This window comes from Isoptericola sp. NPDC060185 (assembly GCF_042728595.1).
In the GTDB taxonomy this organism is placed as follows: Bacteria; Actinomycetota; Actinomycetes; order Actinomycetales; family Cellulomonadaceae; genus Isoptericola.
This window is the reverse complement of record NZ_JBHWYY010000019.1, coordinates 1-56,994: the sequence shown is the minus strand read 5'-3', so window position 1 is coordinate 56,994 and position 56,994 is coordinate 1. Positions and strand designations below refer to the sequence as shown.

The 56,994-nt window shown below is 74.5% G+C and carries 48 protein-coding genes (1 of these 48 only partly in view); 29 read left to right on the top strand and 19 right to left on the bottom strand.

Annotation, left to right across the window (positions count from 1 at the left end; all coding sequences use genetic code 11):
• The 4 genes from kdpC to ACFWDO_RS09265 all read left to right on the top strand — a co-directional run.
• Positions 1-532: the 3' portion of a K(+)-transporting ATPase subunit C gene (kdpC, locus tag ACFWDO_RS09280; RefSeq protein WP_380324383.1), read on the top strand. It extends 95 nt beyond the left edge of the window; the window shows 532 of its 627 coding nt (coding positions 96-627); its start codon lies beyond the left edge, outside the window; the stop codon is at positions 530-532.
• Between the two features lie 2 nt (positions 533-534).
• A complete protein-coding gene (locus ACFWDO_RS09275) occupies positions 535-3,057 on the top strand; it encodes an ATP-binding protein (protein ID WP_380324380.1) in 2,523 nt (840 codons plus the stop codon).
• Positions 3,054-3,752 carry a response regulator gene (locus ACFWDO_RS09270; protein WP_380324377.1) on the top strand — a complete coding sequence of 233 codons (699 nt, stop codon included), beginning with the start codon at positions 3,054-3,056 and terminating at the stop codon, positions 3,750-3,752. The genes ACFWDO_RS09275 and ACFWDO_RS09270 overlap by 4 nt, the downstream gene beginning before the upstream one ends.
• A gap of 73 nt (positions 3,753-3,825) precedes the next feature.
• On the top strand, positions 3,826-4,317 hold the full coding sequence (locus tag ACFWDO_RS09265; RefSeq protein ID WP_380324374.1) for a hypothetical protein: 492 nt from the start codon (positions 3,826-3,828) through the stop codon (positions 4,315-4,317).
• 66 nt (positions 4,318-4,383) lie between these two features.
• On the opposite strand, the gene ACFWDO_RS09260 is transcribed toward ACFWDO_RS09265, so the two are convergent.
• Positions 4,384-5,874, bottom strand: coding sequence for a dicarboxylate/amino acid:cation symporter (locus tag ACFWDO_RS09260; RefSeq protein ID WP_380317632.1), 1,491 nt, complete (start codon positions 5,872-5,874; stop codon positions 4,384-4,386).
• 352 nt (positions 5,875-6,226) lie between these two features.
• Here ACFWDO_RS09260 and ACFWDO_RS09255 point away from each other — a divergent pair, with 352 nt between their 5' ends.
• Positions 6,227-7,189, top strand: a complete 963-nt coding sequence (locus tag ACFWDO_RS09255; protein WP_380317635.1) for an arginase family protein — start codon at positions 6,227-6,229, stop codon at positions 7,187-7,189.
• Complete coding sequence (locus ACFWDO_RS09250) at positions 7,186-7,680, top strand: hypothetical protein (protein ID WP_380317638.1); 495 nt, start codon at positions 7,186-7,188, stop codon at positions 7,678-7,680. Before ACFWDO_RS09255 ends, ACFWDO_RS09250 begins: the two co-directional genes overlap by 4 nt.
• Before the next feature lie 31 nt (positions 7,681-7,711).
• Here the strand turns inward: ACFWDO_RS09250 and ACFWDO_RS09245 are convergent, their stop codons facing one another.
• Genes ACFWDO_RS09245 through hutH form a run of 5 tightly spaced genes read right to left on the bottom strand, consistent with a single transcriptional unit; the run spans position 7,712 to position 12,939 of the window.
• Entirely contained in the window at positions 7,712-8,044 is a 333-nt protein-coding gene (locus ACFWDO_RS09245) for a type II toxin-antitoxin system PemK/MazF family toxin (protein WP_380317641.1), read from the bottom strand.
• A complete protein-coding gene (locus tag ACFWDO_RS09240) occupies positions 8,041-8,256 on the bottom strand; it encodes a hypothetical protein (RefSeq protein WP_380317644.1) in 216 nt (71 codons plus the stop codon). Before ACFWDO_RS09240 ends, ACFWDO_RS09245 begins: the two co-directional genes overlap by 4 nt.
• 48 nt (positions 8,257-8,304) lie before the next feature.
• Positions 8,305-9,588, bottom strand: coding sequence for an imidazolonepropionase (gene hutI / locus ACFWDO_RS09235; protein WP_380317647.1), 1,284 nt, complete (start codon positions 9,586-9,588; stop codon positions 8,305-8,307).
• 1 nt (position 9,589) lies between these two features.
• The gene (hutU, locus tag ACFWDO_RS09230) at positions 9,590-11,275 is read right to left on the bottom strand and encodes a urocanate hydratase (protein ID WP_380317650.1); all 1,686 of its coding nucleotides are present in this window, start codon (positions 11,273-11,275) and stop codon (positions 9,590-9,592) included.
• 23 nt (positions 11,276-11,298) lie between these two features.
• Positions 11,299-12,939, bottom strand: a complete 1,641-nt coding sequence (gene hutH / locus ACFWDO_RS09225) for a histidine ammonia-lyase (protein WP_380317653.1) — start codon at positions 12,937-12,939, stop codon at positions 11,299-11,301.
• A 175-nt stretch (positions 12,940-13,114) separates the two neighbouring features.
• Here hutH and ACFWDO_RS09220 point away from each other — a divergent pair, with 175 nt between their 5' ends.
• A complete protein-coding gene (locus ACFWDO_RS09220; protein ID WP_380317656.1) occupies positions 13,115-13,879 on the top strand; it encodes an IclR family transcriptional regulator in 765 nt (254 codons plus the stop codon).
• 24 nt (positions 13,880-13,903) lie between these two features.
• Here ACFWDO_RS09220 and ACFWDO_RS09215 read toward each other — a convergent pair whose 3' ends face one another.
• Entirely contained in the window at positions 13,904-15,178 is a 1,275-nt protein-coding gene (locus ACFWDO_RS09215; RefSeq protein WP_380317659.1) for an amidohydrolase, read from the bottom strand.
• Between the two features lie 141 nt (positions 15,179-15,319).
• On the opposite strand from ACFWDO_RS09215, the gene ACFWDO_RS09210 reads away from it, so the two are divergent.
• On the top strand, positions 15,320-15,790 hold the full coding sequence (locus ACFWDO_RS09210) for a hypothetical protein (RefSeq protein WP_380317662.1): 471 nt from the start codon (positions 15,320-15,322) through the stop codon (positions 15,788-15,790).
• Positions 15,791-15,799: 9 nt separating this feature from the next.
• Here ACFWDO_RS09210 and ACFWDO_RS09205 read toward each other — a convergent pair whose 3' ends face one another.
• Together ACFWDO_RS09205 and ACFWDO_RS09200 are read right to left on the bottom strand one after the other, a co-directional pair.
• Entirely contained in the window at positions 15,800-16,648 is an 849-nt protein-coding gene (locus ACFWDO_RS09205; protein ID WP_380317665.1) for a siderophore-interacting protein, read from the bottom strand.
• A 109-nt stretch (positions 16,649-16,757) separates the two neighbouring features.
• Positions 16,758-17,888 carry an epoxide hydrolase family protein gene (locus ACFWDO_RS09200; RefSeq protein ID WP_380317668.1) on the bottom strand — a complete coding sequence of 377 codons (1,131 nt, stop codon included), beginning with the start codon at positions 17,886-17,888 and terminating at the stop codon, positions 16,758-16,760.
• A 135-nt stretch (positions 17,889-18,023) separates the two neighbouring features.
• Here ACFWDO_RS09200 and ACFWDO_RS09195 point away from each other — a divergent pair, with 135 nt between their 5' ends.
• Together ACFWDO_RS09195 and ACFWDO_RS09190 are read left to right on the top strand one after the other, a co-directional pair.
• On the top strand, positions 18,024-18,992 hold the full coding sequence (locus ACFWDO_RS09195; RefSeq protein WP_380317671.1) for a helix-turn-helix transcriptional regulator: 969 nt from the start codon (positions 18,024-18,026) through the stop codon (positions 18,990-18,992).
• Positions 18,993-19,035: 43 nt separating this feature from the next.
• A complete protein-coding gene (locus ACFWDO_RS09190; RefSeq protein WP_380317674.1) occupies positions 19,036-19,494 on the top strand; it encodes a hypothetical protein in 459 nt (152 codons plus the stop codon).
• A gap of 6 nt (positions 19,495-19,500) precedes the next feature.
• On the opposite strand, the gene ACFWDO_RS09185 is transcribed toward ACFWDO_RS09190, so the two are convergent.
• Positions 19,501-20,445, bottom strand: coding sequence for a D-2-hydroxyacid dehydrogenase family protein (locus ACFWDO_RS09185; protein ID WP_380317676.1), 945 nt, complete (start codon positions 20,443-20,445; stop codon positions 19,501-19,503).
• Positions 20,446-20,548: 103 nt separating this feature from the next.
• The gene (locus tag ACFWDO_RS09180) at positions 20,549-21,445 is read right to left on the bottom strand and encodes a LysR family transcriptional regulator (RefSeq protein WP_380317679.1); all 897 of its coding nucleotides are present in this window, start codon (positions 21,443-21,445) and stop codon (positions 20,549-20,551) included.
• A 97-nt stretch (positions 21,446-21,542) separates the two neighbouring features.
• Here ACFWDO_RS09180 and ACFWDO_RS09175 point away from each other — a divergent pair, with 97 nt between their 5' ends.
• The 7 genes from ACFWDO_RS09175 (at position 21,543) to hrpA (ending at position 31,017) form a co-directional block, all read left to right on the top strand.
• Positions 21,543-22,403 (top strand): aldo/keto reductase, encoded by an 861-nt coding sequence (locus ACFWDO_RS09175; protein WP_380317682.1) that lies wholly within the window; start codon positions 21,543-21,545, stop codon positions 22,401-22,403.
• A 71-nt stretch (positions 22,404-22,474) separates the two neighbouring features.
• Entirely contained in the window at positions 22,475-23,410 is a 936-nt protein-coding gene (locus tag ACFWDO_RS09170; protein ID WP_380317684.1) for an aldo/keto reductase family oxidoreductase, read from the top strand.
• Between the two features lie 55 nt (positions 23,411-23,465).
• On the top strand, positions 23,466-23,972 hold the full coding sequence (locus ACFWDO_RS09165; protein ID WP_380317686.1) for a pyridoxamine 5'-phosphate oxidase family protein: 507 nt from the start codon (positions 23,466-23,468) through the stop codon (positions 23,970-23,972).
• Positions 23,973-24,097: 125 nt separating this feature from the next.
• Entirely contained in the window at positions 24,098-24,652 is a 555-nt protein-coding gene (locus ACFWDO_RS09160) for a VanZ family protein (RefSeq protein WP_380317689.1), read from the top strand.
• A 126-nt stretch (positions 24,653-24,778) separates the two neighbouring features.
• Positions 24,779-25,549 (top strand): CPBP family intramembrane glutamic endopeptidase, encoded by a 771-nt coding sequence (locus ACFWDO_RS09155; RefSeq protein ID WP_380317692.1) that lies wholly within the window; start codon positions 24,779-24,781, stop codon positions 25,547-25,549.
• Complete coding sequence (locus tag ACFWDO_RS09150) at positions 25,536-26,477, top strand: CPBP family intramembrane glutamic endopeptidase (protein ID WP_380317695.1); 942 nt, start codon at positions 25,536-25,538, stop codon at positions 26,475-26,477. Before ACFWDO_RS09155 ends, ACFWDO_RS09150 begins: the two co-directional genes overlap by 14 nt.
• A gap of 190 nt (positions 26,478-26,667) precedes the next feature.
• Complete coding sequence (gene hrpA, locus ACFWDO_RS09145; RefSeq protein ID WP_380317698.1) at positions 26,668-31,017, top strand: ATP-dependent RNA helicase HrpA; 4,350 nt, start codon at positions 26,668-26,670, stop codon at positions 31,015-31,017.
• On the opposite strand, the gene ACFWDO_RS09140 is transcribed toward hrpA, so the two are convergent.
• On the bottom strand, positions 30,998-31,393 hold the full coding sequence (locus tag ACFWDO_RS09140) for a hypothetical protein (RefSeq protein WP_380317701.1): 396 nt from the start codon (positions 31,391-31,393) through the stop codon (positions 30,998-31,000). The genes hrpA and ACFWDO_RS09140 overlap by 20 nt on opposite strands.
• Positions 31,394-31,487: 94 nt before the next feature.
• Entirely contained in the window at positions 31,488-32,378 is an 891-nt protein-coding gene (locus ACFWDO_RS09135) for an endo alpha-1,4 polygalactosaminidase (protein WP_380317704.1), read from the bottom strand.
• A gap of 52 nt (positions 32,379-32,430) precedes the next feature.
• On the opposite strand from ACFWDO_RS09135, the gene ACFWDO_RS09130 reads away from it, so the two are divergent.
• The 4 genes from ACFWDO_RS09130 (at position 32,431) to ACFWDO_RS09115 (ending at position 35,747) form a co-directional block, all read left to right on the top strand.
• Entirely contained in the window at positions 32,431-33,369 is a 939-nt protein-coding gene (locus ACFWDO_RS09130; RefSeq protein WP_380317709.1) for an aminoglycoside phosphotransferase family protein, read from the top strand.
• Between the two features lie 96 nt (positions 33,370-33,465).
• Positions 33,466-33,714, top strand: coding sequence for a PspC domain-containing protein (locus tag ACFWDO_RS09125; protein ID WP_380317712.1), 249 nt, complete (start codon positions 33,466-33,468; stop codon positions 33,712-33,714).
• 38 nt (positions 33,715-33,752) lie between these two features.
• Positions 33,753-34,277, top strand: coding sequence for an O-acetyl-ADP-ribose deacetylase (locus ACFWDO_RS09120; RefSeq protein WP_380317715.1), 525 nt, complete (start codon positions 33,753-33,755; stop codon positions 34,275-34,277).
• Between the two features lie 75 nt (positions 34,278-34,352).
• A complete protein-coding gene (locus ACFWDO_RS09115) occupies positions 34,353-35,747 on the top strand; it encodes a DUF222 domain-containing protein (RefSeq protein WP_380317718.1) in 1,395 nt (464 codons plus the stop codon).
• 254 nt (positions 35,748-36,001) lie between these two features.
• On the opposite strand, the gene ACFWDO_RS09110 is transcribed toward ACFWDO_RS09115, so the two are convergent.
• On the bottom strand, positions 36,002-36,625 hold the full coding sequence (locus tag ACFWDO_RS09110) for a hypothetical protein (protein WP_380317721.1): 624 nt from the start codon (positions 36,623-36,625) through the stop codon (positions 36,002-36,004).
• 33 nt (positions 36,626-36,658) lie between these two features.
• Between ACFWDO_RS09110 and ACFWDO_RS09105 the strand changes: the two genes are divergently transcribed.
• Positions 36,659-37,036 (top strand): HAD family hydrolase, encoded by a 378-nt coding sequence (locus tag ACFWDO_RS09105; protein WP_380317724.1) that lies wholly within the window; start codon positions 36,659-36,661, stop codon positions 37,034-37,036.
• Between the two features lie 13 nt (positions 37,037-37,049).
• On the opposite strand, the gene ACFWDO_RS09100 is transcribed toward ACFWDO_RS09105, so the two are convergent.
• From ACFWDO_RS09100 to ACFWDO_RS09090, 3 genes are all read right to left on the bottom strand, one after another.
• On the bottom strand, positions 37,050-38,537 hold the full coding sequence (locus tag ACFWDO_RS09100; RefSeq protein WP_380317727.1) for an APC family permease: 1,488 nt from the start codon (positions 38,535-38,537) through the stop codon (positions 37,050-37,052).
• Positions 38,538-38,740: 203 nt separating this feature from the next.
• Positions 38,741-42,013, bottom strand: a complete 3,273-nt coding sequence (locus tag ACFWDO_RS09095; protein WP_380326943.1) for a GH92 family glycosyl hydrolase — start codon at positions 42,011-42,013, stop codon at positions 38,741-38,743.
• Between the two features lie 154 nt (positions 42,014-42,167).
• Entirely contained in the window at positions 42,168-45,905 is a 3,738-nt protein-coding gene (locus ACFWDO_RS09090; protein WP_380323601.1) for a S8 family serine peptidase, read from the bottom strand.
• 227 nt (positions 45,906-46,132) lie between these two features.
• On the opposite strand from ACFWDO_RS09090, the gene ACFWDO_RS09085 reads away from it, so the two are divergent.
• The 4 genes from ACFWDO_RS09085 (at position 46,133) to ACFWDO_RS09070 (ending at position 50,429) form a co-directional block, all read left to right on the top strand.
• Positions 46,133-47,227 carry a hypothetical protein gene (locus tag ACFWDO_RS09085; RefSeq protein WP_380323604.1) on the top strand — a complete coding sequence of 365 codons (1,095 nt, stop codon included), beginning with the start codon at positions 46,133-46,135 and terminating at the stop codon, positions 47,225-47,227.
• 82 nt (positions 47,228-47,309) lie between these two features.
• Positions 47,310-48,602 (top strand): ABC transporter substrate-binding protein, encoded by a 1,293-nt coding sequence (locus ACFWDO_RS09080; RefSeq protein ID WP_380323607.1) that lies wholly within the window; start codon positions 47,310-47,312, stop codon positions 48,600-48,602.
• 7 nt (positions 48,603-48,609) lie between these two features.
• Complete coding sequence (locus ACFWDO_RS09075; RefSeq protein WP_380323610.1) at positions 48,610-49,545, top strand: carbohydrate ABC transporter permease; 936 nt, start codon at positions 48,610-48,612, stop codon at positions 49,543-49,545.
• A complete protein-coding gene (locus ACFWDO_RS09070) occupies positions 49,542-50,429 on the top strand; it encodes a carbohydrate ABC transporter permease (RefSeq protein ID WP_380323613.1) in 888 nt (295 codons plus the stop codon). The genes ACFWDO_RS09075 and ACFWDO_RS09070 overlap by 4 nt, the downstream gene beginning before the upstream one ends.
• 19 nt (positions 50,430-50,448) lie before the next feature.
• Here the strand turns inward: ACFWDO_RS09070 and ACFWDO_RS09065 are convergent, their stop codons facing one another.
• On the bottom strand, positions 50,449-51,501 hold the full coding sequence (locus tag ACFWDO_RS09065) for a LacI family DNA-binding transcriptional regulator (RefSeq protein WP_380323617.1): 1,053 nt from the start codon (positions 51,499-51,501) through the stop codon (positions 50,449-50,451).
• A gap of 205 nt (positions 51,502-51,706) precedes the next feature.
• Between ACFWDO_RS09065 and ACFWDO_RS09060 the strand changes: the two genes are divergently transcribed.
• The 3 genes from ACFWDO_RS09060 to ACFWDO_RS09050 are packed head-to-tail and all read left to right on the top strand — an operon-like array spanning position 51,707 to position 53,482.
• Positions 51,707-52,285 carry a DNA-3-methyladenine glycosylase I gene (locus tag ACFWDO_RS09060; protein WP_380323620.1) on the top strand — a complete coding sequence of 193 codons (579 nt, stop codon included), beginning with the start codon at positions 51,707-51,709 and terminating at the stop codon, positions 52,283-52,285.
• Positions 52,286-52,302: 17 nt separating this feature from the next.
• Positions 52,303-53,028, top strand: coding sequence for a ZIP family metal transporter (locus tag ACFWDO_RS09055; protein ID WP_380323623.1), 726 nt, complete (start codon positions 52,303-52,305; stop codon positions 53,026-53,028).
• Between the two features lie 10 nt (positions 53,029-53,038).
• A complete protein-coding gene (locus ACFWDO_RS09050; RefSeq protein ID WP_380323625.1) occupies positions 53,039-53,482 on the top strand; it encodes a hypothetical protein in 444 nt (147 codons plus the stop codon).
• A 15-nt stretch (positions 53,483-53,497) separates the two neighbouring features.
• On the opposite strand, the gene ACFWDO_RS09045 is transcribed toward ACFWDO_RS09050, so the two are convergent.
• Entirely contained in the window at positions 53,498-56,896 is a 3,399-nt protein-coding gene (locus ACFWDO_RS09045; RefSeq protein ID WP_380323628.1) for a GH92 family glycosyl hydrolase, read from the bottom strand.
• Positions 56,897-56,994 lie beyond the last annotated feature (98 nt).

The window sequence follows — 56,994 nt, the reverse complement described above, 5'->3', positions numbered from 1 at the left end:
GGCGCTCACCGGCGTCGGGCAGCTCGTGCTGCCGGCGCAGGCCGACGGCTCGCTCGTGCGCGACGGCGACGGCACCGTCGTCGGCTCGGCCCTCATCGGCCAGGGCTTCGTCGACGCCGACGGCGCGCCCCTGCCGCAGTACTTCCAGCCGCGGCCGTCGGCCGCGGGCGACGGCTGGGACGGCGCGGCGTCGTCCGGGTCGAACCTGGGCCCGGAGAACCCCGACCTCGTCGCGGCGATCGAGGAGCGGCGCGCGGCCGTGGCCGCGCTCGAGGGCGTGGCGGAGGCCGACGTCCCGGCCGACGCCGTCACCGCGTCCGGGTCGGGGCTGGACCCGCACATCAGCCCGGAGTACGCCGACCTCCAGGTCGCGCGGGTCGCCGCCGCGCGCGACCTGCCGGAAGAGGAGGTCGCGGACCTCGTCGCGAGGCACACTGAGGGTCGCGCCCTGGGGTACCTCGGGGAGCCCGTGGTCGACGTGCTGGAGCTCAACGTGGCCCTCGACGAGAGCACGACCGAGCTCGGGAGGTGAGCATGGGTCGCGGCAGGTTGCGCGTCCTCCTCGGTGCGGCGCCGGGCGTGGGGAAGACCTACGCCATGCTCGAGGAGGGCAAGCGGCTGCGCGACGACGGCCGGGACGTCGTGGTCGCGCTCGTGGAGACGCACGGGCGCGCCGCGACCGCCGCGATGGCGGGTGGCCTGGAGGTCGTGCCCCGCACCACGGTCACGCACCGCGGCGTCGAGCTCACGGACCTGGACCTCGACGCCGTCCTCGCGCGGCGGCCCGAGGTCGCGCTGGTCGACGAGCTCGCGCACACCAACGCCCCCGGCCTCGCGCACGCGAAGCGGTGGGAGGACGTCGACGCCCTGCTCGACGCCGGCATCGACGTCCTGTCGACCGTCAACATCCAGCACATCGAGTCGCTCAACGACGTCGTGCAGAAGATCACCGGGGTGGCGCAGCAGGAGACCATCCCCGACGCCGTGCTGCGCGCCGCCGACCAGATCGAGGTCGTGGACCTCGCCCCGCAGGCGCTGCGCGACCGCCTCTCGTCCGGCGTCGTCTACCCGGCCGAGCGGGTGGACGCGGCGCTGTCGAACTACTTCCGCCTCGGCAACCTCACCGCGCTGCGCGAGCTCGCCCTGCTGTGGCTGGCCGACGAGGTCGACGCGGCGCTGCAGCACTACCGCACCGAGCACGGCATCGACTCCACGTGGGAGGCCCGCGAGCGGGTCGTCGTGACGCTCACGGGCGGCCCCGAGGGCGAGACGCTGCTGCGGCGCGGGGCGCGCATCGCGGCCCGGTCCGCCGGCGGCGACCTGCTCGCCGTGCACGTCACCAGCCAGGACGGGCTGCGCGGCGCCACCCCCGGCGCGCTCGCGCGGCAGCGGCTGCTGGTCGAGGAACTCGGCGGCACCTACCACCAGGTGGTGGGCGACGACGTCCCGACGGCGCTCGTCGAGTTCGCGCGCGGCGTCAACGCGACGCAGCTCGTCATCGGGGTCTCCCGCCGCGGCCGCCTCGCCGCCGCGCTCAGCGGCCCCGGCATCGGTGCGACCGTGACGCGCGAGGCCGGCAACATCGACGTCCACATCGTCAACCATGCGGCCGCGGGCGGTCGCTCCCGCCTGCCCCGCATGGGCGGCGCCCTGTCGGCGAAGCGGCGCCTGGCGGGCTTCCTGCTCGCCATCCTGGGCGGGCCGCTGCTCACGTGGGGGCTGGTGACGCTCCGCAGCGAGGAGTCCATCGTCTCCGACGTGCTGTCGTACCAGCTGCTGGTCGTCGTCGTGGCGCTGGTCGGCGGGGCGGGGCCGGCGGTCTACGCCGCGGTCCTGTCCGGCATCACGCTCGACTTCTTCTTCGTCGAGCCGATCCACACCATCACCGTGGGCGAGCCGCTGCACGTCGTCGCCCTCGTCCTGTACGTCGTCACGGCCGTGCTGGTGAGCGTGGTCGTGGACCGCGCCGCCCGCACCACGCGCGCCGCGCACCGCGCCGCGGCCGAGTCGGAGGTGCTGGCGACGGTCGCGGGCAGCGTGCTGCGCGGGCAGGACGCCGTGCAGGCGCTGGTGAGCCGGGCGCGGGAGGCGTTCGGCCTCTCCGGGGCGCGGCTCGTCGCCGGCGGGGTGGTGCTCGCCGCGGACGGCGAGGACGACCCGGCAGGCCCGCGCACGACGATCGACGTCGACGACCGCGCCGTCCTCGAGCTGTCCGGGGGCGACCTCGCGGCCTCCGAGCGTCGCCTCCTCAACGTCATCGCGGTCCAGCTGCAGGCCGCTCTGGAGCGCAGCGACCTGGCCGAGGTGGCGAGCGAGGTGGACCAGCTCGCCGAGTCCGACCGCGTGCGCAGCGCCCTGCTGTCCGCGCTCAGCCACGACCTGCGCCGCCCGCTGAGCTCCGCGGCCGCCGCGGTGAGCGGGCTGCGCTCCGCCCGCGGCGCCCTCAGCGAGGCGGACCGGGACGAGCTGCTGGCCACAGCCGACGAGAGCCTCACCGCCCTGGCCACCCTCATCACCGACCTGCTCGACGTGAGCCGCCTCGAGGCGGGCGTCCTGGCCGTCTCGCGGGCGCCCGTCGAGACGGCCGACGTCGTGCTGCCCGCGCTCGACGAGCTCGGCGTCGGCCCCGGCGAGGTGGAGCTCGACCTCGACCTCACCGCGCCGAGCGTCGTCGCCGACTCCGTGCTGCTCCAGCGCGTGCTGGTGAACCTGCTGGCGAACGCCCTGCGGCACTCGCCCGCCGGACGCCGGGTGCGGGTCTCGACCAGCACGTTCGCCGGCACGGTCGAGATCCGGGTGGTCGACCACGGCCCCGGCATCCCCGCCGACCGGCGCGAGGACGTCTTCGTGCCGTTCCAGCGGCTCGGCGACACCGACAACACGACCGGGCTGGGGCTCGGCCTCGCGCTGTCCAAGGGGTTCGTCGAGGGCATGGGCGGCACCCTGACCCCCGAGGACACCCCCGGCGGCGGCCTCACCATGGTCGTCGCCCTCCCCGCCGCGGGGGCGACCCGTCACCCCGAGGACCCCGACCAGCCGGAGGCGACCGCCCCATGAAGATCCTCATCGCCGACGACGACCCGCAGATCCTGCGCGCCCTGCGGATCACGCTCACCGCGCAGGGGTACGAGATCGTCACGGCGACCACCGGGACGCAGGCGATCGCCCGCGCCATCGACCACCGCCCCGACGTGTTCATGATCGACCTGGGCATGCCGGAGCTGGAGGGCATCGACGTCATCCACGCCGTCCGCGGCTGGTCGGACGCCCCGATCCTCGTGGTGTCCGGGCGCACGGGAGCGGCCGACAAGGTCGAGGCGCTCGACGCCGGCGCGGACGACTACGTGACGAAGCCGTTCTCCATCGAGGAGCTGCTGGCCCGGATCCGCGCCCTCACGCGGCGCGTGACGCACGAGGACTCCGACCCGGTGGTGCGGTTCGGCGACGTCACCGTGGACCTCTCCGCGCACAGCGTCACGCGTGCCCGCGGCGGCCAGACCGAGCACGTGCGCCTTACGCCCACCGAGTGGCAGATGCTCGAGCGGCTGGTGCGCAACCCCGGCAAGCTCGTCACGCGCCAGACGCTCCTCACGGAGATCTGGGGGTCGGAGCACGTGAGCGACACCGGGTACCTGCGGCTGTACGTGGCGCAGCTGCGCAAGAAGCTCGAGCCCGACCCCGCCGCCCCGCGCTACCTCGTCACCGAGTCCGGCATGGGCTACCGCTTCGACCCGGACGGCGGCCAGGCGTGAGGATCGGGCCTCTCCCGGTATGCGTTCCGTGAGGTCCGGGTCCCGCGCGCCCGCGCCGCAGTAGACCGGAGGCATGAGCCTCACGACGCTGGTCACCGCCCTGTTCCACCCCCGGCTCGCGGCGCCCGAGGGGTGGCCGGAGGACACCGAGGTCACCCGCGACGACGTCCTCGTCGACCGCACGAGCCTGGCCCGGCTCGCCGAGCACTGCGCCACGCCGCGCGTCTACGTCCCGGTGGGCGCGGACGTCACGCGGGTCGACCGGTTCTGGGGCGACGCCGAGGTGCGGACCGTCGTCCTCGCCCGCGTGGTGGACGCCGTCCCGCGGCTCGGGGACGACGCCCGGCAGGCCTGGCTCGACGCCGACCTCGGCGCGTGTGCCGTCCTGCTCGACCGGGCGCGGCTCGTGGGCCGGTCGTCGGCAGAGCCGCTGCGCCCGTTCACCGTGCACCCGGCGCCGGGCCGCGGCGGGCCGGCCGCCCGCCTCCCGCGCGACCTGCGCCGCGGCGACGTCCTCGCCATCCCGTGCGCCGGGCTGGTCGACGCCGCCGGGCTCGTCCGGTAGCCCGGCGGACATGACGGAGGCCCGGCGGGCGTCACCCACCGGGCCTCCGTCATCGGCTGCGGGCCGTCAGGCCTTAGCGCCCGCTCCCACCGGCTCGCGGCCGGCGTCGTCCGTCGCAGGCTCGGCCTGCGGGGCGTCGTCCTGCGCGTCGTCCTGCGAGGGGTCCTGCGCGGCGTCGTCCTCGTCGAACAGGTGCTCCGACGACGCGGCGCGGTACTGCTCGAGGTCGAGGATGCCCTCGCGCTTGGCGACGATCGTCGGGACCAGGGTCTGGCCGGCGACGTTCACCGCGGTGCGGCCCATGTCGAGGATCGGGTCGACGGCGAGCAGCAGGCCCACGCCCGCGAGCGGCAGGCCCAGCGTGGACAGCGTGAGCGTCAGCATGACCATCGCGCCGGTGAGGCCGGCGGTCGCGGCGGAACCCACCACGGACACGAACGCGATGAGCAGGTAGTCGGTCAGCGACAGGTCGATGCCGAAGATCTGCGCCACGAAGATCGCGGAGATCGCCGGGTAGATCGAGGCGCAACCGTCCATCTTCGTCGTCGAGCCCAGCGGCACCGCGAACGACGCGTACTCGCTCGGCACGCCGAGGTTCCGCTCGGTGACGCGCTGCGTGACGGGCATGGTGCCCACCGACGAGCGGGAGACGAACGCGAGCTGGATCGCCGGCCACGCGCCCTTGAACCAGGAGATGACGCCGAGGCCGTTGGCCTTGAGCAGCACCGGGTAGACGACGAACAGCACGAGCGCGAGGCCCACGTAGATCGCCACGGAGAAGGAGGCCAGCGAGCGCAGCGACTCCCAGCCGTAGGTGGCGACGGCGTTGCCGATGAGGCCCATCGTGCCCAGCGGGGCCAGGCGGATGATCCACCACAGCACCTTCTGCACGATGGTGAGCGCCGACTTGTTGAACGCGAGGAACGGGTCGGCCTTGGCGCCGGACTTCAGCGCCGCGATGCCGATGACCAGGGCGACCACGAGGATCTGCAGCACGTTGAAGCTGATGCCGGTCTCCGCGGTGAACGCGCCGTCCGCGCCCGCCTCGACCGACGTCGAGGCGCCGAGGCCCAGCACGTTGGTCGGGATGAGGCCGTTGAGGAAGTCGAGCCACGTGCCGGTGGAGGACGGCGCGGCGCCGTCCGCGATCGACAGCGTCGTGTTGTGGCCGGGCTGGAACACGAGGCCCAGGCCGATGCCGATCGCCACCGCGATCGCGGACGTGATCGCGAACCAGAGCAGCGTCTGGCCGGCCAGGCGGGCCGCGTTGGTGACGGTGCGCAGGTTGGCGATCGACGCGACGATCGCCGTGAAGATCAGCGGCGGCACGATCGCCTTGAGCAGGGTGACGAACGACGAACCGATGGTGGCGAGCGTCGTCGTCAGGCCGTTGGGCGTCTCGCCGTCGGCCTGCGGGCCGAGGGCCAGCGCGAGCCAGCCGAGCAGCACGCCGAGGCCCAGGCCCAGGAGGATCTGGGTCGAGAACGACGGGAAGCGCAGACCCTTGCGGGCGCGGGGTTCCGTGCCGGGGATCTTCGCCGTGGAGGTGCGGGACACGAGGGAGCCTTTCGCCTCGGGCGCACGGGGGCGCCGGGGTGGGGGGACGACGGCAGTGGAGCGGTCGTCCGGGAGTCAGGTGGTGGGGTCGTCGGCGGCGACGACGGTCAGCGACACAGCGCGCTGGCGACGCGACGGAAGTCGACGTCGAGCCGCGCGGTGAGGAAGTGCCTCACGGGGGCGCTGACAACCACAGGTGCTCCAAGCAGGGTCGAGATCCGGGGGACCGGACGACCGAATGATCGACGCGATCGATGGCGGGCATCGAGCCCGCGAATACAGGACCCTAACAGCGCGGTGTCGCGGCGCCCAGGGTGTGTGAGGGACGTCATGGTGGCCGTACGGTCGGCGGGTGACCTCCGCCGCCCTGCCCCACGACCCCCTCTGGCCGCGCGCGGGCGCCTGGCCCGCGCCGTCGCCCTCGGCCGAGGACGTCCCCGCCGACCTCGCGCTGATCGGCGTCCCCACCTGGCGCACCTCCCTGTCGACGACGGGCGCGCACGCGACGCCCGCGGCCGTCCGCGACGCGCTGCGCCGCTACAGCCCCGCCCTGATCGAGGGACAGGACGGCGCGCCGGTCGACCTCGGCGAGGCCGCCGTCGTCGACCACGGAGACGTGACCGAGCCCGACGGCCCGGACGGCGAGGCCCGCGCCCGCGCCGCGGTGGCCGCCGCGCTGGGCACCGACCGGATGCGCGCCCGCGCGGTCGTCGCGCTGGGCGGCGACAACGCGCTCACCGTCCCGGTCGCGCTCGGCGCGTGGGGCGACGACCTGGCCACCGCCGGGCTCGTCACCTTCGACGCCCACTACGACCTGCGCGACGGCGTCTCCAACGGCTCGCCCGTGCGCCGGCTCGTCGAGGCCGGCCTGGACCCGGCGCGGGTCGTGCAGATCGGCATCGCGGACTTCGCCAACTCCGCCGCCTACGCGCGGCGGGCCCGCGACCTGGGGATCACGGTCGTGCCGCTCGACGAGGTCCGCCGCCGAGGCCCCGGCGGGCTGGCCGACGTCGTCCGCGAGGCCCTGGACGTCGCCGGCGCCGCGGGCGGGCCGGTCCACCTGGACGTCGACGTGGACGTCTGCGACCGCGCCGTCGCCCCCGGCTGCCCCGCCAGCGTGCCCGGCGGCCTCGCGGCCTGGGAGCTGCGTGCCCTCGTCCGCGCCGCCGCGACGGACCCGCGCGTCCGCTCCGTCGACCTCGCCGAGGTGGACGCCACCGCCGACACCCCCGACGGCCGCACCGTCCGCCTCGCCGCCCTCTGCGTGCTGGAGGTCCTGGCGGGCCTCACCCTCCGCGCCGGAGGCCGGCGATGAGGCAGGCCGTGCGCGGACGTCGTGCCGCTCGGCGCTCTCTCGCCGCCGCACTCGCGCTCGCCGTGACCGTCGTCTCGGGCTGCGCGAGCATCAGCGCCGCCTTCGACCGGACGGCGTACTGCCGGCCGGAGGACCCCGTCGTGACGCCGAAGCACGCCACCCCCGGGGACGAGCTGCACGTCGAGACGACCGGCCGGGTCGACGGCGTGGACTGCGAGCCGCGCATGCCGGCCCGCGCCCGCTACGAGGTCTCGATCATGTCCGAGATGCCCGACAGCGACCCCACCATGGGCCGCTGGTCGAGGAGCCTCGGGACGCTGGACCCGAGCGACGAGGGCGACGCCGAGGGCACCGTCCGGCTCCCGGCCGACACCCCGGCGGGCAAGGCCGAGGTGTCCCTCCGGCTCGTGGGCGCCAAGACGATCTGCGAGCTCGACCCCAGCATCGACTGCACGAAGAACCCCTTCGCCCCGATCGACGTCACCGGCTGACCGCCGGCTGCGGCACGCGCTCTGCTCGGCGTCACTCCTCCATCGTCAGGACGAGCCCGAGGTACCGACACACGGCGACCTCGACCACGGCGAGATCGTCCTTGAACAGATAGTCGACGGGCTCGTCGTGCAGGTACGAGATGTCGACGGCTCGCACCTGGTCGACGAGGAAGACGGTGGGAGTTCCGGCCACCTCGAGCCGGGGCCGGAAGCTCAGCGCCGGCGCGCTGGTCGACGTCGGGACGATCGTCACCACTGTCCAGGGCGCGTCCGTGGGGGACAGGACGAGCCCGTGCCGCTTCCCGCCCTGCTCGTGTCCGCGCGGTTCGCCGAGGTCGACCTTGTAGACCGCCCCGCGGATCACCAGGCGTCCGGTTCGTCGTTCAGGTTCTCGTCACGGTGCGCGATCATGTCGGCCCGCGCCTCGTCCAGCCACCGTTCCTGCTCGAGCAGGCGCAGGCCGCGGCGCACGGCGTCGCTGGTGTTCACGCCCTCGCTGCTGAGGCGGTCGAGGATGCGACGGTCCTCCGCTGTGGGTCTGAAGGTGACGGTCTTGGGCACGCTCTCGACGGACATGACCCCATCGTAGATCGCGCGTCGCACAAATGTAAGACGTGCGGCGAGCTACCTCGGCGGGTGCACAACCTCGCGCCCGTCCTTCCACACCCCGTGCACGAGCGGGACGCCGGGGCGGTAGGCGAGGTGCGTGCGGCTCGGGGCGTCGAGGACGACGACGTCGGCGCGGCCGCCGGGGGCGAGGTGCCCGACGTCGTCGCGACGCAGCGCGCGGGCGCCGCCCGCCGTCGCCGCCCACACGGCCTCGGCGACGGTCATCCGCATCTCCCTGACCGCGAGCGCCACCATCAGCGGCATGGAGCTCGTGTACGACGAGCCGGGGTTGCAGTCGCTGGCCAGCGCGACGACGGCGCCCGCGTCGAGGAGGCGGCGCGCGTCCGGGTACGGCTGGCGCGTGGAGAACTCGACGCCGGGCAGCAGCGTCGCGACGGTCCCGTGCGCCGCACCGGGCCCGGAACCCGACCACGAGCCCGCGAGCGCCGCGACGTCGTCGTCGGACAGGTAGGTGCAGTGGTCGACGGCGGCGGCGCCGAGCTCGACGGCGAGGCGCACGCCCTCCCCCTCACCGAGCTGGTTCGCGTGCGCCCGCACGCCCAGCCCGGCGGCGGCGCCCGCCTCGAGGACCCGCCGCGACTGCTCGGGCGTGAACGCGCCGGTCTCGCAGAACACGTCCACCCAGCGGGCGTGCGGGGCGCACGCGGCGAGCATGTCGCCGACGACGAGGTCGACGTAGCCGTCCGGGTCGCCGGAGAACTCCGGCGGCACGACGTGCGCGCCGAGGAAGGTCACCTCGTCGGTGATCTCCGCCGCCAGCCGCAGGGACCGGGCCTCGTCGTCGACGGACAGCCCGTAGCCGCTCTTGGTCTCCAACGTCGTGGTGCCCTGCGCGAGCGCCTGGTCGACGTGCCGGCGCAGGTTCGCCCGCAGCTCGTCGTCCGACGCCGCGCGCGTGGCCGCGACCGTGGTGCGGATGCCGCCCGCGGCGTACGGGCGGCCGGCCATGCGCGCCTCGAACTCGGCTGACCGGTCGCCGGCGAACACGAGGTGGCTGTGCGAGTCCACGAACCCGGGGATCACTGCGCGCCCGTCGACCCCGACGACGCGGTCCGGCGCGCGGCCCAGCGCCCCCTCGACCCCGTCCGCGCACACGCTCTCCGGTCCCGCCCAGACCACGCGCCCGCCGTCGAGCAGCAGGGCGGCGTCCCGAACGACGCCCGTCGGGTCGTCCACGGGGTCGACGCCGACCGCCTCGGGCGCGTTGGTCGTGAGCTCGCCGATCCCCAGGATCAGCGTGGCCGGGTGCGACCCGCCGGGGTGCTCCACCTCGCGCACGTCACACCTCCGTGTCGGGGTCCGTCTCCAGCATGGGCACGCGCAGCCCGCCCCGCGCGGCGGCGGCCGCGGCGTCGTCGTACCCGGCGTCGACGTGCCGCAGGACACCGAGGCCCGGGTCGTTGGACAGCACCCGCGCCAGCTTCTGCGCGGCGAGGTCGGTGCCGTCCGCGACGGACACCTGGCCGGCGTGGATGGACCGCCCCATGCCGACGCCGCCGCCGTGGTGCAGCGACACCCAGGTGGCGCCCGACGACGCGGCGGTGAGCGCGTTGAGCAGCGGCCAGTCGGCGATGGCGTCGGAGCCGTCGGCCATGCCCTCCGTCTCCCGGTACGGGGAGGCCACGGACCCGGAGTCGAGGTGGTCGCGCCCGATGACGACCGGCGCGCTCACCTCCCCGGACGCGACGAGGTCGTTGAACGCCAGCCCCGCGCGGTCGCGCTCGCCGTGCCCGAGCCAGCAGATGCGGGCGGGCAGGCCCTGGAACGCGACGCGCTCCTGGGCGGCGCGGATCCAGCGGTGCAGGTGGTCGTCGTCGGGGAAGAGGTCGAGGACGGCCTTGTCGGTGGCGGCGATGTCGCGCGGGTCGCCGGACAGCGCGGCCCAGCGGAACGGGCCCTTGCCCTGCGCGAACAGCGGCCGGATGTACGCGGGCACGAAGCCGGGGAAGTCGAAGGCGCGGTCGAAGCCGCCGCGGCGCGCCTCGTCGCGGATCGAGTTGCCGTAGTCGAACACCTCGGCGCCCGCGTCGAGGAAGCCGACCATGCCCTCCACGTGCCGGGCCATCGACTCGCGCGCCCGGTCGGTGAACTCCTCCGGCTTGGCGGCGGCGTAGTCGTGCCACTCGTCGACGGACACGCCGACGGGCAGGTACGACAGCGGGTCGTGCGCCGACGTCTGGTCCGTGACGACGTCCACCGCGACGCCGCGACGCAGCAGCTCCGGCACGACCTCCGCACTGTTCCCCACGACCCCGACCGACAGCGCCCGGCGCCCGGCCTTCGCCGCCTCGACGCGGCGGACGGCGTCGTCCAGGTCGTCCGCGACCTCGTCGAGGTAGCGCTCGCGCACCCGCCGCTCCAGGCGCGACCGGTCGACGTCGACCACGAGGCACGCGCCGCCGTTGAGCGTCACGGCCAGCGGCTGCGCGCCGCCCATCCCGCCGCACCCGCCGGTGAGGGTGAGGGTGCCGGCGAGCGTGCCGCCGAACCGCTTGGCGGCCACCGCGGCGAGCGTCTCGTACGTGCCCTGGAGGATGCCCTGCGCGCCGATGTAGATCCACGACCCGGCCGTCATCTGGCCGTACATCGTGAGGCCCTGCGCCTCGAGCTTCCGGAACTCAGGCCACGTGGCCCAGTCGCCCACGAGGTTCGAGTTCGCGATGAGCACCCGCGGCGCCCACTCGTGCGTGCGCATCACGCCCACCGGCTTGCCCGACTGGACGAGCAGCGTCTCGTCCTCGCCCAGCGTCGTGAGGGTGCGGACGATGGCGTGGTAGCTCGGCCAGTCGCGCGCGGCGCGGCCGGTGCCGCCGTAGACGACGAGGTCGTCGGGGCGCTCCGCCACCTCGGGGTCGAGGTTGTTCATGAGCATCCGCAGCGGCGCCTCGGTCTGCCAGCTGCGGGCCGTGAGCGTCGTGCCGCGCGGGGCGCGGACGGGGACGGGGGTGCCGCGGTCGTAGGCCATCACGGTCTCCTTCGGTCGTGGGGTCAGCGGAGCGGGCCGACGGCGGCACCGGCGGCGGTGACGACCTCGCCGCCGACCACGAGCCGCGTCACGGCCTCGATCTCGGGGGCGAGGAACCGGTCCGGCCCGGGGCCGGGGACGGCGGCGCGCAGCAGCGCGTGGACGGCGCCGGTGCCCGCGGCCGGCGACAGGCCCGTCGCGGGGGTGCAGCGCAGGTCGAGGGCGCGGGCGGCGGTCATGAGCTCGACGGCGAGTACGCGGCCCAGGCCGTCGACGGCGCGGCGCAGCTTGCGGGCGGCGGCCCAGCCCATGGACACGTGGTCCTCCTGCATCGCCGACGACGGGATGGAGTCGACGCTCGACGGCGCGGCCAGCCGCTTGAGCTCCGAGACGATCCCGGCGGCCGTGTACTGGGCGATCATCAGGCCGGAGTCGACGCCCGGGTCGTCGGCGAGGAACGCGGGCAGGCCCTCGTTACGCGCGACGTCGAGGAACCGGTCTGTGCGCCGCTCGCTCATGCTCGCGACGTCGGCCACGGCGATCGCGAGGAAGTCGAGCACGTACGCGACGGGCGCGCCGTGGAAGTTGCCGTTCGACTCGACCCGGCCGTCCACCGTGACGACAGGGTTGTCGATCGCCGAGGCGAGCTCGCGCCCCGCGACCGCCTCCGCGTGGTCGACCGTGTCGCGCGCGGCGCCGTGCACCTGCGGCGCGCAGCGCAGCGAGTACGCGTCCTGCACGCGGGTGCACTCGGGGCGGCCGTCGGCGTCGAGGGTCCGGTGGCTCGCCACGACGGGCGACCCCGCGAGCAGAGCCCGCAGGTTCGCGGCCGACGCCGCCTGCCCCGGGTGCGGGCGCATCCCGACGAGGTCCGCCGCGAACGGCGCGTCCGAGCCGAGCAGCGCCTCCACGCTGGAGGCCGCCGCGACGTCCGCCGTCGTGAGCAGGCGGTGCAGGTCGTCGAGGGCGAGGCAGAGCATGCCGAGCATGCCGTCCGTGCCGTTGATGAGGGCCAGGCCCTCCTTCTCCCGCAGCTCCAGCGGCGCGATGCCGGCCGCCGCGAGCGCCTCTCCCCCGTCCCGCAGCTCGCCGTCGGCGTCGCGGACCCGCCCCTCCCCGAGCGCGGCCAGCGCGACGTGCGCCAGGGGCGCGAGGTCGCCGGAGCAGCCGAGGGAGCCGTACTCGTGCACGACGGGCGTGACGCCCGCGTTGAGCATCGCCGCGTACGTCTCGGCGACGACGGGGCGCGCGCCCGTGCGGCCGGTGGCGAGCGTGGCCAGGCGCAGCAGCTGCAGCGCGCGCACCACCTCGCGCTCCACCTCGGGGCCGCTGCCCGCGGCGTGCGAGCGCACCAGCCCCAGCTGCAGCTGGGCCCGCTTGTCCGTGGGGATGTGGCGGCGGGCGAGGGCGCCGAAGCCGGTCGAGACGCCGTAGTGCGGGCGGTCGTCGTCGGCCAGCGACTCGACGACGGCGCGGCTCCCGGCCATCCCCGCCAGCGCGCGGTCGGTGAGGCGCACCCGCGCGCCGTGCCGGGCGACCGCCACGACGTCGTCGACGGTCAGGGGATCTCCCGTGACCTCGACGACGACGTCGGACAGGGGCGCGACCGAGTGGGTCGTCGTGCGGCCGGCGGGGTCGCCGGCCTGCTGCAGCGTTGCGGACATGTGGCCAGCACACACCGTCGCGGGGCCGCTGGACACGGGGTTCGCCGAGGTTCAGTCTGGGATCCCAGACACCGCCGAGCCGCTCGCGAGGTAGTGCCTTCCGTCCTCCGGTAGTGCACCCCGCGACCTACCGGAGGACAGAAGGCACTACCTCGCGGTGGGACGACGAGAGGAGATGACCGTGGCGGACGTCCCCGCGGCGCGGAGCACGCTGCGGGTGCTGACGTACCTCGCGGCGCAGGCGGGCCCGGTCCCGGCCGCGGCGGTGGCGCAGCACCTGGGCCTGCCGCGCTCCACCGTCTACCACCTGCTCACGGTGCTGGTGGACGAGGGCTTCGTGACCCACCTGCCGGAGGAGCACCGCTACGGGCTCGGGACGGCGTCGCTGTCGCTCGGGTCGGCGTACGCGCGGCAGGCGCCGCTCGCACGGCTGGCGCGCCCCGTCGTCGCGCGGCTCGTGGAGACGACCGGCGAGAGTGCGCACCTCGCCGTCCTGCACGGCCGGGAGGTGCTGTACCTCGTGGAGCAGCGCGCGCCGCACCGGCCCAGCCTGGTGACCGACGTCGACGTGCGCCTGCCCAGCCACCTCACCGCCAGCGGCCGTGCGGTGCTCGCACTGCTGCCGGCCGCGCAGGTGCGCGCGCTGTTCCCGTCGGCGGCGGCGCTCGCCGACCGCACGGGCGTCGGGCCGCGCACCCTGCGCGACCTGCGCGAGGTGCTGCGCGACACCCGCCGCCGCGGCCACGCCACCGAGGACGGCGAGGTCACGACCGGCCTCGCGTCCGTCGCGCACGCCGCCCTGGACCACACCGGCCACCCCGTGGCGGGCGTCGCGCTCACGTTCTGGTCCGACGACGTCGACGACGACCGCCGCGCGGACCTCGCCGCTGCCGCAGGCCGCGCCGCCGCCGAGATCAGCCGCCGCCTGGGCGCCCGCTGACCCGCCGGGGGAATCGAGCGTGGGTCAGCCCAGCCACTCCTCCGCCGCCGCGACCAGGGTCGCGACGCCGAGGTCGAGGGTCGGCTCGGGGACCGGCGCGAAGAACGGCGAGTGGTTCGGCGCCACTCCGTCGGGCAGCCCGCCCATCCCGGTCGCGGCGGCGGGGTCGAAGCCGGCGAAGAGCGCGGCGTCGAACCCGCCGAGGAACCAGTAGACCAGCGGCACGCCGGCCGCCGTCGCGAGGTCGCCGACGTCCTCCGACCCGGGCATCGGCGGCAGGCTCACGACCTGCGGGTGCCCACCGGCCGCCTCCACGCGGGAGCGCTGCGCCTCCAGCGTCCGCTCGAGCACGACCCGGGTGCGGGCGCTCGCGGCCTGGTCGTTCGTGGTGAGGTTGAACGTGGCGACGGACGTGTACTCGGGAGGCTGCGGCGCGCCGGACGCGGCGGCCTCCGCGTCGACGATGCGATGGATCGCGGCGAGCACCCGCTCGCGGACGCCGGCGTCGAAGGTGCGCACGTTCACCAGCAGGTCCGCCCGGTCGGGGATGACGTTGGCCTGCGTGCCCGCCTGCACCGATCCGACGGTCACGACGGCCGACTCGGTGGCGCCGACCTCGCGCGCCACGATGCCCTGCAGCCGCAGCACCGTGGCGGCGGCCATCACCACCGGGTCGACGGTGGCCTCCGGGCTGGAGCCGTGCCCGCCGGAGCCGTGCATGGTGATGCGCAGCGAGTCCGCCGCCGCCATCGCCGTCCCGGACGTCAGGCTCACGACACCCACCGGCAGCGGCATCACGTGCTGGCCCAGCACGACGTCGGGCACCACGCCGATGCGGTCGTAGAGCCCGTCCGCGACCATCCGCCGGGCGCCCTCTCCGACCTCCTCCGCCGGCTGGAACAGGACGACGAGCGTGCCCGACCAGTCGTCCCGCCCCGCGAGCGCGGCGGCCGCACCCAGCAGGCAGGTGACGTGCACGTCGTGCCCGCAGGCGTGCATGGTGCCGGACTCGCGCCCCTCCGGCGTCGTCGCGGTGTCCGTGGACGCGTACGGCAGGCCGGTGCGCTCCGTGACGGGCAGCCCGTCCATGTCCGCGCGCAGCAGCACGCGCGGACCGGCTCCGTGCGCGAGGACGCCGACCACCCCCGTGCCCCCGATCCCCTCGTGCACGTCGAAGCCCCACCCGCGCAGGCGCTCGGCGACGATGCCGGCGGTGCGGTGCTCGGCGAACCCGAGCTCGGGGTGGGCGTGGAGGTCGGTGTAGATCGCCGTCAGCTCGGACGTCGTCAGCGCGCTCATGGGGGTCATCGTGCCCCCGGTCGCGCGCTGCGACATCCGGTGAGCGATCCGGTGAGCGCGCGATGACGGAAGGAGGGCTGTGTGCAAGATCTCCACGTCGTCGTAAGGGTTTATTCAGGTCAGCAGGGCAGAATCGTGCCCATGACGTCAGCGACGACTTCGAAGGGCAAGACGACGACCCGTCTGGCCGCGGTGAGCCTGCTCGCCGTGACCATGATGCTGGGCGCGTGTTCCGCCCCCACCGAGGACGTCCAGTCGTTCATCGCCGACGCGAAGAGCCAGGCCGAGGCCCTCGACGTCGACCTCCAGCAGCTGCAGCGGGCCACCGAGGTGCCCGCCGCGCTGCGCACCCAGGTCGCCGACGCGATCAGCTCCGCGCAGGCCGCGACCGACGAGGCGCGCGACGCCCTCGCCCGCGCCGCCACCTCCGCCGACGGCGCCGTCGTCGCCCTGGAGGACGCGCAGGTCGCGCTCGAGGCCGCGTCCGCCGAGGTCCGGTACGTGACCGGCGAGGCCCGCGACAAGGGCGCGAGCCAGGTCGCCGACCAGCTCTCCAGGCTCCACGAGCAGATCGACGCGCTGCGCGGCGAGACGCAGAGCGCCGTCGCCTGACGCGTCCCGTCAGTCCGGGTCGGTCGGGTCGACGGGCAGGTGGTGGTCGAGGTTGACCACCCCGCGCCGCCAGTAGCCGGAGACCAGCACCTGCTCGGCGGGGAGCCCCAGCTCGCGGCGCAGGTAGCGGCGCACGGGGACGAGGTCGCCGGCCTCGCCGAGCCCGACGAACAGCTCGTCGGCCTCCAGCCCGCCCAGGGAGCGGACGGCGTCGGCGAGCTGCCCGGGGCCGTCGGTGCGGTAGAGGATCTCGACGGTCGCGCCGGCCAGCTCGCCCTCGACGTGGGCCTCGTCGACGTCGTCGCCGATCTCGACGATCGCCGTCACGGGGACGTCCGGGCCGACGGCCTCCGCCCAGCGCGCGAGGGCGGGCAGGCCGGTCTCGTCGCCGGCGAGCGTGAGCCGCCCGATTCCGTCGGGCAGCTCCGCGCTGCCGCTCGGCCCGGCGAGCACCACCTCGTCGCCCTCCGCCGCGCGGGCCGCCCACGCCGAGGCCGGGCCGTCGTCGCCGTGCAGCACCCAGTCGACGTCGACCTCAGCCACCCCGTCCACCGCACGCACGGCGCGGACCGTGAGGTCGCGCGAGATCGACACGACGCCCGTCGGGCGCTGGAGGCCGCCGTCCGCGGCGAGGGTCGGGGCGTGCAGCTCGCCGGTGGCCGGGTCGGGCAGGAACACCTTCACGTGGTCCTCCGGGCCGGGCGCCCGCAGCGCCGCCAGGGACGTCGCGGCGGCGGGGTCCGCGCCGTCGACGTCGCGGAACGTCGTGCGGCGCAGCGTGCCGCTCAGCTCGCGGACGGCATGCACGCGCACGCGGCGGGGGACCAGGTCGAGGTGGGAGCGGGAGCGGGTGAACACCCTCCGATTCCACCATGCCGCACGGATCTGTTCGGCAGGGAGCCGATCTGTTCGGCAGCTACCCGTGCCGAAGTGATCAGCTCCCTGCCGAACAGACCGCCGCTACACCTCAGCCGAAGAAGACCCGCAGGTCGGCGACGACATCGTCGGGCACCTCCATGGCCGCGAAGTGGCCGCCGCGCGGGAACTCTGACCAGTGCTCGATGCGCGCGTTGTCGCGCTCGGCGAGGCTGCGGATGGTCTGGAAGTCGTCCTTGAAGACGGCGACGCCGAGGCGCCCCGTGCTCACGACGGGCTCCGCGCCGGACCGCTGCTCCGCGTAGTGGTAGCGCGCGGCCGTCGCGTAGGTGTTGGTCAGCCAGTAGAGCGACGCCTGGGCCAGCACCTGGTCGGCGGTGACGAGCGACGTGCCGTTGCCGAAGCTCTCGAAGAGCTCGGAGTACGCCAGCGTCCCGACCGGCGAGTCCGCCAGGCCGGCGGCGACCGTCTGCGGCCGGGACGCGTTCATCGCGTTGTAGCCGCCCACCGACTGGAACCACTGGGCGTGCGCGAGGGCCGCGTACTCCTTCGGCCCGAAGTCGTCCATCTCCCCCGGCGCGCCGGACGGGAAGGAGAACAGGTGCAGCACGTGCGCGCCGCGGAAGCCCTCGGGGTCGAGGACGGCGAGCTCGCGGCCCACCATGGCCCCGCCGTCGCTGCCGTGGACGCCGTACGAGTCGTAGCCGAGCCCGCGCATCAGGGCGTCGTACGTGCGCGCGACGCGCGCCATCGTCCACTCCCCGCCCACCAGCGGCGTCGAGAAGCCGAAGCCGGGCATGGACGGGACGACGACGTCGAAGGCGTCCTCCGCCCGTCCGCCGTGGGCCTCCGGGTCGACCAGCGGGCCGATCATGTCGAGGAAGTCGAGCACCGAGCCGGGGTAGGTGTGCGCGAGCAGCAGGGGTGTCGCGTCCGGGTGCGGCGAGCGCACGTGCAGGAAGTGCAGCGGCTGGCCGTCGATCTCGGCGGTGAACTGCGGGAAGGCGTTGAGCCGACCCTCGACCGCGCGCCAGTCGAAGCCCTTCCACCGCTCGACCATGGCGCGCAGGTAGGACTCGGGGGTGCCGTACTCCCACGAGTCGCCGGGCGCGGCGGGCGCGAAGCGGGTGCGCTCGAGGCGCTCGCGCAGGTCGTCGAGGTCGGCCTGCGACACGTGCACGGAGAAGGGGCGGAGCTCCAGGGCGGTCGTCGAGGCGGTCATGGCGTACTCCCGAGGTCGTGAGCCGGGTCCCTCCCCGAGCTCCTGACACCTACCGTAGGAAGGGTTCAGGAACGGTTCTTTCCGTTATTCTCGACGGGTTCCGACGAGTTTTCGGCGCGTCCCCGGGAGGTCGCGATGGGGTCCACCTCGGCACGGCTGCTGGCGCTGCTCGGCCTGCTCCAGTCGCGGCCCGACTGGTCGGGCGCCGAGCTCGCCGACCGGCTCGACGTCACCGACCGCACCGTCCGCAACGACATCGCGCGGCTGCGCGAGCTGGGCTACCCGGTGCACGCGGTGCGCGGGCCCGGTGGCCGGTACCGGCTCGGCGCCGGCGCCCGGCTGCCCCCGCTGCTGCTCGACGACGCGGAGGCCGTCGCGGTGGCCGTCGGCCTGCGCGCCGCGACGGCGACCGCCGGGTTCGAGGAGTCCGGCCGGTCCGCGCTGACCAAGCTGGAGCAGGTGCTGCCCGACCGGCTGCGCCGCCGGCTGGCCGCCATCCGGGACGCGAGCACCACCGGCCCGGAGAACACGGGCTCCAACGTCGAGGACCCGGGCGTCGACTCCGGCACCCTGGCCGCCGTCGCCGACGCCATCCGGGACCGCCAGGGCCTGCGCGCCCTCTACCGGGACGAGCCCGTCGAGCTGGAGCCCTACCACCTCGTCTCCTGGCAGCGGCGGTGGTTCCTCGTCGCGCGCACGGTCGGCCCGGCCGGGCCCGACGACGGCGCCTGGGCGCCGTACCGCATGGACTGGCTACGGCTGCGCACACCGGGTGGGCGCCGCTTCCACCCCGTGCCGTTCCCCGGCGACTTCTCCGAGTTCGTGGTGCGGGAGGTCGCACGCACCGGCTGGGCCGTGCACGCCCGCATCGTCGTGGACGCGGCCGCCGAGGAGGTCCTCGCCCGCATCAACCCGGCCGTCGGCACCGTCGGCGCGCTGCCCGACGGGCGCAGCGTGCTCGTCACCGGTGGCGACAGCGTCGAGGTCGTGGCCGTGTGGATCGGCATGCTCGGCCTCGACTTCCACGTCACCGAGCCGCCCGAGCTGGTGGAGCACCTGCGCGCGCTGGCGGCGCGGTACGCCCGCGCCGTGCCGCCGTCGTGACGACGCCCTTGGCGCGGGGCCGCCGCTCCGCGACACTGTCCCCGTGAGCGATCCCTACCAGCCGTACCAGCCGTACTCGCAGCCCGGCCAGCAGCCGGCGCCGCAGGCCGGGGAGCAGCAGGCCCCGCAGCCCGGGTACCCGCAGCCCGGCTATCCCCAGCCCGGCTACCCGCAGCCGCCGCAGGGGCAGTACCCGCCTCAGGGCTACCCGTACCCCGCCTACGCGCCCGAACCGCCCGGCCGGACGATGGGCATCGTCGGCTTCGTGCTGGCGTTCGTCGTCGCGCCCGCCGGGATCGTCGTCTCCGCGATGGCGTTGTCGGAGTCGAAGCGTGCCGGCGTCGACAACCCGCTGGGCCGGTGGGGCCTCTGGCTGTCGATCATCTTCTCGTCGCTCGCGGTGCTCTACGCCGTCTTCATGGGGCTCGTCGTGTTCGGCGGCATGCTGTCGTTCTTCTCCGTGACCACGTCGACGCTCGACGGCGCCGGAATGTCGGTCTGACGCCGACTACGTCAGCACGCGCCGCGGCTCCCCGGCCGCCCATGCGGCGACGTCCTCGACCGCCTGCCCGTAGAACGTGCGGTACGTGGCCTCGGTGACGTAGCCGAGGTGCGGGGTGAGCACGGTGCGCGGCGCGGACCGCAGCGGGTGGTCGGCGGGCAGCGGCTCGACGTCGTACACGTCGAGCCCGGCCCCGCCGATGCGGCCGTCGTGCAGCGCGGCGAGCAGCGCGCCGGTGTCGACGAGCGGGCCGCGCGAGGTGTTGACGAGCACGGCGGTGGGCTTCATGCGCGCGAGGTCGCCGGCGCCCACGATGCCGCGGCTGCGGTCGCTCAGCGTGTAGTGCACGGTGACGACGTCCGACGTCGCGAACAGCGCGTCCTTCGCGACGGCGCGCACGCCGGCCTGCGCGGCGCGCCCCGGGTCGAGGTTCTGGCTCCAGGCGACGACGTCCATCCCGAACGCCAGCCCGACGCGCGCCACCCTCGAGCCGATCCGGCCCAGCCCGACCAGACCCAGCCGACGCCCCTCGAGGTCGCCCCCGACGGTGTGCTGCCACCCGCCGTCGCGCATTGCCCGGTCCTCCGCCGGCAGGTGCCGCAGCACGGCGAGGATCAGCGCCCACGTGAGCTCGGGCGTGGCGTTCGCGGGCGACTCCGTGCCGCACACGACGACGCCGCGCTCGCGGGCGGCGTCGAGGTCGATCGACGCGTTCTGGCGCCCGGTCGTCACCAGCAGCCGCAGGTCGGGCAGCCGCGCCAGCCGCGCGGCGGTGAACGGCGTGCGCTCCCGCATCGCCACCACGACGTCGTACCCGTCGAGCGCCGCGGCCACGGCGTCGTCGTCGGGCAGCGGGTGGTCGAGGAACGCGACCTCCTCCGCCCCCAGACCCGCCCAGTCGGCGAAGCGGTGGGCGACCTGCTGGTAGTCGTCCAGGACGGCGACGCGCATCGAAGACCTCCTCGGGGGCCCGGCGGTCGGGCCGTGCCGACGCTACTCCGACCGCCCGACCGAACGAACGACCTACCGGCCGGACGCCCGGCCCGGGACCCGGTCACGCCGGCTGCGCGACGGCCAGGTTGGCCTCCCCCACGAGCTCCAGCAGGCGCGCCGCGGTGGGCTCGGCCGTCGGCGAGGCGATCGCGGCGACCACCCACTCGGGCGTCCCGCGAGCGGGGAGGTCCAGCACAGCCAGCCCTGCCGCCTGCGGCTTGGCGGCGACGTGCTGCGGCACGACGGCGATGCCGAGGCCGCGCTGCACGAAGTCGAGCAGCGTGTGGACGTCGTCCACGCTCATCCGCACGCGTCGCTCGAGGTGCCGGTCGGCGAAGGCGGCGTCGGCGAGCCGCCGGATCGCCCACTGCTCGCGGAAGTCGACGAAGTCGCGGTCGACGAGGTCCTCCCAGGCGACCGCGGGCGCGGCGGCGAGGGGGTCGGTCGCGTGGGTCAGCAGGACGATCGGGCGGCGCCCGAGCTCGAGCCGGCGCAACGCGCCGAGGTGCTCGGTGGCGGCGACGAAGGCGACGTCGAGGTCGCCCGCGCGCACCTGGGCGGTGAGCTCGCGCGAGCCCGCCTGGGTGAACTGGACGTCCACGAGCGGGTAGCGCAGGCGGAACCGCTCGAGCAGGGGCGCGACGTCGACCACGCCGAGGCACTGCTCGGCCCCGAGCCGCAGGCGGCCCGAGATCTGGTGGCTCGCGCGCACGACGGCGTCGCGGCCCGCGGCCGCCTGGGCGAGCATGCGCCGTGCGAACGGCAGCAGCGCCCGCCCGGCGTCCGTGAGCGCGACCTGTCGCGTGGTGCGCAGGAACAGGTCGGCGCCGAGCTCGCGCTCGAGGTTGCGGATCGCGGCGGACAGCCCGGACTGCGTGACGCCGCACAGCGCCGCCGCGCGCGTGAAGTGGCCCTCCTCCGCCACCGCGACGAGGTACTCCATCTGCCGCAGCTCCATTGATCGCTCCCCGTGCTGAAACCCATCACGTCCAGTTGTTGGACTCATCAACGGTGATCTTCCTATCGTCGGGGGCACCGACGACACAAGGAGAGCCGTGGAAGCTCGCACGATCGGAACCCAGACCGTCAGCGCGATCGGGCTCGGCGGCATGCCGATGTCCATCGAGGGCCGCCCCGACGAGGCACGCTCGGTCGCCACGATCCACGCCGCGCTCGACGCGGGGGTCACCCTCGTCGACACCGCCGACGCCTACCACCGCGACGCCGGCGAGGTCGGCCACAACGAGGAGCTCATCGCCCGCGCGCTGCGCTCCTGGGGCGGCGACACGTCCGCCGTCCTGGTCGCCACCAAGGGCGGCCACCTGCGCCCCGGCGACGGGTCGTGGACCCGCGACGGGCGCCCCGAGCACCTCAAGAAGGCCGCCCGGGAGTCCGCCCGCCGCCTCGGCGTCGAGGCGATCGGGCTCTATCAGTTCCACCGCCCGGACCCCGCCGTGCCGTACGCCGAGTCGGTCGGTGCGTTGGTCGAGCTGCTCGACGAGGGCGTCATCGTCCAGGCCGGCATCTCGAACGCGAGCGTCGCCCAGATCGACGAGGCGAACGAGGTGCTGGGCGGGCGCCTCGCGTCGGTGCAGAACCAGTTCTCGCCGGCGTTCCGCTCCAGCCTGGCCGAGCTCGAGCACTGCGCGGCCCTCGGGATCGCGTTCCTGCCCTGGTCCCCGCTCGGCGGGATCAACCGGGCCGGCGAGGTCGGCACGGCGCACGCCGCGTTCGGCCGCGTCGCCGAGGCCCACGGCGTGAGCCCGCAGCAGGTCACGCTCGCGTGGGAGCTCGCGCTGGCGCCCGTCGTCGTCCCCATCCCCGGGGCGTCGCGGCCGGCGAGCATCGAGGACTCCGCGCGCGCCGTGGACCTCGTCCTCACCGCCGACGAGCTCGCCGCGCTCTCCGACTCCTGAACTGTCGGGCTCCTGAGCCCGCCGCACCACCCCCACCGCCACACCTCTCCCCCGATCGAGGTAGACCACTCATGAGAACCGTCCCCCTGGGCACCACCGGCCGCCAGGTCCCGAACGTCGTGCTCGGCCTCATGCGCATCCAGCAGCTGGACGACGACGCCGTCCGCGAGCTGGTCCGCACCGGCCGCGACGCCGGCATCGACTTCGTCGACCACGCCGACGTGTACGGCGAGGAGCTGCACGGCTGCGAGCGCCGCTTCGCCGAGGCGATGCAGCTCACGCCGTCGGAGCGTGAGCAGCTCACCATCCAGTCCAAGGCCGGCATCGTGCGCGAGGGGCCGTACTTCGACTTCTCGTACGAGCACCTGGTGGAGTCCGTCGACGCCTCGCTGCAGGCCCTGGGGACCGACTACCTCGACGTGCTCCTGCTGCACCGCCCGGACGCGCTCGTCGAGCCGGACGAGGTCGCGCGCGCGTTCGACGATCTCGAGTCGGCGGGCAAGGTCCGCGCCTTCGGCGTCTCCAACCACACCCCCGGCCAGATCGAGCTGCTGAAGCGCTCGGTGCGGCAGCCGATCGTCGCGAACCAGCTGCAGCTGTCGATCACGCACGCGCCGATCGTGGCGCAGGGCGTGGCGGCCAACATGGCCGGCGAGACCCAGTCGCTCACCCTCGACGGCGGCGGCATCCTCGACTACTGCCGCCTGCACGACATCACCGTGCAGGCCTGGTCGCCGTTCCAGGCCGGCTTCTTCACCGGCGTGTTCCTCGGCTCGGACGACTACCCCGAGCTCAACGCCGTGATCGACCGCCTCGCGGCGAAGTACGACGTGCCGCCCATCGCGATCGCGGTCGCGTGGATCACGCGTCACCCGGCGGGGATGCAGGTGGTGCTCGGCACGACGACGCCGGAGCGCGTCGCCGGCGCCGCGCAGGGCTCGGACCTCCCGCTCACGCGGGCCGAGTGGTACGAGCTGTTCCGCGCCGCGGGCTACCGCGTGCCGTGAGCCGGACCGACCGGCGCCCCGATGACTCCGGTCCGGGGCGCCGGTCCACCCCCGCATGACCGTTCCCCCGCAGGGCCCCCCGCCCCCCGCCGACCCCGACCTCGTCGCCGACGCCCGCCGCGTCCTTACCGCCGTCCGGTACCTGGTGCTCGCGACCGTCGACGCCGACGGCGCCCCGCACGCCTCGCCCGTCTTCTTCACCCAGGCAGGCCGCGACCTGTACTGGGTGTCGAACCCCCGGGCGCACCACTCCCGCAACGTCGCGACCGAACCGCGGGTCGACGCCGTCGTCTTCGACTCGACCCGCGCGATCGGCGCCGGCGAGGCGGTCTACGTGACCGGGCGCGCCCGGCAGGTGCCGGACGACGAGCTGGCCGAACGCTGCGCGGCCGCGTACGCCGACCCCCGCGGCCTGAGCCCGTTCACCCCCGCCGAGCTCTCGGGCGAGTCCGACCTGCGGCTGTACGTGCTGACGGTGGACGAGTGGTTCCTGCACGCACCCGGCAGCCACCCGACGCGCGGCGGGGGCACCGACCGGCGGCTCTACGTCGACCTGCCCTGAGTCGACCTGCCCTGAGCCCGGGCCCCCCGAAGGGCTCCCGGTACGTCGTCGCGCTCGAGCATCGCCACACGGCGCGGCGTGATTCGCATACGCTCCCGCAACATGGCGACGGGTGGGCTGGGGCGATGACCGTCCCCGCGCCGCGCCCGCGGCTCCTGCCCCTGCTGTTCGCGACGTACCTCGTCCTGCTCACGTGGCTCGTGCTGTGGAAGCTCGGCGTCCCCTGGACCGGCGAGGCGGGGCAGCGCGTCGTCAAGCTCGTGCCGTTCGTGGCCACCGCCCACGCGGGTGCCAGCGAGCCCGTCGAGCTGATGCTGAACCTCGTGATCTTCCTACCCTTCGGCGTCTACCTCGGGCTCCTCGCGCCGGCGTGGCCGTGGTGGAAGGTCGCCGGCACCCTCGCGGGCGCGAGCGCGCTTCTCGAGGTCGCGCAGTACGTGCTGGCGGTGGGGAGCTCGGACGTCACCGACGTCGTCGTCAACACCGCGGGCGGCCTGGCCGGGCTCGGGGTCGTGGTCCTCGCGCGCCGCACCCTCCAGGCCCGGGCGGCGACGGTCGTGACCCGGTGGTGCGCCGCCGGGACGGTGCTCGCCGTGCTCGCGGCGGGGCTCTTCGTCGCCTCGCCGGTGAGCTTCTCCGGGCCGCCTCCGGGCGACGTCGCCGTCAGCCGGGCGCCGTGACGTCCGGTCGCGGGAAGCGCCGACCGCCCCGACGATGAAGGCGCGGCGACGGAGCCGTGCACGTCCGGGAACGTCGAGCGGAAGGCTGGTGGTGTCGTGCGCGTACGGCCTCGTGCATGGATCGGGGTGGCGGTGCTCGTGGGGTACCTGGTGATCGTCGTGGTGGTGGCCGAGATCTCCGGGGTGCCGTTCGACGAGGTGGGGGCGAGCGCGGAGTCGATCTACCGCGTCACGGTGCCGTCGTTCGTGGTCGGTGCGGTCTACCTCGTCGCCGTCACGACCGCCCTCGGCTGGTGGCGGCCCGCGCTGCACGACCGGCATCCCAGCGCGCGCCGGTGGCCCGTCGTCGTGCCCGTCCTCATGGCGATGCTCGCGCTGGTGAGCTTCGCACAGACCGAGTGGTCCGCGTTCGACGCCTCCTTCCTGATCGCGCTGCTGCTGCTCGGCGTCGGCGTGGGATTCTGCGAGGAGCTGGCCGCCCGCGGCGTCCTGCTGGTCGCCCTGCGCTCGCGCTACCGGGAGGCCGGGGTGTGGCTGCTGAGCACCCTGCTGTTCGGCGCGATGCACCTGGCCAACACCGTCTCCGGCCTGGCGCCCGAGAAGGCGCTGCTCCAGGCCCTGATCGCGGCCGGGTCCGGCACCGTGTTCTACATCCTGCGGCGCGTCACCGGTTCGCTGGTGTGGTCGATGGTGCTGCACGGGCTGTGGGACGTGTCGGTGTTCACGGTGAACTTCGTCGACGACGAGACGGTGCCGGTCGCGGGCCTCGCCACCCCGCTGATCGGGTTGCTCGGGCTCGCCGTGGTCGCGTGGGTGATCCGCGGTGCCGACGAGCGCACGGCGTCCGATGCAACCCCTGCCGTCGAGGCGGAGGGCGCCGACGGTGCGCGTCCGTGACCTGCCGTTCGTCCGCGCGATCGACGAGGGCCGCCGCCGGACGCCGATCTGGCTGACGTACGTCGTCGGCATCGTGCTCGCCGTGCTGGTGGTGCAGGTGGTGATCGGCGCCGGCATCCGCATCGCGACCGGCCACGGAAACGACCTGTCCAGCTTCGCGTCGCAGGTGATCGAGGGCGTCACCGACCTGTGGCCCATCGCCATCGTGCTGCTGTGGGTGGTGCTCTACGAGCGGCGCCCGGCAGGGTCGCTCGGGCTGCGCGACCGCCGCTGGTGGGCCCGGCTGCTGGGAGGTCTCGTGCTCGGCGGGGCGCTCGTCACGCTCGGCGCGCTGCCGTCGATCCTGTCCGGGCAGCTGGTCGTGGTCGACGGCGGGCCGGGGACGCTCACGCGGACGGGAGCCCTGGGTCTCGTCCTGGCCACCCTGCCGATCTGGCTGATCCAGGGCAGCAGCGAAGAGATCGTGTTCCGCGGCTTCCTGCTGCAGCGGCACCTGTACTCGTGGCCCGCCTGGCTGGCCGTCGTGCTCCTCGCGGCGCTGTTCGCGTTCATCCACCCCGGCGGCAACCTCCTGGCGAAGCTCAACATCACGCTGTTCGGCATCTTCGTGAGCCTGCTCGTGCTGCGGCAGGGCACCCTGTGGACGGCCATGGGGATCCACGCGGGCTGGAACATGGTGCAGGGCAACGTGCTCGGCATCGCGGTGAGCGGGGAGGCCCGGGACAACACGCTCGTGCGCCTCGCCCCCGCGGACGGGTCGAGTGCGGCCCTCACGGGCGGCGAGTTCGGCACCGAGGCGAGCGTGTACCTCACCGTGGTGCTCGCGGTCGTGGTCGCGGTCGCCTTCGTCGCGCTGCGCCGGTACCTGGCGCGGCCCGACGGCGGCGCGGGGACGGGAGCGGCGACGGGCGCGACGGTCGCCGCGTAGCCGGGCACGAATCACCTTGCGGGGCTTGAGAGAATGGGACGTCGTGAGCACCGAGCACAGCCCCGCACCGCAGTCGTCGTCGGACGACGGCGGTGCGCGTCGTTCCCAGGACCGGGGACACGGCAGGGGTCGTGGCCGAGGGCGCGGACGCGGGCAGGGCCGAGGCCCCCGAAAGGCGGGCCCGCGCCGGGTGAACCGCGAGCAGTTGGAGAAGGCCGCCGCGATCCGCGCCGCCGTCGAGGTGCCGCCGATCGTCTACCCCGAGCAGTTGCCGGTCTCGGCACGCCGGGACGACATCGCGGCCGCCATCCGCGACCACCAGGTCGTCGTCGTCGCGGGCGAGACGGGCTCCGGCAAGACGACGCAGCTGCCGAAGATCCTGCTGGAGCTGGGCCGCGGCCGGGCGGGGCAGATCGGGCACACGCAGCCGCGGCGGATCGCGGCCCGCAGCGTCGCCGAGCGCGTCGCCGAGGAGCTGGGGACGCCGCTCGGCGGCGTCGTCGGCTACCAGGTGCGGTTCACCGACACCTCGAGCGAGGAGACGCTCGTCAAGGTGATGACGGACGGCATCCTGCTGGCCCAGATCCAGCGGGACCCGGACCTCCTCGCCTACGACACGATCGTCATCGACGAGGCGCACGAGCGGTCGCTCAACATCGACTTCCTGCTGGGCTACCTGTCGCGGCTGCTGCCACGGCGTCCCGACCTCAAGCTCGTCATCACGTCCGCGACGATCGACTCCGAGCGCTTCGCCGCGCACTTCTCGCCGTCGCACCTCGCCGAGGTCGGCGGGGCTCCCGAGGCCGTCGTCGACGTCCTGCCCGACGCCGCGCCCGTCGTCGAGGTCACCGGGCGCACCTACCCGGTCGAGATCCGCTGGCGCCCGCTCTCCCCGGACACGGACCCGGACCAGCCCAAGAAGGCCAAGGGCGAGGAGAAGGACCTGGTCACGGGCATCGTCGAGGCCTGCGACGAGCTGATGCGCGAGGGCCCCGGCGACATCCTCGTGTTCCTCTCCGGCGAGCGGGAGATCCACGATGCCGCGGACGCGCTCGAGGGACACCTCAAGGACCGCGTGCGGGACGCCAAGCGGCCGGACTTCGTCGAGATCCTGCCGCTGTACTCACGACTGTCCGCGGCCGAGCAGCACCGCGTCTTCCAGTCGCACCCGGGCCGACGGATCGTGCTGTCAACGAACGTCGCGGAGACGTCGCTGACGGTGCCGGGCATCCACTACGTCGTCGACCCGGGCACGGCGCGCATCTCGCGCTACTCCAAGGCCACCAAGGTGCAGCGGCTGCCGATCGAGCCGATCAGCCAGGCGAGCGCCAACCAGCGCTCCGGGCGGTCCGGCCGCGTGGCGGACGGCGTCGCGATCCGGCTCTACTCGCAGGACGACTTCGAGAGTCGGCCCGAGTTCACCGAGCCGGAGATCCTGCGCACGTCGCTCGCATCGGTGCTGCTGCAGATGATCTCGGTCGGCGTCGTGAAGACCCCCGACGACGTCGCGAAGTTCCCGTTCGTCGAGCCCCCGGACACGCGGGCCGTGCGCGACGGCGTGCAGCTCCTGTCCGAGCTGGGCGCGCTGGAGACGAAGGACGGCGCGACGCGGCTCACCGACGTCGGCCGCACGCTGGCGCAGCTCCCGATGGACCCGCGCCTGGCGCGCATGATCATCGAGGGCGCCAAGCAGGGCGTCGCGCGCGAGGTCGCGATCATCGCGGCCCTGCTGTCCATCCAGGACCCGCGCGAGCGCCCGGCCGAGTCCCGCGCGCAGGCCGACCAGCTGCACGCCCGGTTCACCGACCAGAAGTCGGACTTCCTCACGGCCCTGAACCTGTGGGAGTACGTGCGCGGCCAGCAGCACGAGATGGGCTCGTCCGCGTTCCGCCGCCTGTGCAAGGCGGAGTACCTGAACTTCCTGCGCATCCGCGAGTGGCAGGACGTCGTCGCGCAGCTGCGCGAGATGGCCAAGCCGCTCGGCATCGACATGCGCTACACCCCCACCGGCCCCGCGCGCCGCAAGGCGTCCGACCCGACTTCGGACGCACCCGGGGCCGAGTCGGACGCCGACCTGAAACACGTCTGGGACGACGACACCATCCACCGATCGCTGCTGGCCGGGCTGCTCAGCCAGATCGGCATGCAGGACACCGGCGAGATCAAGGCGTCGTCGGTGGCGCACCTGCGCGGCGAGGCGCGCGCCCGCGCGCTGCGGCAGGCGGCGAAGCGCGCCCGCAACGAGTACGTCGGTGCGCGGGGCGCCCGGTTCGCGATCTTCCCCGGCTCGCCGCTGAGCAAGAAGCCGCCGGAGTGGATCATGGCCGGCGAGCTCGTCGAGACGTCCCGCCTGTGGGCGCGCGACGTCGCCCGCATCAAGCCCGAGTGGGCGGAGGAGCTCGCCGGGCCGCTGGCCAAGCACACGTACTCCGACCCGCACTGGTCCACCAAGCAGGGCGCGGCCATGGCCACGGAGAAGGTGCTGCTGTACGGGGTGCCGATCGTCGCCGACCGCCCCGTGCTCTTCGCGAAGGTGGACCCGGAGGCTGCGCGCGAGATGTTCGTGCGGCACGCGCTCGTCGAGGGGCAGTGGACCACGCACCACAAGTTCTTCGCCGAGAACCGGCGCCTGCTCGCCGAGGCGGAGAAGCTCGAGGCGCGCTCGCGCCAGCGGGGGCTCGTCGCCTCCGAGGACGACCTGTTCGCCTTCTACGACGAGCGCGTGCCCGACGACGTCGTCAGCGCCGCCCACTTCGACCGGTGGTGGAAGCGGGCGCAGCGCGAGACGCCGGACCTGCTGACGTTCACGCTCGACCAGCTCGTCGACGCCGACGCCGTGGACACCTCCGAGTTCCCCGAGACGTGGACGCAGGGCGAGGTCACGCTGCCGCTGACGTACCAGTTTCAGCCCGGCGCGGCCGCCGACGGCGTCACCGTGCACGTCCCGCTGTCGATCCTCAACCGGGTGGCCCCCGAGGGCTTCGACTGGATGGTGCCCGGCCTGCTCGACGAGCTGTGCGTCGCGACCATCAAGTCGCTGCCCAAGGCCGTGCGCGTGCAGCTCGTGCCCGCGCCGGACGTCGGCCGTGCCGTCGCGGGCTGGCTGCGCGAGAACACGCCGTCGTGGGAGGACATGACCCGCGCCGGCGACATGGCCGAGCCGTTCCACGCCGCGTTCTCGCGCGCCGTCCGGGCGCTGCGCGACGTCGTCATCCCCGACGACGTGTGGGACGCCGAGCGCGTGGAGCGCCTGCCCGCGCACCTGCGCATGACGTTCCGGGTCGAGGACGCCGCCGCGGCCCCCGTCGCCCCGGCGAAGGGCAAGGGTCGGGGGAAGTCGCGCGGCAAGGGCCCCAGGTCTGCCGCGACGCCGCTCGACGAGTCCAAGGACCTGCTGTCCCTGCAGCGCCGGCTCGCGGCACAGGCCGAGGCCGCGGTCCGCGCGGCCGTCAAGGGCGCCGTCGGGCTGGCGCTCGAGGAGGCGCGACGCTCGTCGGGCACGCCGGCCTCCGCGACCCCCGCGCCGACGCCGGGCAAGCCTGCGCCCACCATCCCCGCGCCGACCGCGACGGGCGGCGCGAGCGCCGTCGTGCCCGAGCAGACGGGCCTCACGACCTGGCCGGAGGGCCTGCCCGACGGCGCCCTGCCCGACTCCGTGTCCACCGACCTCGGCGGCGGCGTCGTCGTCAAGGGCTACCCCGCCCTGGTCGAGGAAGAGGATGCGAAGCGCCGGCCGTCGGTCGCCCTGCGCGTGCTCGCCGACGCGAGCGGCCGGGACGCCGCCCACGCCCGCGGGGTGCGGCGCCTGCTGCTGGCGGAGACGGCGCTGCAGACGGGGCGCGTGACGTCACGCTGGTCGTCGACACAGTCGCTGACGCTGGCCGCCGCGCCCTACCGGAACACCGAGGCGCTGGTGTCCGACCTGCAGCTCGCGGCCGTCATCGCGCTGACCAGCCCCGACGCGGCGAAGGCACCCGGCACCCCCGTCGGCGGCCCGGTGGCGGAGCAGGTCCGCGACGCCGACGCGTACGCCGACGCCCGCGCGTTCGTGCGTCGGCACCTGGAGGACGAGGTGCACCGGATCGTCGGGCACGTGGTCGCCGCGCTGACCGCGTGGCGGACCGTCGAGGGCGAGGTGCGCTCGTCGTCGTCCCTCGCGCTGCTCAACACGCTGCAGGACATCCGCGACCATGTGGCCGGCCTGATCCACGACGGCTTCATGGCCCAGACGCCGCCGCGGCGCCTGCCGCACCTGGTGCGCTACCTGCGGGCCGCGTCGTACCGGCTGGAGAAGGCGCAGACGAACCCTGCGCGCGACGCCGAGCTCGCCTGGCGCGTGCACGACGTCACCGAGGCCTACGACAAGGCCCGCGCCGCGTACGCCGCCGGGCCCGCCGACCCGACCCGCGCGGCCGAGCTCGCGGAGGTGCGGTGGCAGATCGAGGAGCTGCGGGTCTCCCTGTTCGCGCAGCAGCTCGGCACCGACGGCGCCGTCAGCGAGAAGCGCATCCGCAAGGTCCTCAGCCCCGGGGGCTGGTGACCGGGGCCGCGCCGAGCACGCGGGCCGCCGCCCGGTAGTCGGCCGCCACGCGGCCGGCGACCCCGAGCCGCCCGAGCAGGGTCAGGACGCGGCCCCAGTACCCCTCGCGCGTGAACAGCGGGTGCGCGCGGGCGACGTGCGCCCAGGCGAGGCACTCGCCCAGCGTCATCCCGACGAGGGCCGGCAGCGCGAGCACCGGCAGCGCGTCCCCGGGGCCGAGCAGGAGCGCCGGGTACACCACGAGGAGCACGACGGCGGCCCGCAACCAGCCGACGTGCCACCGCATCCACCGCGACACCAGCACCGGGACGGACGTGATCGCCCCCGCCAGGGCGCACGCGCCCAGGGCTCCCAGCACCATCGCGTACCAGCTCACGGGTCGCGCCCTCCTCGGCCGCCGTCGGTGCTTTCATCCTCGCGGCTGGTGACGGCGCGCACCAGCCGTGCCGGCGAGCGGCCCTGCGAGGCGGTCAGCAGGCGTCGTACACGAACCCCTCGGCACCCGCCGCGACGAGGTCCCGGTCGCGCAGCACGGTGAGCGGCGCGCGGTCCTCGAGCGTGCACACCTCGTCGAACGTCAGGCCCGCCGCCTCCAGCGCGTCCGGGTACTCGACCTGGAGCACGTGGTCGCCGTAGACGTCGGTGTAGGCGGCGCACTCGGACCACACGGCGCACTCCTCGGTGACGGCGAGGTCGAAGCCCAGGTCGTCGTGGGCGAGGCGGGTGATCTCGGCGGCATTCTTCTGCGCGACGGCCAGCCCGGACCGGTGCGCCAGGTCCACGTACGCGCGGGCGAGGGCGTGCGCGCCCGCCTCGTCGACGGCGTCGAACCGGGTCCAGGTGTCGAGGTTGTCCAGCTCCACGGCGTCGAACCCCGCCGCCGCACACCCCTCGACCACCGGGCCCAGCACCGCGAGGATCCCCTCGCGCTGCTCCGCGGTGGACGGGTCGAGGACACGCTCGTCGGGCCAGTCCGGGTCGACGACGGGCTCGCCGTCCGCGTCGTGCAGCAGCAGGTCCTCGCGCCCCACCCAGCGGCCCTCCTCGCCGGGCTGGGTCTGGAAGCCGTTGACGTAGCAGACGTTGTACGCGCCAGGCAGCGGGTCGTCCGTCGCGTCCCGGACGACCACGTCGATAGTGGCCGTCCCGCCGGCCTCTCCCGCGTCGGACGCTCCGCCGAGCTGGTAGTCGAGCGCGCCCGTCGTGGGCGGCAGCTCGACCTCGGGGCGTGCCTCCGGCCCGGTGGACGGCGGCGCGGAGGGGCCCGCGGACGGCGATGCGACGGGGTCGCACGCGGCCGCCGCGAGCGCCACCGTCGTCGTCACCAGCACGGACCTGAGCACCGCCGCCGTTCCCCGCACCGCACGAGTATCGCCTGGCTGCGGGGTGGCGGGCGCGTCTACGGTCGGGGCCATGACGCTGCACGACGACGAGGTCCCCGTCACCGCCGACGACGTCCGCCGCCTGGTCGCGGCCCAGCACCCGCAGTGGGCTTCACTGGCAGTGACCCCGGTGCGGGAGTCGGGCACCGACCACCTGCTGTTCCGCCTCGGCGGCGACGACGACGCCCTGGTGGCGCGGATGCCGAAGATCGCGTGGGCCGGGGAGCACGCGCTCGCCGACGCCCGCTGGCTTCCCCGCCTCGCGCCGCACGTCCCGCTGACGGTGCCCGCCCCGCTGGCCGTGGGCGAGCCCGACGACGCGTACCCGTTCCACTGGTCCGTGGTGCCGTGGGTGCCCGGCGCCGCCGTGGCCGACCCGCTCGACCCGGGCGCCACCCCGAACCTGGACCCCGCCGCCGCGGCCACCGACCTGGGCACGTTCGTCGCCGCGCTGCGCGCCGTCGACGCGACGGACGGGCCGGTCAAGGACGGCACGGGCCGCGGCGTACCGCTGGCCCGCCTGGACGACGACGTCCGCCGCGCCACCGCCGAGGCCGGCGACCGCGTCGACGGCCCCGCCGTCCTCAAGGCCTGGGACCGCGCGCTGGAGGCCGCGTCCGACCCGGTGCCCGGCACGTGGCTGCACGGCGACCTCATGCCCGGCAACCTCCTGGTGGACGGCACCGGCGGGGACGGCCGGCTGACCGCCGTCATCGACTGGGGCGCCCTCGGCGTCGGCGACCCGGCGGCTGACCTGCCGCCCGCCTGGTGGCTCTTCTCCGGCCGGGACCGCGACGCGTTCCGCGAGGCCGCCGGGGCCGGGCCGGGCGGCGACCTCGACGACGGGGCCTGGGAGCGCGGGCGCGGGTGGACCCTGGTGCAGGGCGTGATCGCCCTGCCCTACTACTGGGACCGCTGGCCCGAGTTCGCCCGGGCGTCGCAGCGGAGGGTCGCGGCGGCCGTGGCCTGACCGGGGTCGGGGTCGGATCCTCAGGGTCGAATCCTCAGGGTCGAACCGGGGGAGAACCCGATACCGAGCGCGCGGGGCCGCTCGTACCGTCGAGACATGACCACTCCCACCTCGACCCCGTACGTCCAGCCCGCCCCCGCCCCCCGCCGCAAGCTGTTCCGGCCGAAGTTCGGCCGCGTGCTCGGCGGCGTCTGCGCGGGCCTCGCCGACTACCTCGGCTGGAGCCGCGGCCTCGTCCGCGTCCTCGCCGTCGCGTCGATCCTCATCCCCGGCCCGCAGGTGCTCGCCTACATCGTGCTGTGGATCCTCATGCCCGACGAGGACAAGGCGCTGCGCGCCGCCTGAGCGCGCCGCCCGACCTGGTGCCACCCCGAGGAGGAACCGTGCACGTCTCCGTGGAGCGCGGCGACATCACCACCGTCGCCGTGGACGCGATCGTGAACGCCGCGAACTCGTCGCTGCTGGGCGGCGGCGGGGTCGACGGCGCCATCCACGCGGCCGCCGGGCCGCGACTCCTCGCAGCGTGCCGCGAGCTGCGCGCCAGCACCCTGCCCGCCGGGCTGCCGGTCGGCGAGGCGGTCGCCACGCCCGGCTTCGACCTGCCCGCCGCGTGGGTGATCCACACGGTCGGCCCGAACCGGCACGCGGGCGAGACCGACCCCGACCTGCTCGTCTCGTGCTTCACCCGGTCGCTCGACGTCGCGGCCGACCTGCGCGCCCGGAGCGTCGCGTTCCCCGCCGTCGGCGCCGGCGTCTACGGCTGGGCGGCCGACGACGTGGCGCAGGCCGCCACCACCGCCGTCCGGACCTGGGACGACGCCAACCCCGCCGCCCTTGACGAGGTCCGTTTCGTCCTCTTCAACGCGCCCGTGCTCGCCGCCTTCGAACAGACCCTCGCGTCCGCCTGACCTGCGGGAACGGTTGTCCACAGGCGGCTGTCCACACCCTTGTGGGGCGCCGGGGCACCCGCTAGGGTCGAACACATGTTCGACACCGTGCCGACATCGCGCCCCGCCGACTTGCCCCCTGCGGCGCCGTCGCTCGCGCACGCGTCGACCGCGATCGACGAAGCCGTCGAGCTCCAGCGGCACGTCGACGCGCTCGAGGCGCGCAAGCTGGTCGCCGTGGAACGCGCGCGGGTGGCTGCGGCGCGTGCCGAGTCCGAGCTGCTCGCCCATGACGACGTCACGCTGAACCGCGCAGGAGCCGAACGCCGTCACGACCTGGCGCGGCGCGCCTTCACCGCCGACCTCGCCACCGCCCTGCACCTCACCGAGCAGACCGCCTCGCACCTCCTCGACACCGCCCGCACGCTGGTGGTCGAGGCGGGTGAACCTGGACGGGCCACCCTCGACCTGCTCTCCCAGGGAAGCGTCTCCCTCGCGCACGCGACCGCGATCGCCGACACCCTGGCCGACCTCCCGGACCCCCACGCGCGTGCCCGGGTCGAGGCCGCCGTGCTCCCCCGCGCGACGACGTGCACCGTGCCACAGCTGCGCCGACGCCTCCGTCGCGCCCGGGACCTCGTCCACCCGGAGGCGTTCGCGGAGCGTCATCGCCGAGCCGCGGAGTCGAGGGCCGTCTACGTCGACCCAGGTGCCGACGGCATGGCCTGGCTCACCGCCCACCTGCCCGCGCACGTCGCCCACGCCGCCTACGACCGCCTCACCAGCGCCGCATCGCGCGCACAGGAGCACGGCGACAGCCGCACACGCGCGCAGCTTCGCGCCGACGCCCTCGGTGACCTGCTCCTCACAGGCACGCCCGAACGTCGCACGTCCGCCGACGGCACGGACGCGGGCAGCGCGACGTCCGTACCTCGCCTGTCGGAGATCGCGCGCCGGATCGTCCCGGCGGTACGGGTGACGGTGCCGGTGCTGTCGCTGCTCGGTCACGCGGAGGAGGCCGCCGAGCTCGACGGCCACGGACCGATGGACGCGGAGACCGCGGCACTGCTCACGGCGGCCGCACCGTCGTTGCGTCGGCTGCTCGTGGACCCCGTCGACGGGCGCGTCCTCACCACCGACCCCGGCACCTACACCGTTCCCGCTGCGTTGCGCGCCTTCCTCCGGGCGCGGGACGGCGTCTGCCGGTTCCCCGGCTGCTCCCGCCGGGCGGTGCAGTGCGACGTCGACCATGTGGTCGCGTGGTCCGACGGCGGGCGCACCGTCGCGGGCAACCTGACCCACCTGTGCCGTCATCATCACGTGCTGAAACACCAGACGGCATGGCATAGCAGCCTGGGGCCGGACGGCGTCGCCACCTGGACCTCTCCGACCGGGCGGACGCACCACGACCCGCCATCAGACCCCACAGGCAGACGCTGGCCGGATCCACCGACCGGCAACGCCGCGACGAGCGACCCGGCGGACAGATGACCCGACAGACGGGCGACCCGACGGACGGACAACCCGACGGACACGCGGCGCCGCTGCGGGCCGGCGAACACGCCCAGGCCGAGCGTGCACGCGAGCACCAGCAGCAGGCCCGCGAACAGCCGCGACGCCCCGCTGTCGCGGCGCTCGGCGACGCCGAGATGCGTGGCGGCCAGGTCGTACCAGTCGCCGAACGTCGCCGGGAGGGGCACCTCGTCCGGGGCAGGGGGCAGCGGGGTCCTCGTGCGCGCCATCGGTCAGGCGCCCGCGGGCGACGACGGCGTCCCCGGGCCGGCGGGGCCCGGTAACAGCGGGGCCTCGTCCGCGCCCTCCGCGACGATCGTCGCGGGCCCGGCCATGGCCGCCAGCAGCATCTCCAGGCCGTTGCGCTGCGCCGGGTCGAGCGACCAGCCCGACAGCACCAGCGCGGGGCCGCCCTGCTTCGGCGCGGTCACGACGACGGCGAGGCCCACGGTGCGGGTGCGGGGGGCGGCGTCCTCGGGCTCGCCGGGGACGCGGTACGGCATGTCGAGCTCGGTGGTCAGGCCCAGCGCCGGGCCGATGCCGGTGCGGAACGTCTCGGTGTACGCCTCGTTGACGTCGAACCCGAGGCGCGCGGCGACCACCCGGCGCACGACCTCCAGCAGCGACACGGGCCCGTCCACCGCGGAGAGCTCGGTGACGGTGCCGGTGACGTCCCAGAAGATCTCCCGCCCGAGGGCGGTCTCGCCCGCGAACTCCGCGCCCTGGTGCACCAGACCGTGGATGAGGATCTGGTGCCGGCCGGCCAGGTCGCGCCAGGCGTCCAGCCCCGCGCGCAGCAGCTCCGCGTCCTGCCGCGTCAGGTCCACGCCGGCGTCCGCGAACGACCCGCGGATCACGCCGAGCGCCGCCGCCGACGTGGCATCGACCCGGTGCCCGCGTCGCTCGACGTCGTCGACGCCCTGCGCCGCAACGGGTACGGCGTGCACCTCGGGACCAACCAGGACCGGCACCGGGCCGCGTACATGCGCGACGCCCTCGGCTACGACGCCCTGTTCGACGTCAGCTGCTACTCCCACGACCTCGGCGCGGCCAAGCCGGACCCGGCGTTCTTCGCCGAGGCCGCGCGCCGCATCGGTGCCGACCCCGCCGCCATCCTGTTCGTCGACGACCGGCCCGACAACGTCGAGGGCGCCCGCGCCGCGGGCCTCGCCGCCGTGTGCTGGACGGTCGACGACGGGCACGCGGCGCTGCTCGACCTGCTCGACGGGCACGGGGTCGACGGCAGGCGGACGGTCGCGACCCCCTGAGCCCGGCGGCAGGTCAGCGCTTCGGGAAGCCCGCCTGCGGCTTGTCCTCGTCGATGTCCTCGATGTGCTCGAACTCGGTGGGCTCGTGCCGCACGGTGCGGTTGTAGAGCCAGGTGATGAACGAGAGCACGATGCCGACGGCGAGCAGGCCGCCCGCGATGAGGTACTGCTCCTGCTGCTCCGCGCTGCGCGCCCACGGCCCGGCGAGGTAGGCGCACGTGAGCGCGCCGAGCAGGGCGAGCCACGTCTTCGTGCGGAAGTGCGGGTGCTTCACGGGCTGCTTGCGCAGCACCAGCAACGCCACGTTGACGACCGCGAACACGACCAGGAGCAGCAACGACGTGGTGCCGCCGAGCAGGGCGATGGCGTTGGCCCCCTCCTCGGTCGCGTTCGCGTTGACCACGTAGACGATGAGGCCGAACGAGATCAGCGTGGTCACGATGATCGACACCCACGGCGTCTGGCGGGTGCGGTGCACCCGGCCGAAGCTCCGCGGCAGCACCCCCTGGTTGGCCAGCCCGTACAGCAGCCGAGACGCCATGAGCATGTTGATGAGCGCCGAGTTCGCTACCGCGAACATCCCGATGAACGGGAAGATGGTGTCGAACGGCAGGCCGGGAGCGCCTGCCGCCACGACCTGCGTCAGCGCGGAACCCTTCTCGGCGTCCGTGAGGTCGCCGACGGGCACGAGGGCGACGGCGGTGATGGCGACCAGCACGTAGATGAGCCCCGTGATCGACAGGCCGGTGAGCATGGTCCGCGGGAAGTCCCGCACCGGGTCCTGGCACTCCTCCGCCATGTTGACGGAGTCCTCGAAGCCCACCATGGCGAAGAACGCGAGCGTCGTGGCGGCCGTGACGGCGAGGAAGACGCCCTTGTCGTCCGGGCTCTCGAACACGACCACCCGCGAGAAGTCGGCCCGCCCCTGAGTCATCCCCCACATGCCGACGAAGATGACGAGCAGCAGGCCCGACAGCTCCACGAGGGTCAGCACCACGTTCGCCTTGACGCTCTCCCCGACGCCGCGGAAGTTCACCAGCGCCACCAGCGTCATGAAGCCCAGCGCGATCCACAGCAGCCCGTTCGTCCCCAGGCCCAGGCCGAAGCCGTCGTTGAGGAAGCCCGCGAACGCGTTCGACGCCGTCGACGCCGACGTGATGCCCGAGCACATCACCATGAACGCGATGATGAACGTGACGAAATGGATGCCGAACGCCTTGTGCGTGTACAGCGCGGCCCCCGCAGCCTGCGGGTACTTCGTCACCAGCTCCAGGTACGAGAACGCCGTGATCGTCGCCACCGCGAATGCGATGAGGAACGGCGCCCAGGCCGCGCCCCCGACCTCGCCGGCCACCTGGCCCGTGAGCGCGTAGACGCCGGTGCCGAGGATGTCCCCGACGATGAACAGCAGCAGCAGCTTGCGCCCCATCACCCGCTTGAGGCCCGGCTCCGCGGTGCCGCCCGCCCCGTCCGGCCCGGTCTCGTCGATCGTCTGGCTCATCGCGACCCCCTGGATCCCCTGGATCGTCCTCGCGGCCCCCGCGCCTCGTTGCGCGGGACAGCCATCCCCCATGGAACCGCGCCCCGGCCCGCGGTGCACGGCCGACGCGCGGCCGTGACCGAAGGTCGACGGTGACGTAGCGATTCCTCGTCGCCCTGCTGCGGGACGACGAGGAATCGCTACGTCACGAGGTGCGAGGGCGGTCAGTCCGTCGCGACGGCGAAGACGTGCAGCCGGGGGTTGTCCGGCAGCGTCACCGACGTGAGCTCCTTGCCGGCGGGGACGGCGACGGGTGCGGTGGCGTAGAGCCCGCAGCCGAAGTTGTCCACACCGGTGCCGTTGCCGCGGCCGCCGGGCTTGGCGACCAGCACATTGCCGGCGTCGGGCGACCCGGCGCACCAGTCGGTGACCGCCACGTCGACATCGGACGAGCTCCCGTCGGCGAAGCCGAGCCGCAGGGTGCCGCGCTGGGTGCCGTGGGTCGCGGTGCCCACGACGGACACCTTCCGCGCACCCGACCGCGCACCCGGCACGTCGACCTGCTGGCCGGCGGCGGCCACGTTGTCCGGCTCGCCGGCGTCGGGGGCGCCGAGCACGTAGGTGAGGTCGGTGCCGGGCACGGTCAGCTCGAGGCCCTGGACGGCACCGGCGGCGGCGAGCCCGTCGCGCAGCAGGTAGGCGCCGCCGCCGTCGAGGTCGGCGTTGGCCTTGCCCCGGTCGCCGATGCCCACGTTGTCGAAGGCGGGCGCGAGCCAGGACTCGGCGGCCACGACGACGGGCACCTCGCGCTCGACGGTGCCGCCGGCGCCGTCGGACACGACGACGCGGACGGGGTACTGCCCGGGCTTCGCGTCGGCGGGCGCGGACAGCGTCACGGTGCCCTCCACGGTGGCGGGCAGACCGTCGGAGTCGGCGCTCCACTCCGCGAGGTCGGTCGCCGCCTCCACGGCGCCGCCGGCCGTCACCTCGACGGTGCCGGAGACCTTCCCGGCGCCCTGGGCGACGACCTGCACGGACGCCTCCACGCTGCCGCCCGGCCGCAGCACGGGGTGCGCGGGCGACAGGCCGGCGAACAGGCGGTGGTCGGCCTGCGGCTCCCCGGCGGCCACCGCTCCCGGCCGGTCGGCGGGCGCCGTCGCCCAGGCGGACGGCTCGGCCCCGGTGCGGACGTCGAGCTTCCCGGCCGAGGTGAGCTCGGCCCCCGTCACGTACGCCCGCGACAGGTCGCGCTTCCCGAGCGTCACCGACTGCGTGTAGCGGTTCGTGGCCGACAGCCCGTCGGCGGTGACGTGCAGCGTCCCCCGGCCGTAGAAGTCGTCGTCGAGGTCGATCCGCACGTCGTCGAAGCGCGGGGTCGTCAGGCCCCACAGGTCGCTGCCGGGTGCGATCGGGTAGACGCCGATCGACGACAGCACGTGCCAGGCAGACATCGTGCCGAGGTCGTCGTTGCCCGTGACCCCGTCGGGCCCGTCCGTGAACAGGGTCGACGCCGCGCGCACCACGTCCGTCGTCTTCCACGGCTGCCCGGCCCACAGGTACATGTACGGGGCGTGCAGGTTGGGCTCGTTGTTCGGGTTGTACGTCTTCCAGCCGTAGTAGTCGTACGTGCCGTTGACCCACACGTCGCTGGCGACGTGCGCCGGGTCGTCGACCAGCTGGTCGTAGGCGAAGAAGTCGTCGAGGTCGGCCGCCGCGGCGTCGGTGCCCCCGAGCAGGTCGAACAGCCCCAGCACGTCCTGCGGCACCAGCCACTGGTACTGGACCGCGGTGCCCTCGTGGAAGCCCTCGCTCCACGCCGGGTCGGGGTTGCCCGTGAACAGCCCGTCGCCGCCGCGGGCGCGGAAGGCCCCGGTGCGCGGGTCGAAGACGTTGCGGTAGCTCTGCCCGCGCGTGGCGTAGCGGTCGGCGTCGGCGTCGTGCCCGAGGTCGCGCGCCATCGTCGAGAGCATGGCGTCGGAGAGCGCGTACTCGAGCGTCGCGGAGGCGCCGTGGTCGAGGTCGAAGTCCCCCGGCCGGGTGCGGCGCGACGGGTCCTGCGGCACGTAGCCGTCCCGGATGTACTCGACGTTCCCCGCGCGTCCGTTCGACGGCGAGTCGGCGGGCGGCACGCCGTCGGCGTTCTGCTTGAGGACCTCGTACGCCTCGTCCTCGTGCCCGGCCAGCAGGCCCTGGTGGTAGGCGCTGACCAGGAACGGCGTGACCGGGTCACCGGTCATGATGTTGGTCTCGACCGTGCCGTACCCCCAGCGCGGCAGCCAGCCGCCCTGCTGCCCCTGCCGCACGACGGACAGCGCCATGTCGGCGGACTCGCGCGGTGCGAGCAGCGCCAGCAGCTGCTGCTGGGTGCGGTACGTGTCCCACAGCGAGTAGTTCTGGTAGTAGGTGAACCCCTTCTCGCGGTGCACCTCCTGGTCCCACCCGCGGTAGCGGCCGTCGACGTCGGAGCCGACGTTGGGGGCGAGGAAGCTGCGGTACAGCGAGGAGTAGAAGGTGCGCAGGTCCTCGTGCGCGCCGCGCTTCACCTGCACGGTCCGCAGGCGCCGTTCCCAGGCGGCCGTCGTCGCGGCACGGACCTCGTCGAACGTGCCGCGCTCGGCCTCGAGGTTGGCGGCGGCGCCCGCCGCGTCGACGTAGCTCAGCGAGGTGACCGCCTCGACGTCGCGGTCCTCGCGCGTGTCGAACTGCACGTACGCCCCGATCCGGCCCTTGCCGTCGGCGGCGTCGGAGCCCTTCGTGACGGCGTCGCCGTTCCAGGTGCCGTGCGCGGTGAACGGCCGGTCGAAGACGGTGCGCGTGTGGATCGTCTGCGGCTCGGTGTCCTGGCAGAAGCCACGCGTCGTGATGGTGGTCTCGATCGTCCGGTCGTCGACGACCCGCACGCTGGAGCCGGCGACGCTGTTGAGCGCCTGCCCCGTGTTCAGCATGACGGTGGCCTTCGTGGTGGCCGGGAACGTGTACCGCTGCGCACCGGTGCGCTGCGACGCGGTGAGCTCGGCCTCCACGACGCCCTCGGGGGCCTGCAGCCCGACGCGGTAGTAGCCGGGCGACGCCTCCTCGTCGTCGTGGGAGTACGCCAGCGCGTAGTCGGCGTAGTCCGTGCTGGTCACGTCGCCCGTGGTGGGCAGCACGGGCAGCGGCCCGCCCAGCCCGCAGCCGACACCGGAGATGTGCACCAGCGAGAAGCCGCGCACCCGGTCGTTGTCGTAGTCGTAGCCCACGTTGTGACCGTTGTCGGGCGAGAGCTGGACCATGCCGAACGGCGCCGCGGCGCCCGGGTAGGTGTTGCCGTCGTCCTTGGTGCCGATGAACGGGTTCACGTACGCGGTGAGGGGCCCGCGCACCTTCTCCGTCCCGTCGGGCGACGAGGGGGTGGCGGACGCGGGGACGCCGGCCAGGACGGCGCCGAGAGCGACCGTCGTCGTGAGAGTGAGGGTGGTGCGGAGCAGGCGGCCGGTGCGGCCCCGACGTGCGTCCATGCGAGCGGGTTCCTTCCACAGCTGTGTGGGTCGGGCCAAGGCTGGCAGGGACCTGACACCGCTGTCAACAGCCGTCCGGGAAACACGGAGCGGCTTCTCCTCGTCCCGCCAGGGGACGAGGAGAAGCCGCTGCGTCGTCGGTCGTGCGCTCAGGTCAGCGCAGGCCGAACGCCTTCACGACCTCCTGGGTGACGGAGCTGCCCGCGTCGTCCTGCGCCGCCGTGCGCAGCGAGACGGACGTGGCACCCTTCGGCGCGTCGAACGTGACCGTCCAGCGGCCCTCGCCCGACGGCTTCGCCGCCACGGACCGCCACGTGGCGCCCTCGTCGAACGACACCTCGACGGCGACGCCGGTGACGGTGCCCGCCCCGACGGCGCCCTCCGGCGGCAGGGCCGCGGTGACGTCCACCCGGACCGGCTTGTTCCGCCGGACGGCGCCCGACAGGTCCCGGCCCGCGACGTCGTACCCGAGCGACACGATCGGCAGGGGCGAGCCGTCCAGCGCCGCCTGGTCGGCCTGGAACGTCCAGACCGTCGAGGTGCGGCTGGAGTAGGCCCACGCCGCCGGGTCGAGCGCCGTGTCCTGCTCGAAGCGGTACGTGTGCGTCCCCTCGACGACGGGTACCTCGCGCTGGATCGCCTGGCCGGACATCTCGCGCACCAGCGTGCCGTCCTGGAACAGCCGGGAGGTGACCGGCTGGTCGTCGCCGAACCCGCCGGTCAGCTCGCCGGTGCTCGACGCCGGGGGCACGTTGAGCTGGAAGAACTCCCCGTTCGCCTTCGACTTCCAGTAGCCGGGACCCTGGTGGGGCGCGGTGACGCCGAACCAGTCGATCGTGGTGCGCGAGCCGGCCGCGTACCGGCGCTGGTCGTCCCGCACCTCCCACCCGTTGGTCGACGTGGCCGTGGCGTACCAGCCCTGCTCCTCGCCCACCGGCGAGATGTACACGAGCTGCTCGTCGCCGGACATGCGCGGCTGCGTGACCCCGAGGCAGCCCAGGCTGTACTCCGGGCAGTCGTAGCGGCTGACGAACGTCAGGCGCGGGTCGGGGTCGGCCAGCCGGTCGGTGACCTGCGCGAGGTCCTTCTCCCGCGGCGCGACGCTCAGGTCCGCGGGCACCGAGCCCTCCCACGTCTTCACGACGTCGTAGGAGTAGTCGGGGAACTCGACGCCGTCGCCGGTCAGGCGGGCGCCCTTCCCGGCGGCCCCGGCGAGCAGGCGCCCGCCCTCGTCGGCGGTGAGGGAGACGACCGGCACGTCGGTGCCGCCGGCCGGGTCGTACAGCACGCCCGGCCCGTCGTTCACGACCACGAGCAGCGCGGCGCCGGCGGCGTCGGCCGCCGCGGCACGGTCCCAGGGCGCGACGTCGGGGTCGTTGGTCACGACCAGGGCCTTGCCCTGCGCGGCCACCGCGGCGATCTCGTCGGGGGTGCCCGTCCCCGCCGTCACGACCTCGAGGTCGACCTTGCCGTCGAGGCGCGCGCTGCCCGCCTGGTAGACGGGCGCGAGGGCGGCCGGCCTCGGCGTCCTGGCCTGCAGCGACAGCAGCGGCGCCGTGCGAGACCACCGGCTGGTGAGCTGGAAGTCCCCGCCGGCGACGTCGCCGGTCTCGTTGACCCAGACCTCCGCGCCGGGGACCATCCCGACGGAAGCGGAGAACGTGGCGAAGTCGCCGCCGATGCCGGAGTCGTGGAACCACTGCACGCGGCCGTCGAAGTCGGCGCTGGCCCGCGGCGTGTCGAGCTCCACCGGGTTCGCGTCGCGGGCGTCGAGCACCACACGGACGTCGCCGTCGGCGACGGTGACCTGCGGGTCCGCGAGCCAGTACAGCCGGTCGGTGCCGTCGGTGTCGGCGTACCGGATGCTCGTGAGAGCGGTGAACTCCCCGGGCTCGACGCGCTGGGTGGGCGTCGCCCCCGTCTCCGGGTCGGTGACGAGCGGGGTGATCCACTGCGTCCCGTACCGGTACAGCGAGACCTCCGCCGCGACGGGCTCGCCGTCGGGGCCGAGCACGGTGACGTCGAGGTCGTAGTGCTCCGTCTCGCGGGTGAGGCCGGTGGCCGTGCGCGCCGCGACGGCGCCGTCGGCGGTGGTCGCCACGACCTGGCCGGTGTACTTCCCGGCGGCGGTCGCGTCGGCGAACGACGCCGTCGCGTCCACGGACACGGTGCCGTGCGCCGGCACGACGACGTGCGTCGCGCTCAGGCGCACCAGGTCGACGGCGCCGTCGGGCCCGGTGGTGGTGGACGCCAGGTCGAGCGCGACGTCGGCGTCGGTGTCGTTCGCGTAGGTGATGGTGCGGGTCTGCGGCTCGGGGTCGCCGTCGCCCCAGGCCACCCGCCCGAAGTGCACCGAGCCGGTGGCGTCGACGCCGTCCAGCGCGGCGGGCACGTCGAGGCGGCCGGTGCCGACCTCGTACGGGGTGTACCCGGCGAGCCCCACGGCCGACGACATGAGCGCGTCCTTGATCCGCGCCGCGTCCCAGTCGGGGTATGCCGCAGCGAGGATGGCGGCCGCGCCGGCGACGTGCGGCGTCGCCATCGAGGTGCCGCTCATCGTCTGGTACGGGCCCTCGCCCGCCGCGTACTGCGACCGCGCGGCCGTGATGTCCACGCCCGGCGCGGCGAGGTCCGGCTTGAGGCCGTCGTCCAGGCCGCGGGGCCCGCGGGAGGAGAAGTACGCGATCTCGTCCTGGTCGTCCGTCGCCGCGACGGTGAGCGCGGCGTCGGCGGTGCCCGGGCTGCTCACGGTGCCCTCGCCGCCGGCGTTGCCCGCCGCGATGACGAACAGCGCGTCGGTCTCCTCGGTGAGGTTGTTGACGGCCTGCGCCACCGGGTCGGTCTGGTCGTGCCGCGAGTCGTCGCCGAGGCTCATGCTCACGACGTCGGCGTCGACGTCGCGCGACGCCCACTCCATGCCGGCGATGATCCACGAGTCCAGGCCGAAGCCGTCGTCGCTCAGCACCTTGCCGACGGCGACGTCGGCGCCGGGCGCGACGCCGCGGTGCACGGCCCCGTCCGCCGCGCCCGAGCCGGCGACGGTCGACGCGACGTGCGTGCCGTGGCCGTGCACGTCCTTGACGGTCTCGCCGGGGACGAACGACTCGGTGGTCGTGACGACGTCGGCGAGGTCGGGGTGCGCGGCGTCGACGCCGGTGTCCAGCACGGCCACGGTGGCACCCTCGCCGTCGTGCCCGGCGGCCCACGCCTCGGGGGCGCCGACCAGCGGCACGCTGACGTCGAGGGTCGCCTCGGCGCGGCCGTCGAGCCAGAGCTTGGCGATGCCGCCGGCGAACGTGCCCGGCGCGGCGGCCGAGCGGGCGGACGGGGTCGGGGCGGCGGTGATCGCGCCCCAGAAGGTGGCCGCGTCGTCGGTGTCGGTGCGCAGCGCCGCCCCGCCGATCGACGTCAGCTCGAGCACCTTCTCGCTGCCCCGCGGGGCAGCGGCGGCCGCCTTGCGGGCCTTGCGGTCGTACTGCGCGATGACGGGGATGGCCGCCTCGTCGTCGTAGCCGTCCGCGACGAGCCCGGTGACGTTGAACAGCTCTCGGTCCAGCGCGCCCGACGCGAGGTACGGCTGCGCGGCGGCGGGCACCACGTACAGGTCGTCGCCCACCTCGAAGGTCTGGGCCGGCTCGGTGGCGCCGGCGGCGGGCTCGACCGTGACGGCGGGCCGGCCGTCGCCGGTCGTGGCCACGTGCACGACGTCGCCGGTGACGAGCGTGAGCGTGGCGGTCGCGCCCCCGGGCGCGGCGGAGGTGGTCGGGGTGGCGGACGCCGGTGTGGCGGCGCCCGGGTCGGTGGCTGGTCCGGCGAGGGCCGGTGCGGCGCCGGCGGCCAGCAGGGCGCTGACAGCGGTGGCGGCTAGACCGGCACGGACGGGTGGTCGCATGGTGGGGCCCCTTTTGCGTCGAGCCGACCTGAGTGGCGGCAACGGTGACGGCACTGTCGGTGTGGGAGACGGTGTCATCACCGTTGACCCGGCACAACGACCACGGGTGGCGGATCTACGCCATGACAGGAAACCGCATCCCGGCGTGGCGGTCCGCCGGGCCCCGGGGCAGCCACGACGATGGCCCCCACGAGGGCCCGCCCGGGCCCGGACGGGCAGGGGGACCGATGACGCGGACGACGACGGGCGACGGGGCCGACCTGGGGGCCGACCTGCTGAGCGACGTCGCCGGGCTCCCCGCGGCGCTGCTGGCCGCCTACCGGGTGCTCGTGGCGACGCCGACGTCGGACGCGGCAGCCGTCGCGACCGCCCTCGACGTCCCCGTCGACGACGCGGCGGAGCGGCTGGAGGACCTCGCCGCGCGGGGGTTCGCCACCCCGCTCGCCGCGTCGCCCGGGGCGCCGGGCCGGCGTTTCGCCGCCGCGCCGCCGTCGGTCACCCTGGGCGCCGTCGTCGCCGCCCGCGAGGAGGCGGTGCGCCGCGCGCAGGCCGAGCTGGACGTCCTGGAGGAGATGTACCGGCTGGCGGGCGTCGGCGGGGACGGGGCCGGCGAGGTGGTGCAGGTCGTGCGCGGCGCGGACGCCGTCGCGCGCTGGTTCGGGCGCGTGCAGGCGGGGGCACGGCGCGAGGTGCTGGCGCTCGTGCAGCACCCCGTGGCCGTGACCAGCGCCGACCAGAACCACGTGGAGGGCGAGCTCGTGGCCCGCGGCATCCGGTACCGGGCGCTGCTCGAGCGCCCCATGCTCGAGACGTTCCCCGGCGGCCTCGACGCCTTCGCCGAGTCGCTCGCCGCCGGCGAGGAGGCCCGGGTGGCCGAGTCCGTGCCGCTGCGCATGATCGTCGTCGACCGCGAGCTCGCGTTCCTGCCCGTCCTCGCGGACCCCGAGCGTGCGTCGGCCGCCGCGATCCTCGTGCGCCCGAGCGCGCTGCTCACCGGGCTGGTCGCGCTCTTCGAGACCCTGTGGACGACGGCGGCCCCCGTCGTCCTGCACGGCGCGTCCGCCGCTCCGGGGAGCGGCGCCGCGGACGACGTCGACGCCCGCCTGCTCTCCCTCCTGCTCGCCGGCCAGACCGACGAGGCCGCAGCGCACCAGCTCGGCGTCTCGCTGCGCACGGTGCAGCGGCGCGTGCGCGAGCTGATGGACCGCGCCGGCGTCCGGACCCGCGTGCAGCTCGGCTGGCACGCCGCGCGGGCCGGCTGGGGCACCGCCCCGGGCATCGAACCAGGTCACGATTGGGCGAAACTCGAGCCGACGCCTTGACACCGCTGCCACCGCGGCCGTGCGATGAGTGGAGCCGACGTGCAACGACGCGCGCCGGCACGAGGGCGTAGGAGTGAGACACATGCGAGGAGCTCCGAGGACTTCTGTGGTCGCCGCGGTCGCGGCCGCGGTGGCGCTGACCGTGGCCGCGTGCGGCGGCGGCGGCAACGAGCCGAACAGCGGGGGCAGCGGGGGCTCCGGCGGCGACGAGGTGGAGGTCTTCACCTGGTGGGCCGCCGGGTCCGAGAAGGCCGGCCTCGACGCGCTGGTGAAGGTGTTCGACGAGCAGCACCCGGACGTGAAGTTCGTCAACGGCGCCGTGGCCGGCGGCGCGGGCTCGCAGGCGAAGGACCTGCTGCAGACCCGGCTCCAGGCACAGGACCCGCCGGACACGTTCCAGGCCCACGCGGGCGCCGAGCTGCAGGACTACATCGACGCGGCGCAGATCCAGGACGTCACGAGCCTGTACGACGAGTTCGGGCTCACGGACGTCTTCCCGCCCGACCTCATGGACCGGCTGACGGCCTCCGACGGCAAGATCTACTCGATCCCGTCGAACATCCACCGCGCCAACGTGGTGTGGTCCAACCGGAAGGTGCTGACCGACAACGGCATCGACCCGGACGCCACGTACACCGACCTCGCGTCGTGGATGAAGGATATGGACACGCTGAAGAAGGCGGGCGTCACGCCGCTCGCCGTCGCGCAGGCGTGGACCCAGGTGCAGCTGCTCGAGACCGTGCTGCTGGCCGACCTGGGCGCCGACGGCTACTCCGGCCTGTGGGACGGCTCCACCGACTGGAAGGGCGCCGAGGTCACCGCGGCGCTGCAGGACTTCCAGAAGCTCATGGGCTACACCAACACCGACCGCGACGGCCTGGACTGGCCGGAGTCGCAGCAGCTCGTGATCGACGGCAAGGCCGCGTTCACCGTGATGGGCGACTGGGCCGAGGCCTCCTACGAGGAGCAGAAGAAGGAGCTCGGCACCGACTACTCCGCGTTCCCGGTGCCGGGGACGGACGGCGTCTTCGACTTCCTCGCCGACTCGTTCACGCTGCCCGTGGGCGCGCCGCACCCCGACGGGGCGAAGGCGTGGCTCGAGACCGTCGGCTCCGCCGAGGGCCAGGAGGCGTTCAACAAGGCCAAGGGGTCCATCCCGGCGCGCACCGACATCGACATGGCCAGCTTCGGGAAGTACCAGCAGGACGCGGCGGAGTCGTTCAAGAGCGACACCATCGTGTCGTCGCTGGCGCACGGCGCCGCCGTCCCGGTAGCCACGCTGACGGCCATCACCGACGCCACCAGCAAGTTCACCTCGGGGGCGTCCGACCTCGCCGGCTTCCAGTCGGAGCTCGCGGCCGCCAACGCCGGCTGAGCGCCGGATGCCGTCCCCCGTGCGCACCGGGCGGTCGGGGGTGCGCCGCGCGGTCCGCCGCGCCGGCGCACCCCTCCTCCTGCTGCTGCCCTCGCTGATCCTGGTGGGGGTGTTCGTCTACGGCCTGATCGTGGCGAACGCCCGCACCTCCGCCACCGACAACCACACGGCCGCCCAGGCCACCGGCCAGGCCCCGACGGTCGTCGTGTGGTTCCGCAACTACCTCGACCTGCTCGGCAGCGAGGAGTTCCAGCACTCGCTGACCAACCTCGTGCTGTACACGGTGGTCTTCCTCGTCGGCACGATGCTGATCGGCTTCGTCTGGGCCTGGCTGCTCGACAAGCCGCTGCGCGGGGAGGGGTTCTTCCGGTCGATCTACCTGTTCCCGATGGCGGTCTCGTTCATCGCCTCGGGCGTGGTGTGGCGGTGGCTGCTCAACTCCAACCAGGACGAGCAGGCGTCCGGCCTCAACCGGCTGTTCCAGATGATCGGGCTGGACGCGCTGCAGAACAACTGGTGGAACAACGTCTCCGTGGGCATCGTCGCCATCGCGATCCCCGCGATCTGGCAGCTGTCCGGGTACGTGATGGCGCTGTTCCTCGCCGGCTTCCGCGGCATCCCCGTGGAGCTGCGCGAGGCCGCCCGCGTGGACGGCGCCAGCGAGTGGAAGCTCTACCGGCACGTGCTCTTCCCGCAGCTGTCGCCGATCGCCCTGTCCGCGCTCATCATCATCGGCCACATGTCGCTCAAGGCGTTCGACCTCATCATGTCGATCTCGAAGCCGGCGAACTACCAGACCAAGGTGCCCGCCGTGGACATGTACGTGTTCAAGTCCGCGTTCGACTACGCCAACGCGGCCGCCGTCGGCACGATCCTGCTGGTCATCGTGGCGATCGTCATCGTGCCGTACCTCGTGCACACGCACCGGCAGGGCAAGCGATGACCGCCGTCATCGAGGAGGAGGCCGGGCGCCCCGTCGACCTCGGCCGGCACGCCACGCCGCGGGGTCGCTTCACCGTCGGCCGCACGCTGCGCTACCTGGTGCTCCTGTTCTTCGTCCTCGTGGTGCTGGTTCCCGTGTACGTGCTGCTCGTGACGAGCTTCAAGGGTCCCGGCGACGCCGCGCCCACCCGCGCGTGGAACCTGCCGCAGGTGTGGACCACCGCCAACTGGGAGACGGCCTGGTCCACGCTCGCGCCCGCCATCGGCCGCACGGTGCAGATGGTGGTGCCCGCGGCGCTCATCTCCGCGTTCCTCGGGTCGCTCAACGGGTTCGTGCTGTCGCGCTGGCGCTTCCCCGGTGCGGACCTCGTGTTCACGCTGATCCTGTTCGGCATGTTCATCCCGTACCAGGCCGTGATGATCCCGCTGAACCAGCTGGTGCTCGGCCTCGGCGTGCCCAGCGGCATCCCGTCGCTGATCCTGCTGCACGTCGTCTACGGCATCCCGATCACGACGCTGATCTTCCGCAACTACTACATGACGGTGCCGAACGAGCTGATCGAGGCGGCGCGCGTCGACGGGGCGGGGATGCTCCGCACGTACGCGTGGATCGTGCTGCCCATCTCGATCCCGAGCTTCGTCGTCGTGCTCATCTGGCAGTTCACGTCGGCGTGGAACGACTTCCTGTTCGCCGTCTTCTTCTCCTCCAGCCAGAACGGCCCGGTCACCCTGGCGCTCAACAACCTCGCCAACGGCGCCCTGCTGCAGGACTACGGCGTCTCCATGGCCGGCGCCCTGTTCGCGTCGCTGCCCACGCTGCTCGTGTACGTGCTGCTGGGCCGCTACTTCATGGGCGGGCTCATGTCGGGGTCCGTGAAGGGCTGAGGCACGCCCCCGGCCGCCGTCAGGAGGCCGGGGGCACCTCGCCGCTGCCGCGCGGCACGAGGTGCGTGGGCACGACGACGACCTGCGCGGCGCGCGCAGGGTCGGCCGCCCGCTCCAGGGCGAGGGACGCCGCCCGCCGCCCCATCTCGACCGCGTCGTAGCCCACCACCGTCACGCCCAGCAGGTCGGCGAGCTCGAAGTCGTCGAAGCCGACGAGGGCGACCGCCGCGCCGCCCGCGCGCGACCGGGCGCGGAGGGCGTGCAGCGCCCCCACGGTGATCTTGTTGTTGGCGGTCACGAGGGCGGTGGGCGGCTCGTCGAGCGCCAGCAGGTCGGCGACGAGCGCGCCGGCGACGGCCGCGTCGTGCGCGCCGTCCCGCACGTACCGCTCCGGCTCGACGACGCCCGCCTCGGCCAGCGCCGCGACGAACGCGTCGCGGCGCTCCCGGAACGTCCACAGCCGCGACTCGTCGCCGACCAGGCCGATCCGGCGGTGCCCGTGCGCCAGCAGGTGCCGCACGGCCGCGCGCACCCCGCCGCCGTTGTCGATGACCACCGTGTCCGCGTCGACGTCGGGCGCCGGGCGGTCCACGAGGACGACCGGCAGCCCCTCCGCCTGCTCCTCGCGCAGCGCGGCGTGATCGCCCGAGGTGGGGGTAAGCAGCAGCGCGCCCACCCGCCGCTCGACCAGCTCGTCGGTGAGCTGACGTTCGCGGTCCGGGTCCTCGTCGCTGCTCGCGGTGAGGAGCTGCAGCCCCTGCCCGCGCAGCTCCCGCTCGATGCCGCTCGCGAGCGCCGAGTAGAACGGGTTGGCGAGGTCGCCGGTGACGAAGCCGACCAGGCGGGCCGCCCCGCCGCGGGCGAGGTCGGCCGCGGCGGCGTTGCGCCGGAACCCGAGCTCGTGGGCGGCGGCCTGGACGCGTTCGCGGGTGCCGGCGGCCACGTTGGGCTCCGCGTTGAGCACGCGCGAGGCCGTCTTGAGGCTGACCCCGGCGCGCTCGGCGACCGCCGCGAGCGTGGGGCGGCGGCCGCGGCGGGGGCCGGGCTCGAGCGTGGAGGTGCCCTGCGTCATCTGTTCTCCCGACAGCAGCGGACGATCGTGGCGACGACGATATCGAGAACCGGCGCCGCGGCAGACCATCTGGCCGCACCTGGGCCGGGTTCACCCGTTCCGCCGAGGACGTCGGGCGACGGCTCCGGGCGTGGGAGCCTGCCCCCAGGCCGCACCCTTGGGGGCGCCGCCCACGTGTGTCGGGGCCGGCGGGCACCCTGGGTGCATGACGACGACCACCCCCGCCGCACGGTGCTTCGGCGACGGCGACCCCCTGTACGAGGCGTACCACGACACCGAGTGGGGCGTGCCGGTGCACGGCGAGGCCGCCCTGCTGGAGCGGATCGCGCTGGAGGGGTTCCAGTCCGGCCTGTCCTGGATCACCGTGCTGCGCAAGCGGCCCGCGTTCCGGGAGGTGTTCCTCGACTTCGAGCCCGAGCGCGTGGCGGCGCTCGGCCCCGACGACGTGGAGCGGCTGCTCGGCGACGCACGCATCATCCGCAACCGCCAGAAGATCGAGGCCACGATCGGCAACGCGCGGGCCGTGCTCGCGCTGCACGACGACGGGCGCACGCTCGACGAGCTGTTCTGGTCGTTCGCTCCCGCGCCGCGCTCGCAGCGGCTCGGCGCGTGGGACGTGGTGCCCGCCAGCACGCCCGAGTCGGTCGCCCTGGCGAAGGCGCTCAAGAAGGAGGGCTTCCGCTTCTTCGGGCCGACGACGGCGTACGCGGCCATGCAGGCGTGCGGCCTGGTGGACGACCACCTCGCGACCTGCCCCGTCGTCGTCGGGCACGTCGCGGCCTGACCTGGTCGAATGGTGGGGTGCTGGGGTTCTGGTGGGGACTGCTGGGCAGCTCGTCGCTGCTGATCGGCGCCGCCCTGGTGCTGTGGCGCACGCCGAGCCGGCGGCTCACGGGCCTGATCATGGCGTTCGGCGCGGGCGTCCTCATCAGCGCGGTCGCCTACGACCTGGTGGAGGACGCGTCCCGGTCCGCGAGCGGGTGGGTGCTCCTCGCGGGGCTGGCCGCCGGTGCGCTGACGTTCTTCGTGGGCGACCTGCTCATCGACCGGCGCGGCGGGCGCGACCGCAAGCGGTCCACGGGCGTGCAGGCGGAGGGGTCGGGCGGTGCGATCGCGCTGGGCACGGTGCTCGACGGCATCCCGGAGTCGGTGGTGCTCGGCTCCACGCTGGTCGGCGGCGGCGGGGTGAGCGTCGCGGTGCTCGCCGCCGTGTTCATCTCCAACCTGCCGGAGGCGATGTCCGCCACGGTCGGGCTGCGGCAGGCCGGCACGTCGACCGCCCGACTCGCCCTGCTGTGGGGCGGCACCACGCTGGTCTCCGCGCTGGCCGCAGGCGTCGGGTACGCGGCGCTCGGCACCGCCGACCCGGCGACCATCGCCGTCGTGCAGTCGTTCGCCGCGGGCGCGCTGCTCACCATGCTCGTGGACACGATGATCCCCGAGGCCACGGAGTTCGGCGGGCCGGTGACGGGGCTGGTCACCGTGCTCGGGTTCGCCACCGCGTTCGGCCTGTCGGCCCTGGGCTAGGGTCGCCGCCATGGTGGTCTCCCCCGCTCCGGCGCGACGCCGCGCGGCGCCCTGGGCCGCCCTGGCGCTGGTCGGTGCGACCGGGCTGGCCGCGTGCTCGTCCGCCGGAGTCGACTGCCCCGCGGTGGGTTACTTCGACACCCTCGAGGTCGCGCTCGACGGCGACCTGACGCAGGTCGACCTCGTCCAGGTGTGCACCGACACTTGGTGCAGCCCCGGCCCCGGGGTCGACGAGTCCAGCTCGCCCACGGGGACCGTGACCGCGGCCGACGACGATCACACCTGGTCGTTCGCGCTGACCGGCACCCCGGACGAGGTCGTGGTCCGCGTGCTCGCCGACGAAGCGATCCTCGCCAAGGAGTCGGCCGAGCCGCGGTGGCACGAGGTGTCACCGGGGCCGTGCCCCGGCCCCTCGGAGGCGACGGTCGCCATCACGGTCCCGGCCACCGCCTAGGACAGGTAGCCCGGACTACGGGGCCTCCGGCCGCGAGGCGAGCAGCTCCACCTGCGCGAGCGTGAGCGGCCCCTGGCCGGCGGCCTCGGTCACCACCAGCCGCAGCGCGCCGTACGCCCCCGGCCGCGCGACGGTGAACGGACGCGTCTGCCGCGCCCACCGGAACGTCTGGCCGGACCGCTCGTCGAGCACGGCCCACGTGGCACCCGCGTCGTCGGAGCCCTCGAGCCGCCAGGCCGCGGGGGCGGCGCCGCCCGGGCCGGAGGTGAGCGTGTACCGCAGCACCTCGGGCCGCTCCCCCGCCGGCGCCGTCCACGTGACGACCGGCGTGCGGGACGCGAACGCCGCCGCGGTGGCCGACGTGTCGTCGACGAGGAGCTCGGCGGCCCGCCGGGCACCGCTGTCGGTCGCCCCGCCGGCGGGCGCGTCGTCGTCCAGGAACTGGTCGTCGACCCGCACCGTGCCGGCGCGCGTGACGTCGGTCAGCGGGGCGGGCGGGGCGTCGCCGCTGGTGAGCGACGGCGGCGCGTCGTCGGGGCCCGTGCCCCAGGCGGACGGCTCGGGCCCCATGACCAGCTCGACGGTGACGCCACCGACGAGGTCGGCGTGATCCAGCCAGGCCGCGTCGCGCGGCACCCCGCCCACGGTCAGCGACTGCACGTGGACGTTCTCGACCGAGTTCCCCACGGTGCGGACCACGAGGTCGCCGTCGGGCCGGTGGATCGTGACCTCGTCGAACAGCGGCGACCCCACGGCGTACCGCGGGGAGCCCACCTGCAGCGGGTAGAGGCCGATGGCGGCGAGCAGCCACCAGGCCGACATCTCGCCGTTGTCCTCGTCGCCGGGGTACCCCTGGCCGATCTCGCTGCCGACGAAGAGGCGACGCAGCGCCTCCCGCAGGATCCGGTGGGCCTTGGCGGGCGCGCCCACGGCCGTGTAGAGCCAGGGCACGTGGTGCGAGGGCTGGTTGCTCACGCCCCACATCCCGAGCCGCACGTCGCGGGCCTCCGTCATCTCGTGGATGACCTGCCCGTACCCGCCCACGTGGGTGCCGTCCTCGGGCCGGGAGAAGAACTCGTCGAGCCGCGCCTCCAGGCCCGCCGGGCCACCGTAGAGGTTGGCCAGCCCGCGCGGGTCGTGCGGCGCGTGGAACGCGAAGTTCCAGGCGTTCGTCTCGGTGAACGGCCCGCCCCAGTCGTCGGGGTCGAAGTGCCCCGCCGCTGGCGTGAACGCGCCGTCCGCGCCGCGCGCCCGGAAGAAGGCGACCTCCGGATCGAACAGCGCCCCGTACTGGGCGGCGCGGTCCAGCAGGTAGGCGGACTCCTCGCGCAGGTCCGCGCGCCGGTGGTCCGGGGTGGCCGGGTCCTCCGCGAGCGCCGCCGCCATCGTGCCGATGCCGAAGTCGTTGAGGCACCCCTCGAGCCCCCAGGACACCGACTCGTGGGTGGTCGCGGGCGTGAAGCCGAGGAAGGCGGAGGTCTCCAGCCCCTTGCGGCCGACGGCGTCGTGCGGGGGCGCGACGGTGGCGTTCTTCAGCGCGGCGTCGTAGGCGTCGAGGGCCAGCGCCGTGGGCAGCGCGCCCTTGAGGTACGCGTCGGCGAACGCGACGTCCGAGCTGGTGCCGGTCATGAGGTCGGCGTACCCGGGCGACGACCAGCGCGAGACCCAGCCGCCGTCGCGGTACTGCTGTACGAACCCGTCGGCGAGCTCAGCGGTGAGCCCCGGGTGCAGCAGCGCGAGCGCCGGCCAGGCGGTGCGGTAGGTGTCCCAGAACCCGTGGTTGACCATCATCGGCCCGTCCACGACGGCGGCCCCCGTGACCGTGTCGGTGCTCGGCCCGACGGGCGGCGCGACCGGACTGGCGTGGCGGCGCACGGGCGCCTCGACGGTGCCCGCGTTCTCGGTGTGCGACGTCGGGTACAGGTGCAGGCGGTAGAGGTTGGAGTACAGGGTGACGCGCTGGTCGTCGGTGGCGCCAACCACCTCGACGACGCCGAGCCGCTCCTGCCACAGCGCCCGGGCGGCGTCCTGGACCTCGGCGAACGTGCGCCCGGCGAGCTCCTGGTCCAGAGCGCGGCGCGCCTGGTCGAGGCTCAGGTACGACGTCGCGAGGCGCAGCTCGACGACGCTCCCTTCCCCGGACGTGTCGAAGCTCGCGAACCGGGCGTGCCGCCGGTCGCCCGCGGCGGCGCCCACCGCGACGGGAATCTGGTCGAAGACGCCCGCCACGAACATGCGCGAGCGGCCCACGGACAGCGGGCTGCCGTCGTCGACCCAGCCCGTCACCGTGCCGTCGGGGTGCGCGGTGAGGCGGGCCGCGCCGGCGGCGGTGGTGACGGTGTCGAGCAGCACGTGCCCGGTGCCGCCCGGGATGCCCGCCGGGAAGCCGAACCGCAGCACCCCGCCGTGGTCGGTGGGCGCGGCGGCGAGGGTGAGGCCGTCCGCGAAGGTCACGGCGTACAGGTCGGGGCGGGCCGTCTCGTCGGCGTGGTCGAACGGCAGGCCGCGGGCGCCCAGCGCGGCCGTCGGGACCCCGGGCCCCGCGGCCGGCTGCACGACGAGCTGGTTGCGGTCCCCCATCCACGGGCTGGGCTGGTGTGAGACGCCGAAGCCCTGGAGCACGGGCCGGTTGAGATGGTCGTTGGCCCGGTGGTACTCGTACAGCCAGCGCTGCGAGGCGGCGTCGGTCATCGGCACCCAGAGCGTGAACCCGTTCGGCACGGCCGTGGCGGGCGCGTTGTTGCCGCGCGAGAACTGGCCGCTCGACATCGTGCCGCGGCGGGTGTCGACCCAGTCGACCAGGTCCACCGGCCCCCTGCCGCCGACGACGGCGGGCTCCGCGACGAGGGCGACGTCGTCCACCCAGCCGGAGAACGCGGCGTCGGCCATGTCGTCCGGCGGGTCGCAGCGCAGCAGGACGGCGTCCACGGTGCGCCCGGCGGCGACGGCGCCGACGTCGATCCGCACGGAGTTCCACTGGTCGGCGTAGAGGATCTTGCCGTCGCCCTGGGCGCGGGCCGTGGCCCGGGTGCCATGGGCGTCGGTGGCGGGCAGGTCGGAGAGGTACGTGCCGTCGGTGAACGCCAGGTCGAGCGCGACGTACGTGGACGGGTACCGCAGGTCGCCGCGCAGGTCCGGAAGCACGACGTAGCTCAGCCGGGTGCGCGGGCCCACCTCGATCCCGAGGTCCCGGAACAGCACGTGCGTCACCGGTCCGGGCTCCTCGCGAAGCCCCGCGAAGCCCAGCGCGTGCAGGCCGGTGAACCCGGCACGGTGCTTGTGGGTGGCGCCGTCCGCGGGGCCGTCCCCCACCTTCGCGACGAGCGGGCCGTGGCGCGGGGTCGGCAGCGGCGCGGGGTCGCCGGGCTCGAAGGACGTCGCGAACGAGGTCACGAACGAGGAGGGGTGCGTCATCGGGTCTCCTGTGGGGGCTGCTGCCGGCGGGGCCGAGTGCCGAACAGGCAGTTGACACCGTATTGGGGACCCCCAGGCCCTCAATACGGTGTCAACTG

Bases quoted from the DNA above. Each gene is read 5' to 3' on its own strand.
- ACFWDO_RS09275 (WP_380324380.1), top strand. From the start codon at position 535: ATGGGTCGCGGCAGGTTGCGCGTCCTCCTCGGTGCGGCGCCGGGCGTG.
- ACFWDO_RS09270 (WP_380324377.1), top strand. From the start codon at position 3,054: ATGAAGATCCTCATCGCCGACGACGACCCGCAGATCCTGCGCGCCCTG.
- ACFWDO_RS09265 (WP_380324374.1), top strand. From the start codon at position 3,826: ATGAGCCTCACGACGCTGGTCACCGCCCTGTTCCACCCCCGGCTCGCG.
- ACFWDO_RS09250 (WP_380317638.1), top strand. From the start codon at position 7,186: ATGAGGCAGGCCGTGCGCGGACGTCGTGCCGCTCGGCGCTCTCTCGCC.
- ACFWDO_RS09240 (WP_380317644.1), bottom strand. From the start codon at position 8,256: ATGTCCGTCGAGAGCGTGCCCAAGACCGTCACCTTCAGACCCACAGCG.
- hutU (WP_380317650.1), bottom strand. From the start codon at position 11,275: ATGGCCTACGACCGCGGCACCCCCGTCCCCGTCCGCGCCCCGCGCGGC.
- hutH (WP_380317653.1), bottom strand. From the start codon at position 12,939: ATGTCCGCAACGCTGCAGCAGGCCGGCGACCCCGCCGGCCGCACGACG.
- ACFWDO_RS09220 (WP_380317656.1), top strand. From the start codon at position 13,115: ATGACCGTGGCGGACGTCCCCGCGGCGCGGAGCACGCTGCGGGTGCTG.
- ACFWDO_RS09215 (WP_380317659.1), bottom strand. From the start codon at position 15,178: ATGAGCGCGCTGACGACGTCCGAGCTGACGGCGATCTACACCGACCTC.
- ACFWDO_RS09210 (WP_380317662.1), top strand. From the start codon at position 15,320: ATGACGTCAGCGACGACTTCGAAGGGCAAGACGACGACCCGTCTGGCC.
- ACFWDO_RS09200 (WP_380317668.1), bottom strand. From the start codon at position 17,888: ATGACCGCCTCGACGACCGCCCTGGAGCTCCGCCCCTTCTCCGTGCAC.
- ACFWDO_RS09195 (WP_380317671.1), top strand. From the start codon at position 18,024: ATGGGGTCCACCTCGGCACGGCTGCTGGCGCTGCTCGGCCTGCTCCAG.
- ACFWDO_RS09185 (WP_380317676.1), bottom strand. From the start codon at position 20,445: ATGCGCGTCGCCGTCCTGGACGACTACCAGCAGGTCGCCCACCGCTTC.
- ACFWDO_RS09180 (WP_380317679.1), bottom strand. From the start codon at position 21,445: ATGGAGCTGCGGCAGATGGAGTACCTCGTCGCGGTGGCGGAGGAGGGC.
- ACFWDO_RS09170 (WP_380317684.1), top strand. From the start codon at position 22,475: ATGAGAACCGTCCCCCTGGGCACCACCGGCCGCCAGGTCCCGAACGTC.
- ACFWDO_RS09165 (WP_380317686.1), top strand. From the start codon at position 23,466: ATGACCGTTCCCCCGCAGGGCCCCCCGCCCCCCGCCGACCCCGACCTC.
- ACFWDO_RS09160 (WP_380317689.1), top strand. From the start codon at position 24,098: ATGACCGTCCCCGCGCCGCGCCCGCGGCTCCTGCCCCTGCTGTTCGCG.
- ACFWDO_RS09130 (WP_380317709.1), top strand. From the start codon at position 32,431: ATGACGCTGCACGACGACGAGGTCCCCGTCACCGCCGACGACGTCCGC.
- ACFWDO_RS09125 (WP_380317712.1), top strand. From the start codon at position 33,466: ATGACCACTCCCACCTCGACCCCGTACGTCCAGCCCGCCCCCGCCCCC.
- ACFWDO_RS09115 (WP_380317718.1), top strand. From the start codon at position 34,353: ATGTTCGACACCGTGCCGACATCGCGCCCCGCCGACTTGCCCCCTGCG.
- ACFWDO_RS09100 (WP_380317727.1), bottom strand. From the start codon at position 38,537: ATGAGCCAGACGATCGACGAGACCGGGCCGGACGGGGCGGGCGGCACC.
- ACFWDO_RS09095 (WP_380326943.1), bottom strand. From the start codon at position 42,013: ATGGACGCACGTCGGGGCCGCACCGGCCGCCTGCTCCGCACCACCCTC.
- ACFWDO_RS09090 (WP_380323601.1), bottom strand. From the start codon at position 45,905: ATGCGACCACCCGTCCGTGCCGGTCTAGCCGCCACCGCTGTCAGCGCC.
- ACFWDO_RS09085 (WP_380323604.1), top strand. From the start codon at position 46,133: ATGACGCGGACGACGACGGGCGACGGGGCCGACCTGGGGGCCGACCTG.
- ACFWDO_RS09080 (WP_380323607.1), top strand. From the start codon at position 47,310: ATGCGAGGAGCTCCGAGGACTTCTGTGGTCGCCGCGGTCGCGGCCGCG.
- ACFWDO_RS09075 (WP_380323610.1), top strand. From the start codon at position 48,610: ATGCCGTCCCCCGTGCGCACCGGGCGGTCGGGGGTGCGCCGCGCGGTC.
- ACFWDO_RS09070 (WP_380323613.1), top strand. From the start codon at position 49,542: ATGACCGCCGTCATCGAGGAGGAGGCCGGGCGCCCCGTCGACCTCGGC.
- ACFWDO_RS09065 (WP_380323617.1), bottom strand. From the start codon at position 51,501: ATGACGCAGGGCACCTCCACGCTCGAGCCCGGCCCCCGCCGCGGCCGC.
- ACFWDO_RS09060 (WP_380323620.1), top strand. From the start codon at position 51,707: ATGACGACGACCACCCCCGCCGCACGGTGCTTCGGCGACGGCGACCCC.
- ACFWDO_RS09050 (WP_380323625.1), top strand. From the start codon at position 53,039: ATGGTGGTCTCCCCCGCTCCGGCGCGACGCCGCGCGGCGCCCTGGGCC.
- ACFWDO_RS09045 (WP_380323628.1), bottom strand. From the start codon at position 56,896: ATGACGCACCCCTCCTCGTTCGTGACCTCGTTCGCGACGTCCTTCGAG.